Raw genomic sequence first — 57671 nt, forward strand, 5'->3', positions numbered from 1 at the left:
TCGGCGTGGAACCACAGCCGCGCGTGTCCGAGGTGAGCGTCGTCGGAGACGGTCAGTCCGCAGACGTACAGCGTGATCTCCGCGTCGTCGTCGGAGATCTCGACCCGTTCCCCGCACAGCGTGTCTGTCACGGACAGCGTCATTGGGTTGCGGTCGTCACCGAGCGGAGTAAAACTCCCCGGTCGACGGCAGCGTCGTTCCTGACGACGGCAGCGTCGTCTCGGACGACGGCAGCGTCGTCTCGGACGATGACTGCGCCGTCCTCGATGACGGCTACAGCGTCCCTGACGACTACAGCGTCCCTGACGACTACAGCGTCCCTGACGACTACAGCGTCCCTGACGACTACAGCGTCGCCTCCGCGGCCCGGAGCGCGGTCGCGCTGTCCCGGCGCGGGACCGCGACCGCGAGCGTCTCGCCCGCGAGCGCCGTCGCCGTGACCGACACCCCGGCCGCGCGGAGCCGACCCAGGAGGCGTTCCAGTCCCGTCGCCGACACCTCCCCCGTCGCCACCACGACCGCCAGGTCGCCGCCGTCGGCGACGAGTTCGGCGTCGCCGACGGCGAGCAACGGGTCGTCGCCTCCGTCGTTCTCACTGTCGCGGCCTGCCACGAGCGAGAACCCCCGGCGCACCCGCACTCGGGCGTCGTCTCCGTGAGTCGAGCGCGACAGTTCGTCGGCGTACCGCCGGAGGGCAGCCGTCACGGCGTCCGTGTCGGCGTCGTCGCCCAGCGCCGGCGCCAGGTGTGTCGCGGCGGCGGTGTAGTTGACGACTCCGGCCGCGAGCGCGTCCCGGAGGAACGGGCGCTCGTCGACCACGGTCCGTGTGCGTTCGGCGACAGTCACGAGCGTCCGGTACAGTCGACCGAACCTTACTCTGTCGGTCGTCTAGCCGCCGCCGTCCGGCTCGTCTTCGCCCGGCGCCTCTCGCCCCCGCCCGTTCCCGCGGTCTCGGCGGCTCCGAAGCCCTCAAGACTCGTCCGGCCGTGTTCGTCCGTATGAGTCGAGCACTCGTGTTGGTCGCACACGGCTCTCACCTCAACCCCGATTCGAGCACGCCGACGTACGACCACGCGGACACGATCCGGGCGACCGGCGCCTTCGACGAGGTCGCCACGGGATTCTGGAAGGAGGAGCCGAGTCTGCGAGAGGTTCTCCGGACCGTCGAGAGCGACGAGGTGTACGTCGTCCCCCTGTTCGTCTCGGAGGGGTACTTCACCGAGCAGGTGATCCCCCGCGAACTCCGTCTGGACGAGTGGGACGTGGAAGACTGGGACTCCGACGGTATCTCCGCGGACGTGGCGACGTACACGGCCGAGGACACCGGCCAGACGGTCCACTACTGTGGCCCGGTCGGCACCCACCGTAGCATGACGGACGTGATCGTCCGCCGAGCGGAGACGGTGACGGACGACCCGGACGTGGGCGAGGGGTTCGGCCTCGCCGTCGTCGGCCACGGGACGGAGCGCAACGAGAACTCCGCGAAGGCGATCGAGTACCACGCCGACCGCGTCCGGGACACCGGCCGGTTCGACGAGGTGCGTGACCTCTACATGGACGAGGACCCCGAGGTGGACGACGTGACGGAGTTCTTCGAGGTCGAGGACGTCGTCGTCGTCCCCCTGTTCATCGCAGACGGCTACCACACGAAAGAGGACATCCCTGAGGACATGGGGCTGACTGACGACTACCGGACGGGCTACGACGTGCCGACGGAAGTGGACGGCCACCGAATCTGGTACGCGGGCGCCGTCGGGACGGAGCCGTTGCTGGCGGACGCGGCCCTGGAACGCGCGGCCGACGCCGGTGCCGACGTCGGGACGGCCGTCGACGACGTGCGCGAGTCGACACAGATTGCCGGCACGGAGGCGGACGACTGATGGAGGACCGACAGTTCGACGCCCTCCTCGCGGCCGCGAGCGACGCCGGCGTCCCGAGCGGGGAGCCCGGCGTCGCGTTCGACGGCTCCGGCGTCGCGTTCGACGGGCTCCGCGTCGAGCAGACGGACGACGGCTTCCGGTTCGAGACGCCGGAGACGACGGCGACGGGACTGTCTCGCGAGACGCTGCGGGAGCACGCCGCCGACTCCCCGTACGTCCGCAACTGGTTCTTCTGGGAGTGGGTGGTCCAGAGCCACGACAGCCCCCGACGGGCGTTCTGTCGCCGTGCGGAGGGGGCCGCCGTGGACGCCCCGGGCGTCGACGGCGAGGACACTCACACCGTCCCGGAGCGTGACGCCGCGCTACGCGCCGGGATGGTGACGGAGTGGGGGCAGCTCCGGATCGAGGCGCACCTCGCGGACGACGGCACCCGGCGCTACGAGGTGCGACACGTCGACGACGCCGACGCCGACCCGGCGGCGCTGACGGCCCACGACGACCCGTTGGACGCCCGATCGATCGCGGAGCGCGACGAACGGGACCGCTACCGCCCGCTGAAGACCGCACCGACGCTCCGGACGGGGTGGCGGTTCCCGGACCTCGACTGGCAGGGGCTCGCCCGGACCGTCGAGACGTTCTACCCCGCGACGGTGGTGAACTGGTACCGCGAGCAGACCGGCGACCTCGACGTCGACCACTGGCGCGACACCGTCGGCCGCCAGTCCGGAATCTACGGCGTCGTCAAGACCTGGGACCGCGGCGAGGGGTACGACCACGTCAACTGGGTGGCAGAGGCCTGCTGTGACGACTCCCAGTGTGTCAAGCGCCGGGAGTGGCAGTACGACGACGAGACGGACCTGGACGTGGACGGCGGCGACGGCGCGTTCCCGTGTCGAGAGCCGTGTTCGGTCGTCGTCGCGGCCGCCCGGAAGTGGACCCGACTGGAGAGCGAACAGCCACAGACGTACGAGTTCGAGCTGACGCCCAGCGAGAAAGAACAGTTGGAGGCGACGCTCGACGCCGTCGCGGACGGCCGGGTCGACGAGATCCGCGAGGCGGACGTGAAAGACGACGCCAACCGCTACCGCGCCCGGTTCCTCCGCGCGAAGCTGTTCGACGACGACGACAACCTCGCCGGTGTGCCGACGGAAGCCGAGGACTGACCGCCGTCACCCCCTCCCCCGGGGTCGACGACCGACAGGAACATACCGAGCGAGCGCCGGGTGAGAGTCGTGAACGTCCGGGGTCCGATCGTCGACGTGGGTGAGGTGCGAACGGTCGACACACAGTACGGTAGCCGGGAGCTCGCGGAGCTGACGATCAGACCGGACCGCGGCGCGAGCGCGCCCACCGACGTGACGCTGTGGGGGAAGTGGACGGAGACGGCGGAACTCGCGGAGTCGGGGATGGAACTGCTCGTCACCGAGGCGGACACGGACGAGTACCAGGGGGAGACGAACTACACGACGACCGGCGACAGCTACGTCGTTCTCGAGCCGGAGTTCCTCGTCGACGTGACGGACGTGCGGTCGTGGGTGCAGTGTCCCCGAATGTACTACCTCAACAAACTGTCCGGGATCCCGTTGAACTACCCCGTGGTGAAGGGGACGGTCGTCCACGAGGTGTTCGGCGACCTGTTGCGGGGTGTCGACTTCGAGGAGAGCGTCCAGCGACGAGTCGAGGAGGCGGGCCTGGAACTCGGACTCCTGGGGCGCGAACGGTCCGAGGTGGAAGACGAGGTGCGGCGCAACGCGAGTGCGGTCGCGGCGTGGCTCGAACAAGGGGTGTTGACGGACACGGACGAGTGGCGTTCCGAGCAGACGCTCGTCTCGCCGACGTTCGGGATCAAAGGCCGGGCCGACGCCGTCCGCCGGGGGATGCCGGTCGAACTGAAGACGGGCAAGAACACGAACCGCGACCCACGGTTTCAGGACAAGGTACAGGCGGCGTGTTACGCGCTCCTCCTGCGCGAGCGAGGAGTGGAGGCAGACACCGGGACACTGCTGTACACGAAGAACGCGGCGTTGGACGACGACGAGGCGGACGGCGACCTCTCGCCGGCCAAGGAGTTCAGCGTCGGTCGGGGGCTCCTGGAGTTCGTCGTCAGGACCCGCAACGAGATTGCGGCCGCAGAACACGACACGACGGTTCCGACGGGGTACGAGGCGGACGCCGTCTGTGAGTACTGTTTCGAGCAGGACACGTGTATGGTCGTCTCCGGGCGGCTGGACCAGGAGTCGAAGGCCGGCAGCGTCGGCCGACCCGTGCCGCCCGAGGAACGCGACTACTTCGACCGGGTGTACCGCGGGCTGGAGGCGGAACGCGAGTCGATCCACGCGGAGTACCGCCGGCTGTGGGAACAGACGGCCGAAGAACGCGCCGCGAACGACCGTGCGCTGATCGGGTTGGAGCCGGTCGCGCGGCGAGAACTGCCGGGCGGCCGGTGGGAGGTGGCCGCGAGCAAGCCGGCGGAGACGGTGTCGAAGCTACGCGAGGGTGACCTGGCGCTGGCGTCGGACGGCGACCCCGTCGGCGGCGACGCCGAACTGGCGCGGATCGGCCGACTCGGCGGGTCGCTGCCGTCGTGGGCGGACGCGACGCTGCCGGGCGACCGCGAGGCGGTCGTGGTCGACACGGACGAGCCGGTCGCGGTCGCGCGGCTCGACACCTACCCCTCGGAGCTGACGGTGGACCGGCAGCTGACGGCGCTGCACGACGCGATCCTGAAGGGTGACGAGCGCCGGAAGGACGTCCTGTTCGGCCGAGCGGACCCCGAGTTCGCCGACGAGTCGCGGACGTACGTCGACAACAACGCAGCCCAGGACGCCGCGGTGAACCGGGCGGTGAACGCCGACGACTTCGCGTTGGTCCACGGGCCACCGGGAACCGGGAAGACCCACACGGTCGCGCGGACGGTGCGGGCGCTCGTCGCCCGCGGCGACCGAGTGTTGCTGTCGGCGTTCACGAACCGCGCCGTGGACAACGCCTTAGAGGCGCTCCGAGACCAGGGGCTGACGGACGCGACCGACGGGGACAGCTTCGGCGAGGCGGTTGTCCGCGTCGGGACCGAAGAGGGCGTCCGCGGCGACATGCAGTCCGTCCGGCTCCGGACGGAGGGCGACCCCGGCGACCGGGTGCGGGCGGTCGACGACGCCGCGGTCGTCGCCGCCACGACCGCCTCCTGTGGCTCCCGGGTGATGCGCGAGCAGTCGTTCGACGTGGCCTTGGTCGACGAGGCCTCGCAGCTGACGGAGCCGGGGACGCTGGCGGCGATCAACCGCGCCGACCGGTTCGTCCTGGTGGGCGACCACGAGCAGTTGCCGCCGGTCGTTCAGGCGGAGGGTGGTGTCCCGGTGAGCGAGGCGGAGTTGGGCAGCGGCGTCGCGGACGGCGAGGGACCGCGCGACCCCGCCGACCGCCCGCCGCGGGCGGACCTGTCCGTCTCCCTGTTCGAGCGGCTGATCGACCGCTACCCCGAGGCCGGGGTGACGCTGACGAGCCAGTACCGGATGAGCCAACGGATTCAGGCGTTCGCCTCCGCGGAGTTCTACGACGGCGCGCTCCGGCCGGCGACGGGCGAAGTCGCGGCCAAGTCGCTGCGTGACTTGGGCGTCGCGGAGACGGACCTCCCGACGGCGCTGCGGGGTGGCGGCGGCGTGAGCTTCGTCGACCCGGACGGCCGCCACGAGGGGAACACGAACCCCGTCGAGGCCGCGCGGGTGGCGGAGCTCGTGGAGGCGTACGTCGACGCGGGCGTCCCGCGGTCGGAGATCGGGGTGATCGCGCCGTTCCGGGCCCAGGTGGCCGAGATCGCCCGCCGGACGGACGCGACCGTCGACACGGTCGACCGCTTCCAAGGCTCCAGCGAACAGGTGATCCTCGTGTCGTTCGTCGCCGTCGGCGACCTCTCGTCGCCGATCTTCGAGGACTACCGTCGCGTGAACGTCGCGCTGACGCGGGCGGAACGGGCGCTCGTGCTCGTCGGCGACGAGACGGCGCTGCGCTCGGACCCGGTGTACGACCGGATGGTGGACTGGGCGGATCGGTGAGGGAAATCGAGTGAGTTTGCAGAGCCTGGGAACTCGTGCAGTCGATGCAAACCTTCCTACTCTCGGTTACAAATACGAGAGGTTAACAATAAGACTGGCTGTCCCGTACCGAATGAGTGAGTATGACGGTACACGAGCGTGGTACCCGCGGCGAATCGAGTTCGGGCGACGAGTCTGGAGCCGTCTCACGGCGAAGTGTGCTCCAGCAGACGGCGCTTGTGGCGTCCATCGGTGGCGTCGGTGGAATCGGCGTTACCGCGGGGACTGCTGCTGCTGCCTCGAAGTGTGGTAAAGACAACGCAGACGATCCGGGGACGCTTGAGATCGTCTGGAGCAATGAAAACGAGACAGTGGGTCGAGACGGCTGTAGCCGCAGCGCCCTGCGTGGCAAGAAGGTCATCAACGGGCACTCGGTCCAGTACCGGTTCAGTTACCAGCGACCAGACACCGACGAGTGGGAGCACATCTTCATGACCGGCTCCCACTCGGTGTACCAGAGAAGCGGGTACGACTGCAATAGTTGGGAGAGGACCGACGGCGTGATGGGACACAGAGTGACCGTCGACAACATCTACGGTGGGTATCTGAACAACCCGGTCTCCGGAAAGGAGGTGGGAGGAAATCCTCCCGAGGGGAGTGACAGTGGGTTCATCAGCGATGCAGCCGAACAGGTCGCAATGACTGCCATCACCGAAGCTATCGGTGCCATCAGTGCCCCCACCGGTATCGCCGCGGGCATCGCACTGGGACTGTTGGGCGACAGCAATGGCGAGAACGAGACTGACACTGACAGGATCATGTACGACTGGGACTACAGCAATGCGAAGTACTGTGGCTCCCACTTCCTCGAGTTCCGGGTGAAGGACTACAAGAACCCGGCACTGTCGGTGACAGACGAGTCGTGGGGGAGATACCCGACGTACGCCAAGTCAGTGCAAAACATCGACATCGGTGATCCGGTCACGGAGTCTTCCACCTCCAATCTAGTCGACACTGTGTCCACTGGTGACATCATCAAGACATCCCGGGGGGAGAGCGTCCGTGTGACCGGTGCAGAAGAGCAGACTACACAGATGAACGACAAGAAGCGGCGACTGTCGACCGACTCACTCCCCTCCCAGTTCGTCCAGAGCTACGACGGTGACCTCAACTCCACCGAGTTCGTGGCGTTCCCGGCGAGTGTACAGACCCGGTCGATTAGCGGTCGACGCCTGGAGTAACGGTCGACAGTCGAACTCGGCCCACACGAAGTCACAACGGACGATCAATGACAGAGGACACGCTCAAGACGACGAGACGGTCGGCGCTCGCGGCGACCCTCACGGGAGTGAGCGGCTGTATCGGGCTCGGGGGGGGGCAAGACGAAGCGCCGAAGCCACCGGTGCAGCTACTCGGGATCAAACTCGCTAACTGGACCCCGTTCGAGACGACACTCGACGTGGTCCTCCGGCGTGACGGCGAGACAGTCTTCGACGAGGTCGTCGAGTTCACTTCCATCGAAGCCGACGGCTGGGCCAAGAGCGTCGAGCCGACGTGGTCTGTCGCGCCGGCGAGGTACGAACTCCGTCTCTCGGGAGTCGACGGCCAGACACAACGGGCCTCGTTCCCCGGAAACATGGATTCGCCAGATAGGTGTATCTTCCTGGATATCGGCGTCAGGAAGGCTGGGTCCCCGTTCGAGTCGTCTCCGACGGATGTCGACCGGTACTACAAGATCGCCAGCTACCCAACTCGGGTGACAGAGCAGTTCGGGGAGCGCTGTCGGTTCGAGTCGCCGACTGAAAAACAGGAGTAGGCCCCTCTCGTACCGAGAACCTTTCGAGCAGTGCCACCACGGTGGCGCAGACTGGCGGGCTACTCCACGGGAACGAACTGTCGCTCACGACTGTCGAATTCGAGCGTGTCACTTTGACGGCGAAAGCTCAGACACCGGTCTCTCACCCATCGAACGGCGTCGACAGACGTGTTTTGGAACGAAACGCAGGGTGATCCATTGTCGAGGACGACGACACAACACTCCGGTTGGTCCGACTCGGCGACGACGAACACGAACGGCACTTCGCGCTCCGTCACGCCGACGTACTCCGGCACCGGCTCCCGATCTTCAGACAGTAGTTCGGGACTTGCGTCGAGGGCCGCTCGTTCGACGACCACCTCCGTCATCGCCTCCAACTCGAACTGTTCGAACGCTGGCAGGAGGATGGGCGTCGCAGCGAACACCTCGTCGTTTCGCTCGAAGATTTCGGCAACCGGTTCGAGCGGCTCGAGTGGGTCGTGGCGGCGTCGCTCGGCGATGCTCGCCTCACGGAGCACACAGGGGTCGAGCCCGTCGAGTGACGAGACGGGAGCCGTGTCGGAGACCCGTTCGAGAACCGCCGCCTCCGCGTGGAGCTGCTGGACACGAGTGAACAGTCGTGTCCCCACCGGTGTCGCGTCGTAGTACCCGTTCTGTTCCGTCAGGATCCCGACATCCTCGAGTTGGTTCAGCGCGCGATACACGGTGGACTGTGAGCGATCCGACTCGGCCGCGAGTTCGCGCCGATCCGTTGTGCCGTCGACCACGCGCTGCATCAACTCTCTGCGCTGGAGAAGGAGTCGGAGGCGTTCGTCGGGGACCGAACTCTGTGGCACAGAACTGTATTTGTGAGCCAACTACTAATACAGTCTCCTTCAACCCGAATGAATTACTAGAGAGCCGCCACCGTCACACGACACTAACGACTTGTTTCGAGTAAATAGCTACAAGTACATCGAGCCGGTGGTGGAGGGTATGGAGCCGGACCCGAATCGCGTCGAGGCGGAGCGGCGGATCGAACGACGGCTGGACGGCGACGCGGGGGTGGCGGAGGCGGCGGCGGCGCTCGAAACCGTCGCCCACGAGACGCGGTTGAGTCTGCTCGTCCTGTTGGCGGACCGAGGTGCGACGGAGACGGCGACGCTGGCGGACGCCGTCCCCGGCCACTGCAACGACGTGTACTACCACCTCGACACGATGGCCGACGCGGGGCTGGCCGCGCCCGTTCCCGAGGCGTCCCGGAAGACGTACCGTCCGACGGCCACCGGCGAGGCGTTCGCGGAGGACCTGCTCGCGGCGCTGGAACGGTTGTCTGCGGTCGACGACGCGTGAGAGCGGCGGCGGACGCGAGTATCGCCGCCCGTGCCGTCGTCGCCCGTGCCGGCCGAGACTGGTGTCTTATTTGTCCGCCCCCTCGTTGTGCCGGGTATGCAGACACACGTCGTTCCGGTGGGGTTCGACTACGACAGGCTGATCGCGCCGTTGGTGCGCGATCAGTTGACGGTCGACCGGGTGATCCTGCTGGAGGGGGCCGTCGGGAGCGAGGCGAACGTCCAGTACTCTCGGAACCTGACGCGGAAGCTGGAGACGGACTTCCAGAACCTCCTGGGGGCGAAGACGGAACGGGTGACTGTGGCGGACGTGTACGACTACGACACCGCCTTCGAACAGGCGTACGACCTCATCAACGCGGAGCTAGACGCCGACGCGGAGGTGTGGGTGAACGTCTCCGCGATGCCCCGGCCGGTGTCGTTCGCGTTCGCCACCGCCGCTCACTCCATCACGCTGGAGCGGCAGGCGGACCGCGATCGGATCCACACCTACTACACCGCCCCGGAGAAGTACCTGGAGACGGAGCTGGCCGAGGAGCTGCGCGACAGTCGAGACCTGTTGGCGGACGTGCGGGACCGACTCGACGCGGCAGCCGAGGGAGAGCCCGGAGGACCCGAGACGGACGACGACACGGACCGCGACGCGCTCCGAGAACGGGTGGAGACCCACCTCGCGGACGCGACGGAGCTGTTGTCGGAGTTCGACGAGCGCGGAACCACCATCGGCGCGAAGGAGATCGACGGCAGTCACATCGTCGAGCTACCGGTCGCGTCCTTCTCGAACGTGAAACCCTTCGAGGAGGTGATCCTGTTCGAGCTCGGTGAACACGGGGAGTTCGACTCCGTCTCGGAGCTGGCACAGGCGTTGGCCGACGAACTCGGCGAGGAGTACACGGACTCCTTCCGGTCGAAGGTGATCTACAACGTCGACCGGCTCGGCCCCGGCGAGAAGGGGTACATCGAACAGGAGTCACACGGGAAGTCCTACCGGACGCGTCTCTCCCGGATCGGAGAGCTGTGGGTGCGGGCCCACCGCGACAACGGGGAGGAGTGACGGAACGACGCCGTTCCGAAACGCCGAGAGATCTCTCCGGAGAACGGCTCACGACAGTATTGGCGGGGTGACAAGAGTTAACTCGGTACAGATTCACTGTCGATCCGCATGTTCGATACGGAGGATACGTCGGCTCGGCCGGCGGATCGAGTTCTTCGAGGGCACGTTAACTAGCGCCCCCGAGATCGACGACGTACGGATCTTCGACACCACGCTGCGGGACGGCGAGCAGACGCCGGGCACCTCGTTCACCCAGACGGAGAAACGCCAGACAGCGACGGCACTGGCGGAGATGGGTGTGGACGTGATCGAGGCCGGCTTCCCGGCGGTCTCCGACGACGAGTTCGCGGCGGTCGCGGAGATCGCCGAGACGGTCGACACGGAGATCGTCGGGCTGGCGCGTGTGGTCGAGGAGGACGTGACGGCCGCTCTGGAGGCGGGCGTGGACACGGTCCACGTCTTCTGTTCCACGAGCGAAGTACAGTTGGCAGACTCGATGCACGCCAGCCGCGAGGAGGCGATCGAGCGATCGGTGGACGCCGTCCGGCAGGTGCGCGAGGCGGGCGCGGACGTGATGTTCTCGCCGATGGACGCCACTCGGACGGCGGAGTCGTTCCTGATCGACGTGATCGAGGCCGTCGACGCGGTCGGCGTGGACTGGGTGAACGTCCCGGACACCTGTGGGGTGGCGACGCCGCGTCGGTTCGGCCGGCTCGTGGAGACGGTGTGTGACCACACGGACGCACGGGTCGACGTTCACACGCACGACGACTTCGGGATGGCGACGGCGAACGCGCTCGCGGGGTTCGAGGCCGGCGCCGACCAGGCGCAGGTGTCGGTCAACGGAATCGGCGAGCGCGCCGGCAACGCCGCCTTGGAGGAGGTGGTGATGGCCGCCGAGGGCGTGTACGGCGTCGACACCGGGATCGACACGACACGGATCGCGGGGCTGTCGGCCCGGATCGAGCGGGCCAGCGACGTGACCGTCCCGGGCAACAAGCCCGTCGTCGGCGACAACGCCTTCTCACACGAGAGTGGCATCCACGCGGCGGGGGTGATCGAGAACAGCGACACGTTCGAGCCGGGCGTCGTCACGCCGGAGATGGTGGGCGCCGACCGGCAGATCGTCCTCGGGAAACACGCCGGTCGCCACGCCGTCCGGGAGCGACTCCGGGAGGCCGGCTTCGCTCCGACGGACGCCGAGACCGCGACCGTCACCCAGCGCGTGAAGGAACGCGCCGACGAGGGCCGCGTGACGGAGACGGACCTGACGGAGATCGCGGCCGCCGCGGGCGTCGGCCGGGCCGACGGGACGGGAGAGTCCGTCCGGGGTGAGTGAGTCAGGCTCCCCCGAGCCCGACCTCACCGGACAGGGCAGACAGGAGACGGAACACGGCGTAGCTCCCGACGACGGAGACGACCGCCCAGAGAGCGACGCCGCCCGGCGTCTCGACGTTCCGGCCGTAGTTGAACGCCGTCGACGCGACACCGAACAGCAACGCGCCCGCAACGAGTCGAGTGTCTACCACGGTCTCAGTCGCCGTCGGACGAACAAATCTGTTCGGCTGTGGTGGCGGCTCGGCAGAAGGTGACGCACCGCGGGCTCAGCTCCGTCGTCTTCTCGCAGACGGCCGTCCCCCTGGCAGCCGACGGTAGCGATCGCGTCGAACAACGTCGAACAGACCGGCAATCTCTCGGCCCCGGCAGCCTCCTCGGCCTGCCTTTCCTCGTCGACGACCTCCGTCCGTGCGAAGACTGGCTCCCCGTCGTCGAGACGGACGGTCCCGTCTCGAGTTCGTGTCCACGACTGCGACGTCGACTCGAGCACCCCAACGCCACCTCGCCCGAACAGTTCGACGGGACCGTCGCCGTTCGACCCCGTCCCGACTCCACTCGTTGCCGCGAGTCCTGCGGTCGACCCGAGCCCACGCAGGCTCTCCCGTCGGTTCTGTCCCGACACCACCGGGAGGAAGACCCACGAGAGATAGAGCTCGGAGAGACACTATCTCGTGAGCTCTCCACTAGCCGGGTCGTCCTCGTGGAGGGGTGATCGCCTCTGTGAGTATTGTTACCGGCAGAGGAGTTAATAGTCTCCGGGGGGTGTTCTGGAGTACCATGCCACACATCGAGGGCACGTCGGTAGTACCGGCGGATCGAGTTCTTCCGAGAGCCGCCTGACGGCTCAGACGGCTCCAACCCACCGACGGCGGCGTCGAGACTCATCACTACGTCCGCGAACGAGGTGACACGGCGTCCGGCCGTGCGTCTCGCTGCGCCGCACCGTCGCTGTGGACTACAGTCCGTGGCAGACGGCCGGTCTGTTCTGACAGAGACGCGCCCGGCAGAGTGTAGTCCGTCGAGAGCCCGCCCGCAGCAGACCGAACAGTCGGTGGTCCGGTCCGACGGCCGGCTACGCCGAGACAACTTGCGAACGAATCCGACAGTGACACGACACACAACGAGACAGACAGGCGCACAGCGAGCGAGACAGACGAGACGGCGAGGTGACTGGCGGTGACCGACCCAGGCCCCGTCGCGCCGCAGTCTACGGCCGGAGAGAGCCCCGACCACGAACCGGACGCGCCGGCCGAAGACTCGACGGACGCCGGCGCGACCGACGCGGACGCGACGACTCCCGACGCAACGACGACCCACTCGGGCGCAGAGGCGGTCGTGGCGGCACTCGAACGCGCCGGTCTGGACACGTTGTTCGGCGTCCAGGGCGGCGCGATCATGCCCGTGTACGACGCCCTGCACGACGCCGACGCGCGCCACGTCACGATGGCTCACGAGCAGGCGGCGGCCCACGCGGCCGACGCCTACGGTCAGGTGACCGGCGAGCCGGGCGTCTGTCTGGCCACCTCCGGCCCGGGGGCGACGAACCTCGTCACCGGGCTGGCGGACGCCGACATGGACTCCGACCCCGTGCTCGCGCTGACGGGGCAGGTGCCGACGGACCTCGTCGGCCGGGACGCCTTCCAGGAGACGGACACGACGGGCGTCACCACGCCCGTGACGAAGGCGAACTACTTCGCGGGCGACCCGGACACGGTCGGCGAGACGGTCGGCGAGGCGGCCGCGATGGCCGCCGAGGGGCGACAGGGCCCGACGCTCGTCGACCTCCCGAAGGACGTGACCGGCGCAGAGACGGACGCGACCGTCGGCGAGCCGGCGACGCCGTCGACACACGACCCGCCCGAGCGGGCGAGCGACGAACGGGTGGCCGGAGCCGCGGCGGCGTTCGAGCGCGCAGAGCGGCCGTTGATCCTCGCCGGCGGCGGCGTGATCGCGGCCGAGGCGACGGACCAGCTGGCCGAGTTAGCGACGGACCACGGCGTCCCGGTGACGACGACGATGCCCGGAATCGGCGCGTTCCCGGAGGACCACGACCTGTGTCTCTCCTGGGCCGGAATGCACGGCACCGGGTACGCGAACGCCGCCATCAACCACTGTGACCTCCTGGTCGGCGTCGGCACACGGTTCGACGACCGGCTGACCGGCGGGGTCGACACGTTCGCCCCGGACGCGGAGGTGATTCACGTCGACATCGACCCCGCGGAGATCTCGAAGAACGTTCACGCGGACTACCCGCTCGTTGGCGACGCCGGGACGGTGCTGGGGCAGTTGGCTGACGCCGTGGAGCAGTCGCCCGAGACCGCCGCCTGGCGCGAGCAGTGTGCCGACTGGAAGGCGTCGTACCCGATGGACTACGCCGCGCCGCCGGATCGACCGATCAAGCCACAGTTCGTGGTGGAGGTGGCCGACGCCGCGACGCCCGACGACACGATCGTCACGACCGGCGTCGGCCAACACCAGATGTGGGCGGGCCAGTACTGGACGTACACGGAGCCGCGGACGTTCGTCTCCTCACACGGCCTGGGGACGATGGGGTACGGGCTGCCGGCGGCCATCGGCGCGAAGGCCGCCGCCCCGGAGCGCGATGTGGTGTGTTTCGACGGCGACGGCTCGTTCCTGATGACGTGCCAAGAGTTGTCCGTCGCCGTCCGGGAACAGATGGATCTGGTCGTGTTCGTCCTCAACAACGAGGGCGTCGGGATGGTGCGTCAGTGGCAGGACGGCTTCTACGACGGCCGACACGTCGCCTCGGAGTACCCCTGGGTGCCGGACTTCGCCGCGCTGGCGGAGGCGTTCGGCGCGACCGGCGAGCGGGCGACCACCTACGAGGAACTGCCCGAAACCGTCGAGACCGCCCTCGAGACGGACGGTCCCGTCGTGGTCGACGTCCACATCGATCCGGACGAGAACGTGTTCCCGATGGTGCCGAGCGGCGGCGCGAACGACCAGTTCGCCCTGACGGGGGGTCACCTGTGACCACAGACGACGACGGCGACGCCGGCGAGCCGGCGACGCCGCCGGCGGTCGAGGCCGGGTCGCTCCCGACGGAGTCGTTCCGGGCGCGCCCGGAGCCACACGACGGGCTGCCGGCCGACGGGAGCCTCGCCGGGCCGGCGCCGTCGGACCGGGAGTCGCCGGCCGGCGAGCGGACGACCGACGGCGTGCGGCTGGCGGACGCCGCACGAGACGACGACGGCCGACGGCGGCGAGTGCTGTCGGCAGTCGTCGACCACGACCCGGGCGTCCTCTCTGCCGTCTCCGGGCTGTTCTCTCGGCGGATGTTCAACATCGAGAGCCTGACGGTCGGCCCGACGGCCGACGAGGCGTACGCCCGGATGACGATCGTCGTCGACGAGTCCGGCGCGGGCGTGGAACAGGCACGAAAGCAGCTGGCCGGGCTGCCGACCGTCCACCTCGTCCGGGAGTTGGACACGGAGCCGGTCGAGCGCGAGCTCGCGCTCGTCAAGATCGACTGCCCGGACCCGGGCGAGGTGGAGGCCCTGGCCGGGATGCACGACGCCGAGGTGGTCGCGATCGGGCCGGAGGCGGCGACAGTCCAGATCACCGGGACGGAACGCGCCGTCGACGACGCGGTGGCGGCGTTCTCCCGGTTCCGGATCAGGGAGGTGTCCCGCACCGGGACGACCGCGCTGGACCGCACGGCCGACACCGTCTACGACCGAGCGGACCACGGCACCGCGCCGCCGGACTTCGACCCGAGCGCCGGCGAGGAACCTGACGCGACTGACGACGACACACACGACGCATGACAGACGACGCACACACCGACACCGACGAGACAGCGGACACGCACGACACCGACGCGCAGATCTACTACGAGACGGACGCGGACGACCGGCTCCTCCGCGACGAGACGGTCGCGGTGCTGGGGTACGGCAGCCAGGGCCACGCCCACGCCCAGAACCTGGCCGACAGCGGCGTCGACGTGGTGGTCGGGCTCCGAGAGGCGTCCGACTCGCGGCCGGTCGCCCGCGAGGACGGGCTCCGGGTTGCGACGCCCGCGGAAGCCGCGGCGGAGGCGGACCTGGTCTCGATGCTCGTCCCCGACACGGTCCAGCCCGCGGTGTACGAGCAGATCGCGCCGGAGCTGGAGCCGGGCGACACGCTCCAGTTCGCCCACGGGTTCAACGTCCACTACGACCAGATCGAGCCGCCGGCCGAGGTGGACGTGACGATGGTCGCGCCGAAGGGACCGGGCCACATCGTCCGACGGGACTACCGCCGGGGCGAGGGGACACCCGGGCTCCTGGCGGTGTACCGCGACGCCACCGGCGACGCCCACGACCGGGCGCTGGCGTACGCCCAGGCTATCGGCTGCACCAGGGCCGGCGTCGTGGAGACGACGTTCCGCGAGGAGACGGAGACGGACCTGTTCGGCGAGCAGGCGGTGTTGTGTGGCGGGGTGACGGAGCTGATCGAGGCCGGCTTCGAGACGCTGGTCGACGCCGGCTACAGCCCGGAGATGGCGTACTTCGAGTGTCTCAACGAGATGAAGCTGATCGTCGACCTGCTGTACGAGGGCGGGACGACGGAGATGTGGGACTCCGTGTCCGACACCGCGGAGTACGGCGGGCTCACGCGCGGCGAAGACGTGATCGACGACGACGTACGCGAGAACATGGAGACGGTGCTCGAAGAGGTGCAGGACGGCACGTTCGCCCGGGAGTGGATCACGGAAGACCGAGCCGGCCGGCCGGCGTACGGCCAACGGCGTGCCGCGGCCGCCGACCACGAGATCGAACGGGTGGGCGCGGAGCTACGAGAGCTGTTCGCCTGGAGCGACGAGAAGGACGAAGAGACGGCGAAACGAGAGCCGGAGGCCGACGCAGTATGAGCGACGGAACGCTGTACGACAAGGTGTGGGAGCGCCACAAGGTGGAAGAACTGCCGGACGGCCGCGACCAGCTGTTCGTCGGACTCCACCTGATCCACGAGGTGACGAGCCCGCAGGCGTTCGGAATGCTCCGCGAACGTGACCTGGAGGTGGCGTTCCCGGAACGAACCGTGGCGACGACGGACCATGTCGTCCCGACGGTGTCCGACGAGCGCGAGCGACCGCTGGCGGACGACCAGGCGGAGACGATGCTGTCGGAACTGGAACGGAACGTCTCGGAGGCGGGCGTCCGTTTCTTCGGGCTGGGTGACGACCGTCAGGGGATCACCCACGTCGTCGCGCCCGAGCAGGGGCTCACCCGGCCGGGGATGACCGTCGCGTGTGGCGACTCGCACACGTCGACCCACGGCGCGCTCGGCGCCGTCGGCGTCGGGATCGGCACCTCACAGATTCGGGACGTGCTGTCGACCGGCTGTATCGCCGCCGAGAAGAGAGACGTGCGCCGGATCGAGGTGACGGGGTCGCTGGACGGGTGGACGAGCGCGAAGGACCTGATCCTCACGCTGATCCGGCGGCTGGGCGTCGACGGCGGCGTCGGCCACGTGTACGAGTACGGCGGCCCGGCGGTGCGCGCGCTGGACGTGGAGGGTCGACTCGCCCTGTGCAACATGTCAATCGAGGGTGGCGCGCGGGCGGGCTACGTCCAGCCGGACGAGACGACGTACGACTACCTCCGGGGCAAGCCGTTCGCGCCGGAGGGCGAGGCGTTCGCAGCCGCCCGCGAGGAGTGGGACGCAGTCCGGTCGGACGCGGACGCGACGTACGACGACGTGGTGACGGTCGACGCCGACGACCTGGAGCCGGTCGTCACCTGGGGGACGAACCCGGCACAGGCGGTCGGTGTCACCGAGCCGGTGCCGGAGCCGTCGTCGCTCCCCGAGGACGAACGCGAGGCTGCCAGGACGGCACAGGCTCACACCGGCGTGACGCCGGGCGAGCCGGTCGCCGGGACGGCCGTCGACGTGGTGTTCCTGGGCACCTGTACGAACGGTCGCGTGTCGGACTTCCGGCGGGCGGCGGCGGTGTTGGAGGGGCGTGGCCCCGACGAGACGGGCGCCGTCGGCGACGGCGACCCGGTCCACGAGGTCGCCGACGGCGTCCGAGCGGTCGCGGTGCCGGGCTCCGAGACCGTCAGAGAACGGCTGGAGGCCGGCGGCGTCGCGGACACGTTCCGGGCGGCCGGCTTCGACTGGCGCCAGGCCGGCTGTTCGATGTGTCTGGCGATGAACGGGGACGAACTCGTCGGCGACGAGCTGTGTGTGTCGTCGTCGAACCGGAACTACGTCGGCCGGCAGGGGTCGACGGACGCCCGGACGGTGTTGGCGAGCCCGGCGACGGCGACGGCGTCGGCCGTCCGCGGGGTCGTCACGGACCCTCGGGAGGTGACCGAATGAGTCTCCCCGAACGGGGGTCTGCGGTGCGGCGCGTCGCCGGCACGGCCGTCCCGTTGCCCGGCGACGACGTGGACACGGACCAGATCGTCCCCGCGCGGTTCCTCAAGGCCGTCACCTTCGACGAGATGGGGGAGTACGTGTTCTACGACGAGCGGGCGGCCGCGGACGGCGACCACCCGTTCGACGACCCGGCGTACCAGGGTGCCCGGATCCTGGTCGTCGGCGACAACTTCGGCTGTGGCTCCTCGCGGGAGCACGCCCCGCAGGCGTTGCTCCGGTGGGGTGTTCGCGGCATCGTCGGCGTCTCCTTCGCCGAGATCTTCGCCGACAACTGCTCGTCGCTGGGGGTGCCGACCGTTACGACCGACAGAGAGACGGTCGACGACCTCCGGGGGTTCGTGCGGTCGAACCCGGACGCTGGTATCGAGATCGACGTGGTCGACGAACGGGTCGTGTACGACGGTCGGGAAGTTCCGGTCGGGATCGACGACTCCGCGCGCGCCGCGCTCGTCGACGGGCAGTGGGACACCACGACGATGATGCGGGCGAACCTGGACGCGGCCCGGGAGACCGCGGCGGAACTGCCGTACACGGACACGAAGCCGGGAGGGGAGCCGTGACGGACGAGGTGCTCGTGATCGAGGGCGACGGGGTCGGCCGCGAGGTGGTGCCGGCGGCAGTTCGAGTGTTGGAGGCGACGGACGCGCCGTTGTCGTTCGCGTCGGCGCCCGCCGGCGACGCGGTCGCAGAGCGGACGGGCGAGCCGTTGCCGGCGGAGACGTACGACCGTGCGGCCGCCGCCGACGCCGTCCTGTTCGGTGCCGCCGGCGAGACGGCCGCGGACGTGATCTTACCGCTCCGGGAGGCGGTCGGCTCGTTCGCCAACGTCCGGCCCGCCCGCGGGTACCCCGGTGTCGACGCCGTCCGACCGGGGACGGACCTCGTCTTCGTTCGGGAGAACACGGAGGGGGTGTACGCCGGCCACGAGGCGGAGGTCGCCGACGGCGTGGCGACGACCACCCGGGTCGTCACCCGGGAGGCCTCCCGGCGAATCGCCGAGTTCGGCTTCGAGTACGCCGCCGACCGCGGGCTGTCGGTGACGGTCGCGCACAAGACGAACGTGATGCGGGCGACGGACGGACTGTTCCTGGAGACGGTCGAGACCGTCGCCGAGGAACGCGGCGCAGACTACGAGGCGGCGCTGATGGACGCACTGGCGACGGAGCTCGTGACGGATCCGACGGCCCACGAGGTGATCCTCACGCCGAACCTCGCGGGCGACGTGTTGTCGGACCTGGCGGCCGGCCTGGTCGGCGGACTCGGACTGTTGCCCAGCGCGAACGTCGGCCGCGACGGCGGGCTGTTCGAGCCGGTCCACGGCACCGCGCCGGACATCGCGGGCGAGGGCGTCGCCAACCCGACCGCGACGCTGCTGTCCGCGGCGCTCCTGTTGGAGCACCTGGGTCACGACGACGCCGCGACGGCGGTCGAGGAGGCGACGGAGACGACGCTGGCCGAGGGGCCACACACCCCGGACCTGGGCGGCGACGCGACGACCGAGGCCGTGACGGAGGCGGTCGTCGACAGGCTGGGGAGGGAGGCGACGACTGTCCACGAGCAGTGAACACAGATGCAGATACAACACACACGATGAGCAGTCAGCGATCCGACGACACGGACGGACGGACGGACAGAGACGCGAAAGACCCGGAGCTGCCGAGCGCGGCGGTGACGGAGGGGGCGGATCGCGCACCACACCGCGCGATGTTCCGGGCGATGGGGTACGACGACCGGGACCTGTCGGCCCCGATGGTGGGGATCGCCAACCCCGCCGCGGAGATCACGCCGTGTAACGTCCACTTAGACGACGTGGCGGCCGCGGCCCACGACGGCGTCGCCGACGCCGGGGGGATGCCAGTGGAGTTCGGCACGATCACTATCAGCGACGCCATCTCGATGGGGACGGAGGGGATGAAGGCCTCGCTGATCTCCCGCGAGGTGATCGCCGACTCCGTCGAACTCGTCGCGTTCGGGGAGTCGTTGGACGCGCTCGTGACGGTCGCGGGCTGTGACAAGAACCTGCCGGGGATGATGATGGCGGCGATCCGGACGGACCTGCCGACGGTGTTCTGCTACGGCGGGACGATCCTCCCCGGGGAGTTCCAGGGCGAACAGGTGACGATCCAGGACGTGTTCGAAGGGGTCGGCGCCCACGCGGAGGGTGACCTCTCTCGAGCGGAGTTGGAGGAACTGGAGCACGCCGCCTGCCCTGGGGAGGGGTCGTGTGCGGGCATGTACACTGCGAACACGATGGCGACGCTGTCGGAGGGGCTCGGGCTCGCGCCGCTGGGGTCCGCGACCGCGCCGGCGCCGACGGAAGAACGCCAGCGTGTCGCCGAGCGGGCCGGCGAGACGGCCCTGGACGCCGTCGCCGACCGGCGGCGCCCTTCGGAGATCCTCACCCGGGAGTCGTTCGAGAACGCGGTGGCGCTCCAGGTGGCCGTCGGCGGGTCGACGAACGCCGTGCTCCACCTGCTCGCGCTGGCGGCGGAGGCGGGGATCGACCTGGAGATCGGGGAGTTCGACGAGATCTCTCGTCGGACGCCCCACGTCGCCAACCTCCGGCCGGGCGGGACGTACGTCATGGCGGATCTCCACCGACAGGGCGGCGTGCCGGTCGTGATCCGGCGGCTGTTGGACGCGGGGCTGCTCCACGGTGACGCCGCGACCGTCACCGGACGGACGATCCGGGAGGAGATCGAGCACCTAGATCTCCCCGCAGACGACGAGGTGGACCCGGAGGTCGTGCGACCGGTGTCGAACCCGATCCACGAACAGGGTGCGATCGTCGTCTTAGAGGGGAACCTCGCGCCCGACGGCGCGGTGCTGAAGGTGACCGGCGACGACGTGGTCGAACACGAAGGGCCAGCCCGGGTGTTCGAAGACGAGGAGACGGCGATGGCGTGGGTGCAGGACGGCAACCTCCAGTCGGGGGACACGCTCGTCATCCGCAACGAGGGCCCGCGCGGCGGCCCGGGGATGCGGGAGATGTTGGGCGTCACCGCTGCGGTCGTCGGCCAGGGCCACGAGGACGACGTGGCGTTGCTGACGGACGGCCGTTTCTCCGGGGCGACCCGTGGGCCGATGGTGGGTCACGTCGCGCCGGAGGCGGCTGCGGGCGGTCCGATCGCCGCGCTGGAGGACGGCGACACCGTCCGCGTGGACGTGTCCGACCGGACGCTCGCGGTAGACGTGAGCGACGCGGAGATCCAGCGACGACTCGACGAGCGCGAGCCGCCAGCGCCCGCCTACGAGTCGGGCGTGCTGGCGAAGTACGGTCGGACGTTCGGGTCGGCCGCCGACGGCGCGCCGACGAACCCAGCGGCACGCCGAGAGTGAGTCGAGCTACGGATCGAACCGCGCCAACAACTGGGCCGTCGTCGCAACGACCGCGAACTCGCCGTCGAGGTGGGCGAGTGCGGTCCGGTGGACTTCGCCCGCCGGAATCGTCTCGCCGTCGAGTTCGCGGTCGTGGGTGGCGCTCGCGTCACGCGCCAGGAACACCTCGTAACCGCGATTCTCGGCGGCCCGGGTCGTCGTCGACACGCAGTGGTCCGTGGTGAGCCCGGCGACGACCACCCGTCCGACGCCGAACTGGTCGAGCCACCCCGCCAGCCCGGTGCCGAGGAACGCGCCGTTGACCCGTTTCGTGAACGTCGCCTCCGGCCCGTCGGCCGTCGGCGAGGGGCCGAGCCCGTCGAGGAACGCGAACCCCGGCTCGCCCCGAGACAGCGGGGAGTCGGGCTCCGTCGAGTCGTGTCGGACGTGTGCGACCGGCCAGCCGGCCGCGCGCCAGGCGTCCAGCAGTTCCCGGGCGTTCACCTCGGCGTCGGGATTGGTCCGCTCGCCCCAGCGGTCGTCGTGGAAGCCGCGCTGGAGGTCGACGAGGAGCAACGCCGGTGGACTCACGACGAGCCTCCGCCGGCGACGGGGTCGACCGCGGGCGACACCTTCGGGTGGTCACGGGTCACGTGGATGGGACACTCGTCGGGCGACTGCTCGGGGTTCGACTCCAGCATGTACTGTAGCCACTCGCGGTCACCCTCGGTCCCCCAGTCGCCGAGGTCGGCGTGGGGACAGACGCCGTCGTAGTCGACGAGTCGGTCCTGGATCGTGTCGCGGGCGCGCTCGCCGGCCTCCGTGTCGGCGGTCACGCCCATCGTCTCGAACAGGGCACGGGGCTGGAACGTGATCTCCAGCCCGACCGGGCAGTACCGGCTCATCCGGTCGTCGTAGAAGGGTGCCCGACAGGTGGGGAAGATCGGTTCGTCGTCGAAACAGAACTCCCAGTAGGGGTCGTCGGGGTCCGTCGGAATCTCCTCCGGCCACGGCTCGGGGTCGTGGACGTGGAGGAACTGGAGGACGTGCCACAGCCGTTCGTGGTACGCCGCCTCCGACAGCGACTCCTCGGGCGGCCGGAAGAACGTCACCAGCGACGCGCGCTGGCTGTGGTCGTCCCACACCCGGAGGTACTCCCGGAGCGTGTCGCGCAGCCCCAACAACGCGTCGGGGTCGGTCGTCGACGGGACGACTGTGTACAACGGGTCGCCGGCGGCGACGGACTCCGCGCCGAAGAAACACGGGAACGGCTCGCCGTCCCGCTCGCCCGTGAGTCCCTCGTAGAAGCTCTCCCAGTGATCCCGCGCCCAGTCGGGGTAGTCGCCGGACTCGACGCGCTCGCGGAACGTCGTCTGGTCGACGAGCGCCTGGACTCCGGGCTCGTTCATACCGTCCGTTCGGCCCGGAGCGACTTCGGGGTGTCGTCTCCGCGCGGCACGAACGCGAGGTGTCGTCTCCAGACGGACCGACGGAACGACGCCGCGACCGTCGTCACGGCGACAACACGCTCGTCCCGCCGTCCGTGGCCGACAGCCACTCGGCCCGCGAGATGGAGTACTGAACCTCGTCGTGGACGGTGCCGTCGTCGTACGCGGTGACGTTGCGCTCGACGCCGTCGCGGCGGCCGCCGAGCCGGTCGACGTACTTCTCGATGGCCCGCCCCGACTGCTCGTTGCGGGGCTCGTGGCTCACCCGGACGACCCCCAGGTCGAGGCGGTCGAAGGCGAGCTCTACGAGCGCGGTCGCCCGCTCGCCGGAGTAGCCCCGCCCCCAGAACGGCTCGCGGAGCCAGACGCCGAGGTAGCCCGCACGGCGGTCCCAGTCGACGTCGAGCCCGCCGAAGCCGACGATCTCGCCGGGGTCGCCGCCCAGCTCTCCTTCGCGGAGCCGGATCACGTACGCCGCGGTCTCGCCGTCGGCCCACCCCGCCCGACCGCGTTCGAGGAACGACTCCGAGGTCCTCGGGGCGTCGTGTGGCGACCACGGCAGCCACCGGGTGAGCCGCTCCATCCCGTCGCCGGAACAGATCTCGTACACCCGGGTCGCGTCGACGTACGCCGGCGTCCGTGGCTCCAACAGCAGTCGTTCCGTCCGGATGCGCTCGGGGAACAGCTCCGACTCCGCCGCTGGCGTCGACTGCGCCGGTGTCTCCGCCGCCGGCGCCGACTCCGTTCCCGCCGACTCCGCCGCCGGCGCCGACTCCGTTCCCGCCGACCCCGCCGACGGCGTCTCACTCATCCGTCGTCGCCTCGGGCGTCACCTCTGCCGGCGGGACGCCTTCGAGTGCCGGCTCGTCGAGCTCGTCGACGAACGTCGCCGGCGGCTCGTCGACGGTCGCTTCGTACTCCTCGCGGGAGACGCTGAAGCTGACGGTGTCGTGTGGCTCGCCGCCGACGGCCACCTCGTTGCGGAAGCGACCCTCGCGGCGACCACCCATGCTCTCGACGTACTTCTCGATGGCCCGGACGGACTGCTCGTTGTCCGGCAGCACGTCGACGGAGACGATCTCCAAGTCGAGCCGTTCGAACGCGAGCGCCGCCAGCGCCCGGGCGCGCTCGCCGGAGTAGCCCCGGCCCCAGAACGGCTTCCGGAGCCAGACGCCCAGCGTCCCGCGCCGACGGTCCCAGTCGGGGCCGAGGGCGGCGTTGCCGGCCAACAGCCCGGCGTAGGGCTCGCCCTCGCGCGGGATCACGACGTAGCCCGCCCACTCGTGGTCGTCCCACTTCTCCGTGAAGTCTGCCAGCACGTCTGCGCTCTCCTTCGGGTGGTCGTGGGGCTCCCAGGAGAGGAACTCCGTCTCTCGGTCGATCGTCGTCGTCTGTCCCGCGCCGGCGGCCGCGTAGAACTGCCTGGCCCCGAGCGCGCGGTCCATCCGTTCGAGCCGGAGTCGGTCCGTCTCGATCAGTTCGGGGAACATTCGTCTGGGGTGTCGTGTCGGGGGTCAAAAATCCTCGCCGGGGTGTGTGAGTGGTTTCCAGTGTCGCCGCAACACCCGAAGAGACAAGTGTCTCTCCGGACGCGACCCGAGACGATGGACGAGAGCGGTCGCGCGACAACGACGAGCAGACGACGGATCCTGGCCGGCGTGCTCGCCGTCACCGCCGGCTGTGGCGGGACGCCCTCGGAGTCGACACCGGAGCCGCTGCCGTACCGACACCTGGAGTCCGAGCCGTTGTACGTCGGCGAGACGGTCGAGGCGGCGTTCCCGGACGGGGTCGGCTTCGTCTCGGAGCCGACGGCGGCGACGCTGGCGGTGTTGGGACGGGAGACGGCGGTCGACGGCGGCCGCGTCGGCGAGTGGCTGACCGCCGGCGTCGCGGTCGCCGTCGCCGGACGCCCGGCCAGGCCGACGCTGTGGCGGCTCCTCACCTCGGGTGGTGTCGACGAGTCGTTCACCGTCAGCTTCGACCCGGACGGTGGGTCGGAGTCGTACCTCGTCGCCGCCGTCGACCCGGTCGACGACCGACGGCTCGTCCCGATCTTCGCCGACAGCGAGTTCCAGCGACCCGTCACGTACGCGGTCGACGACGTGCTTCGCGGGGTGGTCGAGGGGTAGACGCGGGGTGGACGGCCGGGCAGTCGACGGACGCCGGTGACCGCCCGCCCCCGCCTGGCGACCCCACACCGCAACCCTGATTCGCGCGGCTCCGCTACGGAGTGGTACTCAGATGGCGACCTACCACATCGAGACGTACGGCTGCACCTCCAACCAGGGGGAGAGCCGCCGAATCGAGCGGTCGCTCCGCGACGGGGGCCACCGCCCGGTCGACGGGCCAGAGGAGGCGGACGTGGCGATCCTGAACACCTGTACGGTCGTCGAGAAGACGGAGCGGAACATGCTCCGGCGGGCCGAGGAGCTGGACGACACCGCGGCGGACCTGATCGTGACGGGCTGTATGGCGCTCGCCCAGGGCGACGAGTTCGAGTCGGCCGACGTGGACGCCCAGGTGCTCCACTGGGACGACGTGCCGACGGCCGTCCGCAACGGTGAGTGTCCGACGACGACCGGCGGGACGGAGCCGATCCTCGACGGCGAGGTCGGGATCCTCCCCATCGCGCGGGGCTGTATGTCGAACTGTTCGTACTGTATCACGAAGTTCGCCACCGGCCGGATCGACTCCCCCCCGGTCGCGGACAACGTCGAGAAGGCACGGGCGCTGATCCACGCCGGCGCCTCGGAGGTCCGCGTCACCGGTCAGGACACTGGCGTGTACGGCTGGGACGAGGGGGAACGGAAGCTGCCGGAACTGCTCGACCGGATCTGCGACGTCGACGGTCAGTTCCGGGTGCGTGTCGGGATGGCGAACCCCGGCGGCGTCCACGGCATCCGCGAGGAACTGGCGGACGTGTTCGCTCGTAACGAGGAGCTGTACAACTTCATCCACCTCCCGGTCCAGTCCGGATCGAACGACGTGTTGGAGGAGATGCGCCGTCAGCACCGCGTCGAGAAGTTCCTGGAGATCGTCGAGACGTTCGACGACCGGCTGGACCACTGGACGCTGTCGACGGACTTCGTCGTCGGGTTCCCGACGGAGACGGACCACGACCACGAGCAGTCGATGGCGTTGCTGCGCGAGGTCCGTCCGGAGAAGGTGAACGTCACGCGGTTCTCGAAGCGCCCGGGCACGGACGCCGCCGAGATGAAGGGGCTCGGTGGGACGATCAAGAAGGAACGCTCGAAGGAGATGAGCGCCGAAAAGCGGGAGATCGTCGAGGCCGCCCACGAGGCGATGGTGGGCGAGCGCTTCGACGTGTTGGCCGTCGAAGACGGCACCGCCGACTCGATCAAGTGCCGCGACCCGGCCTACCGCCAGGTGATCGTCCAGAACGCGAGCGACCACGGGGTCGAGCTCGGCGACTTCCTGGAAGTCGAGATCACCGGCCAGAACACGATGTACGCCTTCGGCGAACCGGTGTGACCGGCGGTTGCGGCCGCCGCTCTACTCCGAGGCTCTGATCTGCTTCACGTCCTCCACGGTCGGTGCGTTCGTCACGACGACCGTGTCACCGTCGCGTGTCACCACGAAGGCGTCGGCGAACGGACCGTCCGGGATCACGTACGTGTCGTTCCCGACTGATCGGGCGCCCTGTCGTTCCAGCCCCTCGCGGTAGGCGGCGGCGAACTCGCGGGCGTCGGCGGTCGTGTCCCACCGGAGCCGCCAGACGTAGCCGTCGCGGTCGCTGTCGGTGTAGGCGACGAGCGTGTCGCCAGCCCAGCCCGTGGACGCCTCGACGGCGTACGTCTGTGGGGCGTACGGGCCGTCACGCTGGGTGAAGTTCTCGAAGCTGACGTAGCCGGTGTTCAACAGCGTCGCGTACACGCCGAGTTCGCCGAGCGTACGATTGTCGGCGCCGGGGAGTGGCCACCACTCTTCGCCCGATCGGTCGGCCTCTCGCACTCGGACGGCCGTCTCCGTTGGGTACGTCTCGGGGTGGGTCGTCTGTTCGGTCGTCGTCGGCGGGTCGTCGTAGGCGGCGTTCACGGCCTCCCAGCCGCCACGCTCGTAGAGCTCGTGGACGAAGTCCGTGCCCTCGGCGTACGGCTGATAGAAGATCGGGAGCAGCCTCCGCTCGTAGTCGATCTCGTTGTCGTCGTCGGTGTCGGTGTCGACGCCGTCGCCACCGCCGTCGTCTGGCACCGGGAGACAGGACCACTCCGTGTCACACCGCTCGGCGTACAGCCGCTCGACGTAGCGGGCGTCACCCTCCCTGAGTCCACGCAGCGCGTAGTTCCGGTCGAACCCCTCGGTAACCGTCCGCTCGAAGTGTCGGGCCTGGAGCGCGTGGACGAGTTCGTGCGCGAGCGTCCGTGTGTTCACCGTCGGGTTCTCGGTGTCGCTCACGAGGACGATCTCGTCCGCCCGAGAGTCGTAGAAGCCCAGGAGCGAACTGCCGGAGAGTTCGCGGTACGCCTCCGCGTACGACGTGTTCTCTCCGACGGCGAACAACGCCTCGTACTGCTGTCGTTCGACACGCTCGCCGCGCGGGGGCAGCGAGCGGTCGGGTGCGCCCCCGCGGAAGTTCTCTCGCGAGACCACGCGGATGTCGACGGACCCCGTGAACTCCAGCCCGCGAATCAGTTCGACACGGGCCATCGTCCGGTCCAGAACGTCTTCGAGCTCTCTGTCCGTGAGGCCGTCACTCGGCGTGATGTCCAACTCGGCGGTGGCTTCGACGTGGTCTTCGACGCCTAGCTCGTCGTCGACGGTCATCCGCGAGACCGCCGCGTCCGACTCCCCAGAGTCTGTGGCGGCCGCCGCCGTCACCTCCGGGCCGTCGCCGGGGCTGCCACCCCCGCCACAGCCAGCCAACACCAGACACAGACAGACGACTACCGCCGTGATCGGGCGTTTCACAGCCAATTGACTACGCCGCCAAAAGTTAAAAAGTACTCATACTGACACGACGAGATCACGCCGCGTCGTCGCTCCGTGGGGTCCGAACCTCGTCGAGCGCGGCGACGGTCGGCGCGTTCGTCACCACCACGGTGTCGCCCTCGCGTGTCACCCGGAACGCGTCGGCGAAGCCGCCGCTGGGAATCACGTACGTGTCGTCGCCGACGGATCCGGCGCCCTGTCGTTCCAGTCCCTCGCGGTATGCGGCGGCGAACGCCCGGGCGTCGGCGGTCGTGTCCCACCGGAGCTTCCAGACGTAGGCGGCGCGGTCCCCGTCGGCGTACGCGACGAGCCGGTCGCCGGCCCAGCCCGTGGACGCCTCGGCAGCGTACGTCCGACTGGAGTAGGGGCCGTCGGCCTCGTAGTAGCGCTCCCGTGGGACGGCACCGGCACCCCACAGCGCCGTGAACGCGCCGAGTTCACCCAGCGTCCGGCTCTCCACCCGTTCCCACGCCGGACCGGAGCGATCGGTCACAGTCACCGCGACCGGTCGTTCGTCGGGGTAGGCCTCGGGGTGGATCGTCTGTTCCGTCGAGACCGGCGGGTCGCCGTAGGCGGCGTTCACGGCGTCCCAGCCGCCGCGCTCGTGGAGTGCGTGGACGAAGCCGGCGCCGTCGGCGTACGGCTGGTAGACGACCGCGAACAGCCCGCGGTCGTAGTCGACGCCGTCGCCACCGTCGCCGTCGTCCGTCGGCGTCGGGAGACAGGACCACTCCGTGTCACACCGCTCGGCGTACAACGTGTCGACGTAGCGCGCGTCACCCTCCACGAGACCGGTGTAGGCGGTCCTGGCGTCGTGGCCGTCCGGGCGGCGGCCGCCGAAGTGTTGATTCTGGAGCGCGTGGACGAGTTCGTGTGCGAGCGTCCGGGTGTCGATCCGGGGGCGCGAGCCGCCGACGACGACGATCTCGTTGCTGGCGGCGTCGTAGTACCCCGCGACGGCGCTGCCGTACAGCTCGTCGTAGGCGGCGCCGACGGACTCGGCTTCGCCCAGCAGGAACGTGGCCTCGAACTGTTGTTCGCGGAGGCGTCTGGTCTGTGGCGCCACCGTGGCGCCGAAGGCGGCCTCCTCGCGGTACTCCGCCCGGGAGAGCACTCGGAGCCCGACGGGCTGGGTGAACTCCAAGCCGCGGATCAGTTCCACCCGGGCCATCGTTCGGTCCAAGACGAGCCCGAGTTCGTCTCTGGTGAGCCCGTCGGAAGCCGTCACGTTCAACCGGGCGTCGGCGGCGACGCCGTCCTCGACGCCGAGCCGCTCCGGCGCGTCGGTGCCGACGAGGGGACTCGACGACGGGGTCCGTGGCGGGGCGGCGGCACCGCCACAGCCGGCGAGAACCAGACACAGACAGACGAGCACCGCGGGGAGGGCCCGTGACACAGTCTCTCGTGGCTGTCCCGTGAACAAAAGCGTGTCCACCGCGGCCACGGGCGTCGGTGGAACCGCCAGAGGTGACCGGGACCGGCAACAGGAACTGAAAGCAGTAGGAACACTTACACCCGGGAGTCACGAAGTAACGAGCATGGTTCCCGTACCACTACAGGCGGGCTTCAGCCTGGCGCTAGTCGGACTGTTGTTCCTCCTGCTGGCGGTCGTCACCGTCTGGCAGTCCGTGGTCATCGTCGACGCCTACGAGAAGAAGGCGAAGACGGTGTTCGGGCAGTTCGACACGCTGCTGGACCCCGGGATCAACTTCGTGGAGCCGTTCGTCTCCAACACCCACGCGTTCGACATGCGGACGCAGACTCTGGACGTGCCGCGTCAGGAGGCGATCACCCGGGACAACTCCCCGGTGACCGCCGACGCCGTCGTCTACATCAAGGTGATGGACGCCAAGAAGGCGTTCCTGGAGGTTGAAGACTACAAGACGGCCGTCTCGAACCTGGCCCAGACCACACTGCGTGCCGTGCTGGGTGACATGGACTTAGACGACACGCTGAACAAGCGCCAAGAGATCAACGCTCGCATCCGCAAGGAGCTCGACGAGCCGACCGACGAGTGGGGTATCCGAGTGGAGTCCGTCGAGGTGCGGGAGGTCAACCCCTCGAAGGACGTCCAACAGGCGATGGAGCAACAGACCTCCGCCGAGCGGAAGCGGCGGGCCATGATCCTGGAGGCGCAGGGTGAGCGCCGCTCCGCCATCGAGGAGGCGGAAGGGGAGAAGGAGTCGAACATCATCCGCGCCCAGGGTGAAAAGCAGAGCCAGATCCTGGAGGCACAGGGTGACGCAATCTCCACCGTGCTGCGCGCGAAGTCCGCCCAGTCGATGGGCGAGCGTGCGATCATCGAGAGAGGGATGGAGACGCTGGAGTCCATCGGCGAAGGGGAGTCGACGACGTTCGTGCTCCCGCAGGAGCTCACCTCGTTGGTCGGTCGCTACGGCAAGACGCTCACCGGCTCCGACGTCCAGGAGTCCGAGGGGCTCGACTCGCTCGACTTCGGCGACGAGACTCGCGAGATGCTCGGGCTAGACGACATCGACGAGATGATCGGACAGCTCGACGAGATCGAGGGGATGGAAGGGATGAGCGACGACGTCGAGAACGGCGAGGACTCGATCGCCGACATGGACGAGGTCGTCGGCGACGGCGAAGACCAGATCGAGTCCACAGAAGACGTCACGGGCGGCGACGGCACGGTCGACCAACCGGACGAGCCGCTCAGTGAGGAGCTCGAGACGGAAGTGGAGTAACGCCTCGGCTCGACTACTGCTTCGGGACGGGGGGAGGCGGTCGAACGTGCTCCCCACGCGGTCTCTCGGGTTCTCGGAAGCAGTCGGACCGACGACCCGAACACTTTTTTACACAGGCTCCGTAACGAGTCTCGTGAGCCGAGAGGTAGACGACGAGAAGCGCGACACTCTCCGGCGGTTCGCCGCCCTCGGAGCGGCGACCCCGTTGGTGTCGGCGGAGGCGACCGCCGAGAGCGACGACGGCGACGACCGCTCGGCCGTGCGGGACGCGATCCGGGGGTACCTCTCGCGGACTCCCGGCGCACACTTCTCGAAGCTGCGCGACGATCTACGGCTGGGGACGGGGGAGACCCAACACCACCTCCGCACCCTGGAGTCGGAGGGGGCTGTCGTCTCCACCCGCGACGGCGACTACCGTAGATTCTACCCCGCCGGGCAGTTCTCCGCGTTCGAACAGACGGCACTGGGCTACCTCCGCCGCGAGACCGCACGCGGAGTCGTCGTAACCCTGTTGCGGGAGCCGGACGCCTCCGGTGCGGACGTGGCCCGGGCGCTGGACGTCTCCCGACCGACCGTCTCGAACTACGTCGGCGAACTGGAGTCGGCCGGGCTGTTGGACCGGTCGGACGGCTACGCCGTGGTGCGCCCGGAGACGATCATCACGCTGCTCGTCCGGTACGCGGACTCCTTCGGCCCGGACGCGGCGGCGTTCGCCGACGACGCTGCCGCCGACCTCGTCTCGTACGACGGCTGATCGCCGTCCTCGTCTCGTGCGACGGCTGATCGCCGTCCTCGTCTCGTACGACGGCTGATCGCCGTCCTCGTCTCGTGCGACGGCTGATCGCCGTCCTCGTCTCGTGCGACGGCTGATCGCCGACCTCGTCTCGTACGACGGCTGATCGCCGTCCTCGTCTCGTGCGACGGCTGATCGCCGACCTCGTCTCGTACGACGACGCCGCCGTTCGGGTGAAGCGCCGACCACAACCGTCAACAGCCACGACACCGGAGCCACCCCCGTGACAGTCGTCGCCGTCGACGACACCGACTCCCGGACGGAGGGGATGTGTACGACGTACCTCGCGGCGCGGCTCGCCGAGCGACTGCCGACGGAGCGCCGGCTCCTCGTCCGGCTGTCGCCCGCGGTCGCCCACAAGACCCGCGGCAACGCCGCCGTCGCAGTCCACACGACGGCCGCCCCCGACCGGGCCCGCGAGGCGGCCGTCGACCTCGTTTCGTCGTACGCCGTCGGCGACGCGAGTACGGGCGTCGTCGTCGCTCCAGGCTCGCCGGACGCGGTGGCGCCGGCGGTCGCGTCGTTCGCAGAGACGGCGGTTCGCCGGCCGGTTGACCCCTCCCGGGCGTTGTCGCTGCTGTCGGAGACGGGGTACGACGCCGTCGGCTGGGGTGACGGGCGGCGAGTGGTGGACGACGACCCTGGCGGGGACGAACTCGTCGGTCGCGGGCGGGTCGGGGCGCTGGCGGCCGTCGGCGCCTGGCGGGCCTCGTCCGAGTGGACGTACGAGCGGATCGACTACCGGAAGTTCGAGCGCTGCGGGACACCCCGCGAGGTCGACGCGCGGAGCGTGTTCGCTGCCGCGGCCGACGGCTACCCGGCGGCGTGGGACACGGTCGACCGAGTCGCCGGCGAGGCAGTGTGCGTGCCGAACGCGCCGGGACCGATTCTCTACGGGATTCGTGGTGACGATCCGGACGCGGTCGCGGCGGTCGCCGACGGCGTCGAGGCGGAGCCAGTGGAGCGCTCCGCCGTGTTCGTCACGAACCAGGGGACGGACGCGCACTTGCAGCCCGGAGAGATCGGTGGCCTCCGACAGGACCGAGCGTACCGGGTCGACGGGACGGTGACCGAGTCGCCGACGACACGGGCCGGCGGGCACGTCTTCTTCGAACTCGGCGACGACGGCGGTGACGGAGACAACGGCAGCGACGGCGACGACTGCGACGACGCTGGCGACGACCCCGAGACGGTCGACTGCGTGGCGTTCGAACCCACCGGGCGGTTCCGCGACCGGGTGCGAGCGCTCCGGGTCGGCGACGATGTCACCGTCTGCGGGGAGTACGACGACGGGACGGTGAAGCTGGAGAAGTTCGCCGTCCGGGCGCTCTCCCGGACGGAGCGGGTCGTACCGGAGTGTCCCGAGTGCGGTCGGTCGATGGAGTCGGCCGGCCGCGACCAGGGCTACCGGTGTCGGGACTGCCGGACGACGGCGCCGGGGAAGGCGACCGTCACGGTGGAGCGAGAGCTGGAGTCGGGCTGGTACGAGGTCCCGCCGTCCGCGCGCCGGCACGTCGCCCGGCCGCTCGTCCGCGGCGGGTTCGACGCCCCGACACACCCGGAGTGGTAGCTACTGCTCGTCGCCCTCGGGCCGCTCGACGCTCGGCTCGGCGCCGGGTCGTTCCTCGACGATCTCGATCTCGACGGTCTCCCGGGAGAGGCCGACGCGGGCGAACTGTGTGCGGACGTGGTCTTCGGCCGCGGTCAGGGCGGCCTCGCGGGTCTCGAACCCGCGGGGCATCGGCGACTCGAAGGCGACGCGGATCGTCTCGCCGTCCAACTCCAGCTCCGAACCCCCGCTGTCCACCTGGTAGAAGGCGTCACACACCCAGACGTACGGAGCGTCCTCGTCGGGCGCGCCCTTGAACGAGGGGGCCTCCTCGCCGCGTTCGTACACCGTCCCCGTGAGAGCCGTCCCGCCGGCCCGCCCCCGAACGAGTAACATAGCCGACGTAGGTGGCCCGGGTATTTAAACGGCGTCGGCTCACTCCCCGCGGAGGTCGAGTCTGGAACAGCCCCACCCCCACGCCGCCGCGGCGACCACCTCGGCGTAGAAGACGACGAAGAAGCCGACGCCGACCGACACGAGACTGACGCCGGCGGCGACGCCGACGGCGAGCGCGGTCAGTCCGGTCGCCCAGCCGACGAAGTACCGGGCGTCCGTCGCGGCCTCGCGGACGAGTCGGCCGGAGACGGCCGGGCGGAGCCGGCGGTGTCGGCCGACGGCCGTCAGTGCGGCCGGCAGGGGGTAACAGAACACGGCCGCGGAGACGAACGCGGCGGTGCCACCGACGAGCAACACGCCCGCCTCGCCGGCCGTCGGGGCACCCCCGGTCGCGGCACCGAGCCCGGAGACGCCCCGTAGCGTCACGGCGACGACGGCCGCGGGGACGGCGAGGTAGCCGGCCGCGACGACCGTGCCACGGAGGCCGTCGGCGAGCAGTCGGCGGAGTTGGCCGACGGTCGGCGGGAGGGTGACCACCGCCGGGGCACCGTGGTCGCCGGCGCGGGCGTCGCCGGCGACGTGGACGAGCACCGCGAGGAGGTAGCCGACGACCGGGAGCAGGGGAGCGAAGGGGAGATACACCGCCAAGAGGTGGAGGCCGCCGCCGACGAGCAGCGTCTCGGCCCCGGCGGGGCCTCGGAACGGGTACGCCAGCAGTCCGTCCTGCATCGCCCCGGGCTACCGGTGGTCCGGGTTTCAGGGTGTCGTTCCGTCTCTCGCTCGCTGTGTCGCTCCGTCGCTCCGGAGTGAACAGGGCTTTGTCGCCGGCGGGCGAGTCGCCGGACGTGAAGACGAACGTCCACAGCGACTGGGAGGACTGGCTCCCGACGGCGGTCGCGTCGGCCGACCCGGACGGGCTGGCGCTCTGGTACCTGGGGTGCAACGGGTTCGCGGTCACGACCGGGGAGACGACCGTCTGGATCGACCCGTACCTCGGGACGGGCGACCCGCCGCGGACGGTCCGGATGGTGCCGGTGCCGTTCGACCCGGCGGACGTGACCGCCGCCGACGCGGTGTTGACGACCCACGAACACACGGACCACGTCCACGGGCCGTCACAGGCGCCGATCCTGGCCGAGACCGGTGCGGACCTGTACGCCCCGGACGACTCACTCGCGGTCGCCCGCGAGACGGAGGCCTGGACGGAGACGTGGGACGTGAGCGAGTCGCAGTTCACCGAGGTGACCGAGGGGGACAGCTTCGAGGTCGGCGACCTGACCGTGGACGTGGTCGAGGTGAACGATCCGGACGCGACACACCCGGTCGGCTACGTCCTCCAGTACGACGGGCGGACGGTGTTCCACGGCGGCGACACGAAGCCACACGACGGGTTCACCGCGGTCGGCGAGCGGTACGACGTGGACTTGGCGGTCGTCGCGTTCGGCTCCGTCGGGACGATTCCGGACGAGGAGACGGGCGACCCGGTCGAGACGAAGTGGTACTGTGACGAGAACGAGGCGGTCGCGGTCGCGCGGGCGCTGGACGCCGACCGACTCCTGCCGACCCACTGGGACATGTGGAAGGGGCTGACGGCGGAGCCGACGGCGCTACACGACCACGTCCGGAGCTTCGACGCGCCACGAGACCTGACGGTAGTAGAGATCGGCGACCGCGTCGACCTCTGAGACCGGCGTCGCCCCGTGTCGGGCGTCGTGCAGCCCGAGAGGTTTTTGTGCCGGGTGTTGAACGGACGGACATGAGCCAGGGGTCCGACAGCGACGAATCAGTCGAGGTGGAAGGCGACGGGCTCGTCGTCGACAAGCGGTTCGACGCCGAGGAGTTTCCCGTGCCCGCCATCGCGTTCCGTATCAGCTCCGAGCGAGCGGAGTCCGTGGAGTTCCTGCTCGTCGACCAGATCCCGGAGTCGTTCCCGATGGACCGTGTCGGCTTCCACCCGGACTACGAGGCGGAGCACTGGACCGCCTACCAGGACCACCGTGTGGAGTTCCGCCGGCGGATCGACCCCGGCGAGACGGTGGAGACGGTGTACGGCATCCGGACGGAGGATCTCGACGGCGTCGACGACTTCCTCGTCCCTCCGGCGGTGACGGAGGCCACCGAGGAGAGCGACCCCGCCGGCGACGTGACGGACGTGATCGGCGACGACTCCTCACAGATCGTTCGGGACGTGTTGTCCGGCGACCGCGACGCGGTGCCGGGGACCGACGCCGGCGCGGACGAGTCCGTCCTCGGCGGCGACGACCCGCTGGGGGGCGACGACGGCGGGTTCCTCGGCGGCGGGACGGAGGCCACGGACGACCCAATCGCCGAGGCGAGCGACGGCGACGATCCGTTGGCGGAGTCCAGCGACGACGACGGTCCGTTGGCGGATCCCGGTGACGACGGTCCGTTGGCGGATCCCGGTGACGACGATCCGTTGGCGGATCCCGGTGACGACGATCCGTTGGCGGATCCCGGTGACGACGATCCGTTGGCGGAGTCCAGCGACGACGACGATCCGTTGGCAGACCCCGGTGACGACGATCCGCTGGCGGAGCCTGACCCCGCAGACGACTCGTTCGTCGACTCCGGCGAGGACCCGCTCGCCGACCCCGAGCCCGCGGACGACCCACTCGCAGAACAGGAGTCGCCGGCCCCAGTCGAGACGGACACCGAGCCGACAGCAGAGGAGTCGCCGGCCGAGGAGACGGCGACCGACGAGGGACCGGAGCCGGCGACGGTCGATCCGGACGCGACGGACGCGGTCGGCACGGCAGACGAGACGATCGAGTCACCGGCCGTCGACGAGGGACCGGAGCCGGCGACGGTCGACCCGGACGCGACGGACGTGGTCGGCACGGCAGACGAGACGATCGAGTCGCCGGCCGTGACCGACGACGAGCCAGCGACGGCGGACGCAGAGCCGGCGGCAGCGGACGCGGAGCCGGCGGCAGACGAGCCCGTCGTGCCCGACGAGACGGCGGCGGACCCGGAGCCTGGCGACGCCGCCGACGCAGCCGGAGACGAGCCGGGGCTCGGGACGGTCGAGGCCGCCGACGCGGCGGCGTCAGAGACCGACCACGAGCCGGGCGACGTGGCCGTCGAGGTCGGCGGGACGGACGGCTACGAGGGCGACCGTGGCACGGAGGCGTCGACGGACGACGAGGCGTCCGTCGCGGAGACGCTGGCGACGGAGCTCCGGCGCGGCGAGGTGTCGGCAGAGGCGAAGGCGACCCTGGCACGGGAGTTGGAACTGGACCACTCGACGAGCGTCGACACCCGGATCACCAGACTCCAGTCGCAGGTGGCGGATCTGGAGGCGTACAGCGACGCGCTCGCGGCGTTCATCGACGAGAACGGCACCGGCGACGAGCTGATCCAGGAGTTCGAGGCGGAGACGGCCGAGCTCCGGGAGTCGGTCGAGGAGATGCGCGAGACGGTCGCGGCGGCCGAGCAGGCCCGCGAACGGCTCCGCGAGACGGTCGAGAGCGTCGAGACGGAGGTCGGCGACGTGACCGCGGAGGTGACGGAGTTGAGCCGCGACCTCGGCGTCGCGACCGAGCGGCTGGACGACGTGACGGACGACGTAGCGTCGTTGGACGACCGGGTGGCGGGCGTCGAGACGGACGCGGTCGAGGCGGCGGAGACGGCCGGCGAGGCGGCCGCGACGGCAGACGACGCGCTCGACCGGGCCGCGGGCGCCGAGGAGACGGCCGCGACGGCCCGCGACCGACTGGACGAGGTCGACGAAGACGTGGACGCGGTCGCGGGCGACGTAGAGAGCGTCGCCGACGACGTGCGCGAGGTCGCGGCCGACACGGACGAGCTGTTCGAGGCCGTCGCGGACGTCGACGAGGCGGTCGAGCGGGTGGACGACCGGGTGGACGAGACGGACGACCGGGTGGACGCGGTCGCGAGCGACGTGTCGGCGCTGCGCGAGGAGGTGTCGGAGCTCACCGACACCGTAGACACGACCCGGTCGGAGATGACGGACCGCCACGAGGAGCTGACGACGACGACCGAGGAGTTGGAGGCGTCACTCGCGGAGGTCAGAACGGAGCTGTCGAGTCTGGACGAACGGACGGTCGGGACGGAGGAGCTGTCCGGCGTGCGCGACTCCGTCCGGCAGTTGGAGGGTGAACTGGACACCGTCGAGAGTCTCGTCGACGACCGGGTCGCGGAGGTGCAGTCGTCCGTCCGGGACGTGGAGTCGGACGTGACGGAGCTCCAGGAGTTCCGCGACCAGCTGTCGTCGGCGTTCGGCCCCGGCGGCGACGGGACGGAGTGACGGAAACGAGTCGTTTTTCCCCGACGGCGCGAACCGAACGACGATGACAGCGCCAGTCGCCGTCGCAGTGCCGCGCAAAGGTCGCCCGCTGGAGGCAGCACTCGAACGACTCGCGGGGGTCGGCGGGTCGTCGGCGACGGCGCTGGCCGACGACGTGTCCACGACGCTCCGCTACGAGAAGGCGGTGACCAAAGGGGCGGAGACGGCCGACGCGGACGTGTACGACCGGCTGGCGTCGTACAGCGACACGGACGGCGGACCGGAGTACACGCTCGTGCGGGACGAGCGTGCCGGCCACCCGCGGCGTGTCGTGTTCGACAGCGCCACGATCCGAGCGGACGGCACCCCCGTTCGGCTCGTCGGCCGGGAGGAGCCGTTCCGCGCGCTCCGTACCCACGAGTTCGCGCTGGGGTTCGACTCCGCCGATCTGGTGTTGGAGGAGGTGGTGGCACTGGCGCCGGAGGGGGTCGACTCCATCGCAGACGTGAACGAACGGATCGACCCGCGTGACACGGACGTACGGATCGCAACCGGGCTCGGGGACACCGTCTACCACACGCTGATGGCGACGCCGGAGACGATACCCGCGGGCGAGAGCCTAGACCGGTCGTTCGTCGCCGACTACGAGGGGCCGCTGTGTATCTCGCCGCGCTACGAACGGCTCGTGGAGGCGGTGCTCGGGACGGACGCGCTGTCGGGCGTCGAGTTCAGCTACCCGGAGACGGGGCGTGAGGAGGAGGCGGCCGTCGCCGACACCGGAGTCGGCGTGTACCTCACCGTCACCGGGAGCACGGCCCGCGACCACGGGCTCGTCGTCGGCGAACACCTGTTCCCCAGCGAGACGGTGTTGTTGGAGAACGAGGTGGAGACGACGGACGCCAGCGACCGGCTCCGACGCCGGATCGCGGCGGACGTGGAGACGGCCATCGAGGCGGCCTGACGGCCGCGACGCCGGGAGCGACGCGGCCGACGGTCGTCGGTGTGGTTCGCGTCCCGGCAGTTGTCGGTGGGGAGGTTCGTTCTCCGGCGGTTGTCGGTGAAGGGTTCGTGCTCCGACAGCCTCCGAGCGGTTCGCACGGGCGGGAACTCCACCGGCGACCGCCGGTGCCGGGAGCGTGTCGTCACCGGAGACGTCTCCCGTGACGCAACCGTTTCGCAAGCTACACGACCGCGGCGCCCGAACTCGCCGGCGATGTCGACGCGTCGACGCGCCGCCGTGGCTGCTGCGGTCGGACTCGCCGGGTTGACCGGACGTGGGCTGGCACACAGCGGCGGGCTCCGCGGGACGGCCCCGGAGTCGTTGGCCGTGCCGACGTGGCTGTTCCTGGCGACCGGCGGCGGCGTCGTCGGCGCCTCCTTCCTGCTGGCGTCGTTCGTCACCGACCGGGCGTTCTTGACGCGGATCGACGGCTGGCGCGGGCCGACGGTCCGGGTCGGCCGGGTCGGGGGCGTCGCCGGCCGACTGCTGGGACTCGTGGGGCTGGCGCTCGTACTGATCACCGGGCTGTCTGCGGGGTCGGTCACGCCGACGGAGCCGGCCCGCAACGCCGCGACACTGATCGTCTGGGTCGGGTGGTGGGGGGCGTTCGTCGCCTCCACGTACCTCGTCGGCGACACCTGGCCGACGGTCGACCCGTTCCGGACGGTGGCCGAACTGCTGCCGACGCTGGACCGGGCGTACCCGGACCGCCTGGGAGCGTGGCCGGCGACGGCGGGTGTGCTCGGGCTCGTGTTCCTGGAGGTGGTGACGCCGATGGCGGACGACCCGCGGCTGCTCGCGGTCGTGGTCGCGGGCTACGGGGTCGTGACAGTCGCGGGCGCGGTCGTGTTCGGGTCGGCGACCTGGTTCGGGACGGCCGACCCGTTGTCGCGGCTGGCGGCCGTCTACGGCCGGGTGGCGCCGGTTGCCCGGACCGGAGACGGCTGGACCGTCCGGCTGCCCGGCACCGGCGCGACGGAGACGGACTGGGTGACGGGTCGCGACGAGGTGGCGTTGGTCGTCGCCGTCGTGTACGCGACGACGTACGACGGCTTCGTCGGCACCGGGCTGTGGCAGACGGTCGCGGAGACGGTCGTCGGCGCCGGCCTCCCGCCGTTGGTCGCCTACGTCGGACTCCTGCTCGTCGGGTTCGCCGCCTTCCTCGGTGGACTGTGGGCCGCCGGGCGACTCGCCCGCCGGACGGCGGCGACGTTCCTGACGCCCGCGGCGCTCGTCCGACGGGTGACGCCGTCGCTCTTGGCGATCGCCGCCGGCTACCACCTCGCACACACGCTCGGGACGACGCTGGCGCTGACGCCGGCAACACTGACCGTGCTGGCGGCGCCGGTGTCGCCGCCGGCGACGGTGCCGACACTCGTCGTGCCCGCCTGGTTCGGTGCCGTCGGGATCGCGACCGTCCTGGCCGGTCACCTCCTGGCCGTCTGGGTGGCACACACGGTGTCGTACGACCTGTTCCCGGACAGACTCCAGGCCGTCCGGAGCCAGTACGGGATCACGGTCGTGATGGTGGCGTACACGATGATCGCCCTGTGGATCGTGACGACCCCAGGAGGGGCCCCGCCGTACGTATGACCGACGAACCAGACGACACGGAGCTGTCCGTGCCGGCAGACGCGGAACGGTTCGACTGCCCTCACTGTGACCGAGTGTTCGCGCGCGAACGACACCTGAACCTCCACCGCGGCCAGGCTCACCCGGGCGTCGTGACGGACGCGGAGGCGGCGGCGTACCGCTCGGCCGCCGAGGCGGAGTGGACGGCGCTCAGACGCTACCGCTACGTCGCCTTGGGTGTGCTCGTGTTGCTGTACTTCGGCTTTCTCGTCGCCTTCGCCGTGGTCGGAACGTGACCCACAGACGAGATTCTCGTAAATTGCCGACGGCCCCAAACAATAGGTGGGTGTAGTCCCTGCCGTACGACACATGCCGCAATGTAGAAACTGTGGTTCGTTCGTCACGGAGCGGTACGTCCGAGTGTTCGCGCCACCGGGAATGGACGACGTTCGGGTCTGCCCCTCCTGTGAGGACATGGTCCGCGAGGGGGCCAGTGTCCGCGAGGCCCGATCCAAGCGCGTCTGACACGACTCGCGAGGCGTCTCGACTCTGCAACGGCCGACGACTGTGACGCACGCCGGACGGCCGGGGACCGTCCGGGGTGACGGCGGCTCTCACACCCCCACCGCGTTCTCCAGTGGCCTGAAGTCACCCCGGCCCCTGGTGTGGCTGTGTCCGACACCGACGTTCTCTGGCTGCGACGCGACCTCCGACTCCACGACAGCCCCGCGCTCGCGGCCGCCGCGGCCGCAGACGAACTGCTCGCGGTGTACTGCTTCGACCCCCGGGAGTACGGCGACCGCCCGTTCGGCGGCCGCGACTCCTTCCGCTACCGGAAGACCGGCGCCCACCGGGTCCGGTTCCGGCGGGAGGCGGTCGCCGACCTCCGGGAGCGACTCCGCGAACGGGGCGGCGAACTGCTGGTCCGCCACGAGCGCCCGGAACGGGCGCTGCGGACGGTCGCCGACGCCGTCGACGCCGACACCGTCCACTACCACACCCGGCCGTCGCCCGAGGAGATGGGCGTCGAGGAGGCCGTCCGCGAGCAGTTCCGCAACCGTCCGACGGCGACGGAACGCCACTGGGGGCACACGCTGTACCACGTCGACGACCTCCCGGTCCGGTACACGGAGATTCAGGACACGTACACTCCGTTCCGGAACACGGTGGAGGCGGGCGCCGAGGTGCGCGAGCCGTTGGAGACGCCCGAACTCCCGCCGACGCCGGCGACGGAGCCGTCACCCGGTGAGATCCCGACTCCGGAGACGCTCGGCGTGGAGCCGGCGACACCGGACGACCGGGGTGTCCACCCGTTCCCCGGCGGGGAGTCGGCGGCGCTGGACCGACTGGAGTCGTGGATGTGGGACGGGGACAACCTCCGGTCGTACCGCGACACCCGCAACGGGATGGTCGGTCCGGACTACTCCTCGAAGTTCTCACCGTACCTCAACGAGGGCTGTCTGTCGCCGCGGTACGTGAAACGGGAGGTAGACCGGTACGAGGCGGAACGAGTGTCGAACGACGACACCTACTGGCTCGTGTTCGAACTGCTGTGGCGCGACTTCTTCCAGTTCCAGGTCGCCAAACACGGCGCGACGTTCTTCGAACGGCCGGGGATCAGAGACCGCGAGATCGACTGGGCCGACCCGGAGACGGACCCGAAGGCGGCGAGTCAGTTCCGCCGGTGGTGTGAGGGCGCAACCGGGATCCCGTTCGTGGACGCGAACATGGTCGAGCTGAACCAGACGGGTTACGTGAGCAACCGGGGCCGCCAGATCGCGGCGAGCTTCCTCGCCAACAACCTCCGGATCGACTGGCGTCGGGGGGCGGCGTACTTCGAACGGCGGCTCGTCGACTACGACCCGGCCTCGAACTACGGCAACTGGGCGTACATCGCCGGCGTCGGCAACGACTCGCGCAACCGCCACTTCGACGTGTCCTCACAGGCGGAGAAGTACGACCCCGACGGGACGTTCGTCCGGCGGTGGCTGCCGGCGCTGTCGGACGTCCCGGCCGACGCCGTCCACGAGCCGTGGACGCTGACGCCCGCCCAGCAGCGTCGCCACGGGGTCGAACTGGGTATCGACTACCCGGAGCCCGTCGTCGACTTAGAGGCGAGCTACGAGAAGCTGCCGTAGCTACAGCAACGCGTCGATGTCTTCTTCCTGAGTGACGTCGACACCGTCGTCGGTGACGACCGCGAGGTTGATTCCGTTGCCGGAGGCGGTGTCGCGTTCCATCGCCGACTGGACTGCGCTGACCGCGACCGTCTCGGCGTCGTCGACGGAGATGCCCTCCTCGTACTGCTGTTCCAACACACCGAGGGCGTACTGGGAGCCGGAGCCGGTCACGGTGTAGTTCTCGTACGTCGTGCCGCCAGCGGCGTCGATGGAGAAGACGTGGCTGCCTTCGCTGTCGACGCCGCCCAGGATCGGCTGGACGATGAAGAAGCCGCCGGAGCGCAGCAGGTTCGCCGTCAGCGTCGACAGCGCCTCCATGCTCATGTCCTCGCCGCGGCGGGCCTCGTACAGCCGGACCTCGGCCTTCAGCGTCTCGATGAGGTTCTGTGCGGCGGAGACGGAGCCGGCGATGGTGAGCGCGGCCGTCGGGTGGATCTCCTCCACCTTCTGGACGTTCTTCGAGGAGACCATCGGGCCCAGGGAGGCACGCATGTCCGTCGCCATCACGACGCCGTCGTCGGCCTTCAGGCCGACCGTGGTGGTGCCGGTCTTCATCTCGCCGGCGTCGTCGGCCGCGGCGCGCCGCTCCGTGTCTTCGAACTCACCGATCTCCGGGCCGAACACCGTCTGGTCGTCGACGCCCGAGATCAGATCGTCGGAATCGCTAGTCGGTCGCATTGACGCAGAGTAAGTGGGCGCGGCAGATAAAAGCGTCCTTCCCGTGGTGACGCCGTCGCCGTGATCGGAGGGCCTCACTCCGTCGCCGACTCCGGGTCGGCGTCCGTGCCGTTCCAGTGGCCGACTGCGAATCCGAACACGCCGAGTCCGAGGCCGAGCGCGACGGCGGCGGGGTAGCCGGGAGGCGCGAGCGCGGCCGCGAGCGTCGTCCCGCCGAACGTCAGCCCGCCGCCGAACACCCCCGCGGCGAGGCTCGACCCGTTCCGTCGGCCCCAGACGAGCTCCGGGTGACGGGTCACGAGCAGTCCCGTGGCCGCGTACAGACACCCGACGGCGGCGAGGGTGACGGGGCCAGTGCCGCCGAACACCGGATCACTCTGTCTGGCGAGCCCGGCGACGGCCGTGGCGGCGCCGCCGACCAGCAGTGCCACTCCGTACTGTCGCGTCGAGGTCACGGTCGTGACTGACCGACGCCGTCCGCTTGAGAATTACTCCGTGTCTCCGTCCGTGTGACTGTCGTACGTCTCGTTGGCCCACTCGACGAGCCGGCCGACCGGGAGGACGACCCCGGCCCGGCGGGCCAACAGGGCAAGGGGGAGGGTGACGATCCCGAGCAGGACCGTCACCTGGTGGAGTGTGAACGCCGTCGCGCGTCGAACCGTGCTGGTCGCGTTCGTCATCTGCCGTAGCCGTCACGGGGGTACGCCCAGGTATAAGCCCGTCGCCGGCCCAGCCCGAGGCGTCCCGTCGCCGTCCCGCGATTCCGTCGACCTGGCGGCCGGGCGACACGTTCCCGACCGGTCGACGGTCCGAGTCGGATACTCCCGCTACGTCGGGTGCGGCCAGTGTGTAAGTTACGAGAATAACGGGCGGCGCGTACGCCCGTGTGACGGGCGAGACCGAACCTGTCAGCCGAGCGCACCGAACCGCAAGAGTCGAAAGCCCCACGCTCGAACCGGTGGGTATGAGCAACTACCTCGTCGCGCTGGAGGCTGCGTGGTTGGTGCGAGACGTGGAGGAGGTCGACGACGCTATCGGAGTCGCAGTCAGCGAGGCCGGTCGCCGTCTCAACGAGGCGGACAAGGAGTACGTCGAGGTGAACGTCGGGGCGACCCCGTGTCCCGCCTGTGGCGAGCAGTTCGACTCCGCGTTCATCGCCGCCGAGACGGCGCTCGTCGGACTGTTCCTGGAGATCGAGATCTACAACGCCGACAGCGAGGAACACGCCGCTCGGATCGCCAAGAGCGAGGTCGGCGGCGCACTCCGAGATATCCCCTTGGAGGTGATCGAGGTGGTGGAAGACCCCGATCCGGAGCAGGTCCCCGCAGACGAGGCCGCCTGACCCCCGTCGAGGCGAACAATTTATAAATTACCGGGAGTTATCACACTGTCGTGAATCTGCCGACACCGGGCGACCTCCTGGAGCGCCGGGAGGAGTTGGAGCTGACACAGAGCGAACTCGCCGAGCGCGCCGGGGTGTCACAGCCGTTGATCGCGCGGATCGAGGGCGACGACGTCGACCCCCGGCTGTCGACACTCCGCGGCATCGTCGAGGCGTTGGAGGAGGCCGAAGGCGGGGTCGTCCGCGCCGCGGACGTGATGCACGAGGGGATCGTCAGCGTGTCGCCCGACGACGCCGTCTCCGACGCAGTCACGACGATGGACTCGGAGGCGTACTCCCAGCTCCCGGTGTTGGACAACGGCGTCCCCGTCGGGTCGATCTCCTACACGGACGTGAGCCAGGCCGGCGGGGAGACGGACGACGTCGGGTCGTTCCCCGTCAGCGCCGTCATGAGCGAGTCGTTCCCCAGTGTCGCCCCCGACGCTACGGTCGAGCGCATCCAGAACCTCCTCGACTACTACAAAGCTGTCGTCGTCACGGACGGCGGCACCGCCGTCGGGATCGTCACGGAGGCGGACCTGGCGACGGCCGTCTCCTGACACCCGGAACTACGTCCCACTCCGGCGACGAGTAACCTCTCGAGTGACCTGTCCGACGACGGCGAGAGACAGTTCCCCGGGAGTTACTGTCGGACAAGGTGCGGCGAGGAGAGACACACGACGGACGTGTCGGCGACACTGAGTTCACAGAGCCGACGCAGTTCGACCCGGCTTCTGTGCCGGTCGGGTTCGACGACGCCAGACCGGTCACTCCTCTGTGATCGCGGCGTGTGCGAAGTCGGCGGCGACCGCGACGGTCGACGGCGACCGGGGTCGCCGGCTCGGGGCCCCCTTCGGTGCTCGTAGCGCTCGCGACACTCGCCGTCCACCGCCGCCGACCGACGAATAGTTTTACTTTTGTAGAGTTAAAGAAGAAGTGGTAAACGGTCGGACAGGAGCAGGACGGAATCGGGTTCGGTCCGTCTCTGTCTGGTGATTAGTCACTCCGTCGACAGTCCATCCGTCTCGACAAGAATTTAGTTACTCTAGTTCTTGTTGGAGACGTACGCAGTGCTCGACATGGGGCTGGCGAACGGCGGGGCAGCGTTCCTCTCGGCGGCGGTGACGGCGGCGGCAGTGTGGCTGGCCGTCTCTCGGGGTCGTGGGACAGCCAGCCGGTTGTTCGCCGCGACCGGGGGAGTGATCGTCGTCTGGTCGTTCGCGCTGGCGGTCGTGAGTCGCTCCGTTCGCCCGTACGCGACGCCCGCGTTTCTGCTGGCGTGGGTGTTGCAGTGGGGGTCGCTGATCGGCTGGTTCGTCTTCCTCTCGGAGTACGCCGGCGAGAGCCGGTGGCGGCGGCGTCCGGTCGCGGCGACGCTCGCGGGCGTGTTCTGTCTGGCGGCGACGGCCATCCTCACCACACCGGCCACCCAGCTCGTGTTCGCCGACCTCCAGGTGTCGTCTTCCGGGGGGGTGACGTACGCTCGCGGCCCGGCGTACCCCGTCACCTGGACCGTCGCGTCCGTCCTGCTCGCGGCCGTGATCCTCCTGTTGGCGCGACTGGCGCTGCGCTCCCGGCGGGAGAGCCGCCGGCAGTCGTTGGTGCTCGCCGCGGCCGTCGTCGCTCCGGTCGGGCTGGCGCTCCTGCGGGTCGTGAACGTGTTCGGCCCGGGGTGGCTCACCTACCTCGCGGTCGCCAACGCCGTCCAGATGGGGCTCGTCGCCGTCGGACTGTACGGCGGCGGGCTGTTGCGGCTGTCGCCCGTCACCCGGGCGTCGATCATCACCTCGTTGTCCGACCCGATCCTCGTCGTCTCGGACGACACCGTCGTCGACTACAACGAGGCCGCCGCCCGGGTGTTCCCGGACGTGGAGTCCGGAGCGTCGCTGTCGGCCGCCGCCCCGGCGCTGCTGACGGCCGACGACGGCCCGCTCGCCGAACGGCTCGCAGACCGGATCGAGCCGGTCGTCGACGGGGAAGAACGGTCGATGGTCGTCTCCCAGTCGGCCGTCGACGACACCACGACGGTCGTCAGCCTCCGCGACGTGACGGCCGCGGAGTCGTACGCGGCAGACCTGGAACGCCAGACGGAACAGCTCGACCGGTTCGCCTCCGTCGTCAGCCACGACCTCCGGAACCCGTTGGCGGTGATCCGGGGCAACCTGGAGGTGGCTCGCCGGGGGACGGACGACGAGGAACTGAACGAGCGGATCGCGGCCGCAGAACGCGCCACCGACCGGATGACACAGATCGTCGAAGACGCCCTCACGCTCGCCCGCGAGGGTGAGGTGGTAGAAGAGACGCAGCCGGTGTCCGTCTCGAACGTCGCTCGCGACGCCTGGCGAACGGTCGACACCGGGGCGGCGACGCTGGCGACGCCGACGGACCGAGTCGTCGCGGCCGACGCCGGCCGACTCCGTTCGGCGTTCGAGAACCTGTTCCGCAACGCCGTCGAACACGCCGCCGAAGGCGGCGACGGGGCGGAGCTGACCGTCACCGTGGACTCGACACCCGCCGGGTTCGCCGTCGCGGACGACGGCACCGGCGTCGATCAGGGCGACCGCGACACGGTGTTCGAGGAGGGGTACACGACCGGCGAGAACGGCACCGGGCTCGGACTCTCGATCGTCCGGTCGGTCGCCCGGGCTCACGGGGCCGAGGTTCGGCTCGTCGAGAGCGACGACGGCGGAGCACGCTTCGAGTTCACCGGATTCCGTGTCGTGGAAGATCGGTCGTCAGCCGGTGTCGCCGCGGAGTGACCGGCGCGTTACTCCCCGCCGTCACCCGTCAGGATCTCTACGTCCGTCGCCGGCTCCGACTCGAACACGGAGTCGGTCGCTCGCTCTGCCAACGGTCGGTCGTCGGCTTCGCCGTCGTCTCGACGTGTGGTCCCGTCGTCGGCTTCGCCGTCGTCCCGCCGCGTGGTGTGTTCTCCTTCGGTCGCGGCGTCGTCCCGCCGGGCCCGGGCCCGGGCACGCTCGTCGTGCGGGCGGTCGGCGTCGTCTGTGTCGAGGGCCGAGTCCTCGCTCTCGCCGAACAGTTCGCGTGCGATCTCTTCGCGGAGGCGGTGTGACGCGGTCGGGCCGATGTGCATACGAGCGACACGCGCTTGAGCCTCCTGAATCTGTCCCCGGTTGGCCGGAGCCGACAGCCCCTTTCGGCGCCGGTGCCTGGCAGACGACAGTGAGGAGACTCGCGCGGCTCGCGGCGACGGTGGCCGGACTGCTGTCGGCGGCGAACGTGATCGGTGAGCGGCGGCTCCGGGAGACGGTGGACCTCTCGTGGCCGCGGATCGTCACCGGGTTCGCCATCATGTCGAAACGGACGGTGGATCTGGCCATCGTCGGGATCGCGGTCGGAGCGGAGGCGGTCGCGGGGCTGTCCGTCGCGGCCGCCTTCTGGCAGGTTGGGAAGTTCGCCCTGATCGGGCTGGCCGGCGGGACGATCTCGCTCGTCTCACAGAACGTCGGGGGCGACGACGAGGGGCGTGCCCGAGAGGCCGTCGCCGCCAGTCTGCTGGCCGCGACGGCACTCTCGGTCCCGGTCGCGGTCGTCTACGCCGTCGCCGCCGGCCCGCTCGTCGGGCTCGTCGGCGGGGGCGCCGACGCCACCCGCCTGGGAGCGACGTACCTCGCCGTCGTCGCCCCCGGGCTCGTGTTCGAGGGGATCAACCTCGTCGCCTCCCGGACGTACGCCGGCGTCGGCGACACGGTGACACCGATGGGGGTGCGCGCGGCCGGCGCGGCGCTGAACGTCCTCGTCAGCGTCGTGCTCGTGTTCGGCGCCGGACTGGGCGTCCTCGGCGCCGCCGTCGGTACGACCGCCGCCACGGGCGTCGTCACGCTCGTGTTCGCCTGGGGGCTGTCCGGTCGCTCGTACTTCGGCCGCGGGGCCAGTCCCCTCCCGGTCGGCCTCCGGACCCGGCCGTCCGTCCCCCTCCTGCGTCAACTCGGCCGGGTGGCGGCGCCGTTGGTCGCCCGCCGGATCGCACAGGGGGTCGTCGTGTTCCCCCTGCTCGCGGTGGCGGCGACGTTCGGCGAGATCGTGCTCGCGGCGATCGGCGTCGCCAGACAGGTCCGGCAGCTGCTCAACAGCTTCACCTGGGGCTTCTCCGTCGCGGCGTCGACGCTCGTCGGCCAGGCGCTGGGCGCCGCCGAGGAGACGAGCGCGGTCGCGTACGGCCGCGAGATCGTCAACCTCTCTGCGGTGGTGTACGTGCTCGCGGCGGCCGTCGTCGCCGTCGCCGCCCGCCCGGTCGCGGCCGTGTTCGTCGACGCCGGCGCCGTCGACACGACCGCCGTCTTCGTCGCCGTCGCGGCGGTGTCGGCGGTGCCGCTCGGCGTCGACGGCTCCGTCACCGGGACGCTCCGGGGGGCCGGCGACACCCGTGTGCCGTTCGTCGCCGCGCTGGCCGGGCTGTACCTCGTCGCGCTGCCGTTGGCGTACCTGGGCACCGTGACGACGCTGGGCGCCGTCGGACTGCTCGCGGCGCTGGTGGCCGAGACACTCGTGCCGATGGTCGTCAACCTCCTGCGATTCCGCCGGCGGACCTGGCTGTCCGTCAGCCGGTCGCTCCGGCCGGACGCCGCCGACTGAGCCGCGTCACTCCCCGGTCGTCCGAGGGGTCCCCGAGAGAATCCCGTGGAGCCCGGTCAGTGGCTCGCCCAGCGTTACGCCGTCCGCGCCGATCTCGAACCGGCGGAGCGCCCGCTCGAAGTCGCCGGTGCGTTTCTTCAACACGCCGGCGGCCCGTCGGATCTCCCCGTCTAGCTCCAGGTACCGGACGAACAGGATCGTGTCCGCGAGGTAGCTCACGTCCTCGCCCGTGCCGGTGAACTCGCCGACGACGCCGTGAGTCTCGTCCGTGAGGAACGTCGTCACGTCGGCGCCGTTGAGGTAGCGACACAGCGCGTGGAGCCGGCTGCCGAGCTGTTCTTCCCGGCCCTGGAGCGTGACACGGTAGCCGGAGACCCCGTCGATCCCGACGAACTCGGCTCCGCGGTCCTCCACCGCCGTCCGCACCCGAGTGGCGAACTCCTGAGGGGGGTACGCCAACGGCTCCAGCTCGTGGACCTCCAGCCGTCCGGCCGCCTCCATCTCCGCCACCGGAATGCCGACCGCCTCCGACCGCTGCCGGAACGACTCGGCGCGTTCCTCGAACAGGTACAGGACGGCGTGTTCACCCCGCTCGGCGGCCGCGGCCGCGAACTGCGTCGCCAGCGTGGTCTTGCCGGCGCCGGTCGGGCCCGAGAGGATCGTAACGGTGCCACGCTCCACGCCGCCGCCGAGCAGGCCGTCCAACTCCGGCACGCCGCTGGAGACGGTCTCTAACCCCGCCGACCGGTCCGGCGCCTCCTGGGGAGAGAGCGCCGGGTAGACGGCGACACCGTCCGTGTCGATCCGGTAGGCGTGTTCCCCGTCGGCCGTGCCGGAGCCCCGGAACTTCGGCACCGAGACGGTGTCGACCGGGCCGGTCGGGTCCAGCGCGATCAGCCCGTCCGTCACGAACTGGAGGTCGTCGATGGGGGCCGACTCCGTGTTCTGAGCGGTGAACACGGCCGTCGCCCCGCGGTCCGTGAGGTAGCGTGCCAGCCCGAGCGTCTGTTGTCGGAACTGGTAGACGTCCGGCGTGAGGTACTGCAGTTGGGTGATCGGGTCCACGACCACCCGGTCGGGATCCGTCTCCTCGACGGCCTCCCGGACGGTGTCCCGGAACGTCTCGCTCTCCACCTCGTCTGGCTCGAACACGTCGTAGGTGCCGTCCTGGCTGAACACCGCCGCCGTCGGCGAGATGTCACAGATCTCGAACGACTCGGCGGCGATACCGACCGCCTGGGCGTTGGCGACCATGTCCGCAGGGTCCTCCTCCAGGTTGACAAGCAACGTCGTCTCGTCGTCGTCGGCGCCGTCGAGGAACGACAGCGCCAACAGCGTCTTGCCGGAGCCCGCCGGCCCGCCGACGACGTAGCTGCGTTCTGCGATCAGCCCGCCACGAGTCACGCGGTCGAGTCCGTCGATCCCGGTCGACACGCGGTCGAGCCCCCGTTCCGTGTCCGCCTCCGTCTGGGTCACGGTTCTACCACGACGCCGTGGGCGTTAACATTTCCCCCGTGTCGCCGCTCTGGAGGATCGGTAGGTTTCTTGCCCGTAGCCCCGTAGGCTCGTAGAGATGACAGTCTCGGTCGACGACCTCCTCGTGGTCGCGGCGCCGGGGCGCGACCGGCGCCTCCTCGCAGACTGGCTCGCCGGCACCGGGAGCTACGGCGTGACGGTGTTGGACCCGACAGACTGTGAGGACGACCTCCCGGAGTACGATGTCGCGGTGCTCGACGAGACGGCGCTGGAACGGTGTGGCGGGCGGCTGTTGGCCCGGCGACGGGCCGCCGACCCGGTGTACCTCCCGCACCTCCTGGTCGGCGCCACGGAGCTGCCGGACGACGACGCCGGCCGCGAGCTCGTCGACGACGTGGTGGCGCTGCCGGTGCGCCAGGGTGAGCTAGAGCGTCGTCTGGAGAACCTCCTCCGGGCCAGACGGACGGCGCTGCGGCTGTCGAACGTGCGCGACCAGTACGAACGGCTGGTCGAACTGACGCCGGAGACGATCCTCCTCGTCCGCGACGGGGAGATCGTCTACGCCAACGAGACCGGGGCGGAGCTGTTGGGGTTCGACGACGGCGACACGCTGCGGGGTGAACGAGTCACGGAGTTCGTCGTCCCCGACGACCGGCCGGCGTTGGAGACGGCGTTGGAGACGGTCGACCGCGACGGCCGGCTGTCGGAGTACCTGGAGGTGACGCTGTCGACGGCGACCGGGCGAGAGCTCCCGGCCGAGGTGGCCGGCGTCACCGTCACCTACGAGGGGGTTCCGACGGCCCAGTTCCTCGTCCGGGACCTCTCCGAGCAGCGTCGCCGGCGGCAGCGACTCACGCTGATGAGTCGCGCGGTGGAGGCGGCCGCCCAGGGGATCACCGTCGCGGACGCCCGACGCCCGGACGAGCCGCTCGTGTACGCCAACGAGGCGTTCGAGCGACTGACCGGCTACGACAGACAGGGGGTGTTGGGACGCAACTGTCGGTTCCTCCAGGGCGAGGGGACGGACCCCGAGACGGTCGCCCGGCTCCGACAGGCCATCGACGACGAACGCCCCGTGTCGGTCGAACTGCTCAACTACCGGAAGGACGGGACCCCGTTCTGGAACCGGCTGGACGTCGTCCCGATCCGCAACGACGGCGGCGAGGTGACACACTACCTCGGGCTCCAACAGGACGTGACGGAGCGGCGCACCCGAGAGGAACGACTGGCCGTCTTAGACCGTGTGCTCCGGCACAACATCCGCAACCGCACGAACGTGATCGGCGGCACGGCACGACTGTTGCTGGAGGCGGAACGCGACGGCGACGACGCGAGCGTCGACCAGGCGGCGTCGCTGGAACGGATCGTCGACGCTTCGGAGGAACTCCAGGCGATCAGCGAACAGGCCCGGGAGTTCCAGACGATCGTCGGCGACGAGGAGAACGAGCGCCAGCGCGTCGAGCTCACGGACGTACTCGAACGGATCACCGCGGAGGCAACGGGCGTGTTCGAGCTCCACCTCCCCGACGAGCCGGTCGTCGTCTCCGCGCACCCGAAGCTGCCGGCGGCGTTGTCGGCCGGGCTGTCGCTCCCGAGCGCGACGACGGAGTCCGGGACGGACCTGCGCGTCGACCTCTCTCGGGAAGACGACATGGTCACCCTGTCGGTGACGGACCGTGGCGGGACGATTCCGCAGTCGGACCTGGAGGCGGTCGCGGCCGAACGCGAGACGGCCATCGAGCACTCGCGGGGCATGGAGCTGTGGGTGGTCCGGTGGACGGTCCTGGCGTCCGACGGGGAGATGACCGTCAGCTTCGACGACGACGACCCGACGGTCCACGTCACGCTCCACGCGGCCGAGTAGGCCGCCGGCAGTCGTACACGGCCGACTACGCCGCCGGTAGCCGGACGGAGACGGCGGTGCCGCCGCCGTTCGGACGGGTGACCCGGAGCTCACCGCCCAGTCGCCCGGCCAGCCAGCGGAGCGTCCACAGGCCGACACCGGAGGTGTGCTCGACGGGCGTCTCTCGATCCGAGCGGAGCGCCCGGAGCTCACCCTCCGGGATTCCGACCCCGTCGTCGGTGACGCTGATCTCGACGGTGTCGCCGTCGCGGCGACAGCCGACGACGACGGTTGGCCGCGGCCCGGCGTGTTCGACCGCGTTCTCCACCGGGACCTCGACGAGCAACCGCACCGCCTGCGGCGACGCCGAGACGCTGGCGTCCGTACAGTCGAGCCGGAACGTCGCGTCGCCGTCGTCGTAGCGGTCGACCACCTCCCGGACGGCCGGCGCGAGCTGCGTCGGCGCCGGGTCGTCGGCAGACGCGACCGCCTCTTGGAACGCTCTGATCCCGTCTGCGACGGAGACGAGGTCCGCCGCGGCCCGTTCGATCGTCTCCGCACGGCTCTGGACCGTCGTCTCGTCACTGTCGTCGTCGCGGAGGAGTTCGGCGACGCCGTGGACGACGTTGAGCTTGTTGCGGACGTTGTGCCGGAGGACGCGGTTGACGACCGACAGCCGTTGTTCCCGACGCTTCACTCCGGTCACGTCGCGGGCGACGCCGGCCACGACCGGGTGATCCAGCCCGCCGTCCGCCAACGGGTCGCTCCTGTCGGCGGCGACGCGCTGACCGCGGACCTGGACCCAGGCTTCCCCCTCGGGTGGGCCGACGCGGCGTAGCTCCAGTTCGAACGGCTCCCCGTCTACCAGACACTCCGACATCGCCCGGCGGAGCCGGCGCCCGCTGTCGTCGTCGTACTCGTCACAGACCGCGTCGAGCGACACCGTGTCCGGCTGTCGGGCCAGCTGTGTGCCGGCGGTCTGTTCGACCGTGTCCGCGGCCGGGTCGTAGCGCCAGCCGCCGGTGTCGGCGACCTCTTCGGTGGCGACGAGCCGGCGGATCCGTTCGGTCCGACGCTTGAGGTCCGTCGTGTCCTCGATCCCGACGACCACCTTCACCACCTCGCCGTCGTCGTCCGTGATCGGCGCGGAGTTGCTCGACAGCCACCGCCGGTCGCCGTCCGGCCGGACCAGCCAGTGTTCGAAGCCGTAGACGGGCTCGCCGGTCTCGAACACGCGCGTCACCGGGTGTTCGTCGTTCGCGACCGGGCTGCCGTCGTCGTGTGTGATCTCCCACTCCGGGTCGGTGTACGTCCGGGCCGTGATCTCCTCGCGGCGGAGCCCGAGCAGTTCCTGGGCTCGTTCGTTCGCGGTCTCGATCTCACCGTCGGCGCCGACTACGACGACGCCGACGGGGCTCGTCGCCAGGATCCGTTCGAGCAGGCCGTCCGACTCCCGCCGGACGCGTCTGGTGTTCCAGACGACACCGTCCCCGTCTGCCGCGGGCGAGAGCCGGCTCTCGAAGCGCCCGTGGCCGTCGACGCCGTCGTGACGGAACGTCTCCGCCGACTCGTCCAGCGTCGCCAGCGCCGACGCGAACTGGTCCGACGCCGTCGCCGCCACCACCTCGCAGACGTCCGTGCCCATCGGTTCGGGTTCGTGTGGCGCCGCGTCCTCGTCGACTGTCGTCAGCACTCGCTCGACCTGCCCGTCGACGTCGAGCAGGAGCACAGCCCCGTCCGTGGGCGTCGTCACTGTCCTCGAAACGGGGTCGATGGTCGCCCGCGACGCCACGACGACCCCGCAGTCGTCGACGTCCCCCAGTCTGTCCGTCCCATTCCGTGTCCCTGATTCACACGGGTGGGCTTGAATCCTCCGGCTACCCGAGTGACCTCGGCCAAGAGCGAGAGCAGGTCGGCCGGGCCGGCCGTGCCGGCAACACGCCCAGGGCCGCCGACGGGGGCGTCGATCCACCTCCGGGCTGGCTCGCCTCCGCGCTCGCCGTCCGGGTCCGCGTCGACTGTCGTCGGTGGCCTCGACTGTCGTCGGCGCCGTCGACTGTGCGTGCGGGCGGAGCCGGCGGAACAGAACGAATAAACGCCCGGCGAGCCTCGTGACCGATCTGATGGAGCGTCGCACGAGATCCTACCTCGCCGGGCGGTTCGGCGACTACTACCGGGGGCGGACGGTGACGCCGCCGCCGGACGCAGACCACCGCGAGTGGGGTCACATCCCGTTCACCGGCGGCGAGGGGACGACGATGGTCCGCCACCAGTCGTTGTTGGACGTGGCCGGCGGTCCGGCGGAGCTGGGGTCGTTCCTCGCGCGGGAGACACCCAGACACGTCTACTTCTCGGCGGCGCGGTACGACGACCCCAGCAACCGGACGATGGCGGACAAAGGGTGGCAGGGGGCGGATCTCGTGTTCGACTTGGACGCCGACCACCTCCCGGGCGTCGATCCGGAGACGACGAGCTACCCGGCGATGCTCCACGCCTGCAAGGAGGCCCTCCAGGACCTGTTGGACGTGCTCGTCCGGGACTTCGGCTTCCGCGACGACCAACTGCAGGTCGTGTTCTCCGGCGGCCGCGGCTACCACGTCCACGTCCGGGACGACAGCGTCGCCGGTCTGGACTCCGAGGCCCGCCGGGAGATCGTCGACTACGTTCGCGGGCTGGGACTCGACGAGGACGGGCTGATCGAGAAACGACCCAACGAGCGTGGCACCCTCCAGAAGACGCTGCGGGCAGAGGGCGGCTGGGGGCGACGGGTCCACGACCGGCTCCTGTCGTACACCGAGCGGCTGCGGGAACTACCGGAGGAGGCGGCGTTGGCGGAGCTCCAAGAGCTGGACGGTGTCGGCGAGAAGACGGCCCGGACGATCTACGGCGTGCTCCAGAACAACCCGGAGGGGGTCCGAGCGGGCAACGTGGAACTCGGCCCCGGCGCGGGGACGCTGGTCCGGGCGCTGGCGGATCGCGTGGTAGACGAGGAGACGGCACCGATCGACGAGCCGGTGACGACGGACGTGCGGCGGCTGATCCGGCTGCCCGGCAGCCTCCACGGCGGCACGGGGTTCGTCGTCCGGCGGCTGGACCGCGACGCGGTGGCCGACTTCGAGCCGACACGAGACGCCGTCGCCGACCGCTTTCGGGGCCAACGGATCATGATCGACGTGACCGATCCCGGTCCGGTTCCGGTGGGTGCGGACGCCGACGACAGCTTTACAATCGCCGAGGGGACACGTTCAGTCCGCGAGTTCGTCGGCGTGTTCCTGCTGGCGCGGGGCCGCGCCGAGAAGACGGCGGAGTGACCCGAGCGACACGACAGAGACGACAGCGACACCACAGACGACACGACACCGACGATGGATCTCGAGGAGCTACGGAGTGTTCGAGAACAGGAGCGGCGGACGGACAGCCTCCAGCACCTCCGTGACTCCTTCTACGACGACGCCGTCGACTACGTTCGGGACCTGAAACGCGAGCGGAGCCGCCGGGCCGAGGCCGCCGGCGACCCGTACACCGACGAGGCGATGCGGCTGACCGACGAGATCGACACCGCAGAGGAGGTGATCGAGTCGCTGTACGAGCGCCGCCGCGGGAAGGTGGTGAAGCTCGCCTCCTTCGCCGCCGCCGGGATGCCCGCCGAGGAGGACGGGATGACGGACCAGGAACGCGAGATGTTCGCGGACGTGGTCGAACGGATCGAGGCGAACGAGGCGTCCGTCCTCGGGCGCCTGGAGACGGAGTCTGCAGACGCCGCCCTGTCGGAGGCGACGGCCGGCGCCGCCGAGTCGACGGGCCCGGAAGCGACTGGGCCCGCCGACCCGGCAGAGAGGGACGAATCGACGGTGATCGGCGAGCCGACTGGGGCAGACGATCCGACTACGCCCGGCGAGTCGGCCGGGGCAGACGATCCGACTACGCCCGGCGAGTCGGCCGGGGCAGACGATCCGACTGCGCCAGAGTCGACAGCCTCCGAGACGGCGTCAGACCCCGCCGCGACCCAGACGGCCACGGGGGGGACGGAGCCGGCCGACGACGGCAGCGTGTTGGCGGACGCGATGGGCGGGCCGACGGAGTCGTCCGTGGACGGCCCGACGGCCGCCGACGACGCGTCTGCGACGGAGCCGTCCGCGGACAGTGCGCCTGCGACGGAGTCGTCTGCAGACGGCCCGACGACGACAGAGACTGACCGGCCTGCCGCCGAGGCTGCGGCCGCTGCCGGGTCGCCGGAGGCTGCTCACGGCGACGACACGTCGGTGACGAGCTCCGACGCCTCCGTGGCACCGGGGACCGACTCCGGCGCCACCCCGACGGGTGACCCGTCGCCTGCGTCCGATCCGGAGCCGCAGACACCCTCGGCGGACGACCCGGTGCCGCAGACACCCTCGGCGGACGACCCAGGGGAAGCGACCGACGAGGCGGCCGGCGACGAGACGGCGGTCGTCGCAGACGACGACCGCGAGACCGTCCGGGTGACGAGCGACGTGGGCGAGGTGTTCGGAGTGGACGACCGCGCGTACGACCTCCGGGCGTCGGACGTGGTGCGGCTCCCGCGGGCGGTCGCAGAGCCGTTGGTCGACCGTGGCGCCGCGGAGCCGCTGTGAGCCGGCGGGCGAAGCGTCGGCCATAAGTAGGCCGGTACAGTTGTTGCGGGTATGACGGACCAGAGCGGACGCAGGAAGCGCAAGCGAACGGGTGGGCGACGCGTGCCCTCCAGCGACAAACAGGCGAACCAGCGCGGCCGCGAGCCCGCCGAGACGACCGTCGACGAGGAACGGATCCAGACTGTCGACACTCGCGGCAACGGCCAGAAGGTGCGGGCGCTGTCGACCGACACCGCCCAGGTGGCCGTCGACGGCGACACGGAGACCGCCGAGATCGAGAACGTCGTCGAGAACCCGGCGAACGTCAACTACGTCCGCCGGAACATCGTCACGAAAGGCGCCGTGATCGAGACCAGCGCGGGGCGCGCCCGCGTCACCTCCCGACCGGGCCAGAGCGGCCAAGTCAACGCCGTCCTGACCGAGGAGTAACGTCGCCGTCTTCTCGCGGGTCGTCTCGTCGGTGGTGGTGGGCGTCGGAGACGCCGGTCTCGCTCGGGACGCGAACGATATCTCCCGAGAGTGTCGTGACAGTACACTGCAGGAGTGTACGTAGCCACGCGCGTATCTCTATCGAGCGTGAGCGAAACCAACGGTACGGAGCCGGGACCGACGACCAGACGGAGTGTACTATCGGTTCTCGCGTCAGCGTCTGCGCTGTCGGCGGTTCCAAGCACAGTCGGCGCGACAGAACGAACGAAGCGCGTCCCGAAGTACCTGAGCGGCGGTGAGGTCGTCGAGTGGATGGAGGCCCTTCGCCGCTGGGACCGCCAGTACGACCGCGCGAGCAGACTGCTCCGCCAGTTCGACAGAGAACACTTCGGGAACCGTCCCGAGATCTTCACGACCGGGCTCGTCCGGAGCGACAGGAGTACGGGGAGCCGAACGGCTTCGAGATTGAGGTGACGTACGACGCTGGGGCCGGTCGACCGAACGTCCCGACGGAGGTCTCGGGTCTCCCAGTCCGCCAGGAGCCACAGGAGGCGGCACCTGTCCAGCAGGCCTGCAACAGCGGGGACTTCGACAGGTACGGTGGGGGAATCAACGTGCTCGACTATCTTGAGGCTGACCTGAA

Annotated in this window: 54 protein-coding genes (2 of these 54 running past the window's edge); 36 read left to right on the forward strand and 18 right to left on the reverse strand. The window is 70.1% G+C overall.

Features of this window, described 5'->3' with window-relative positions:
* Both cysS and RYH79_RS05315 read right to left on the reverse strand, forming a co-directional pair.
* Positions 1 to 143: the start of a cysteine--tRNA ligase gene (gene cysS / locus RYH79_RS05310; protein WP_370896952.1), read on the reverse strand. 1345 nt of this gene lie to the left of the window's left edge; 143 of the gene's 1488 nt are visible here — the first part of the coding sequence; its start codon is at positions 141 to 143; its stop codon lies beyond the left edge, outside the window.
* 202 nt (positions 144 to 345) lie between these two features.
* Positions 346 to 846 carry a DUF7523 family protein gene (locus tag RYH79_RS05315; RefSeq protein WP_489753348.1) on the reverse strand — a complete coding sequence of 167 codons (501 nt, stop codon included), beginning with the start codon at positions 844 to 846 and terminating at the stop codon, positions 346 to 348.
* Between the two features lie 152 nt (positions 847 to 998).
* On the opposite strand from RYH79_RS05315, the gene RYH79_RS05320 reads away from it, so the two are divergent.
* From RYH79_RS05320 to RYH79_RS05340, 5 genes are all read left to right on the forward strand, one after another.
* Positions 999 to 1880, forward strand: coding sequence for a CbiX/SirB N-terminal domain-containing protein (locus RYH79_RS05320; protein ID WP_370896955.1), 882 nt, complete (start codon positions 999 to 1001; stop codon positions 1878 to 1880).
* Positions 1880 to 3043 carry a DR2241 family protein gene (locus tag RYH79_RS05325; RefSeq protein WP_370896957.1) on the forward strand — a complete coding sequence of 388 codons (1164 nt, stop codon included), beginning with the start codon at positions 1880 to 1882 and terminating at the stop codon, positions 3041 to 3043. Before RYH79_RS05320 ends, RYH79_RS05325 begins: the two co-directional genes overlap by 1 nt.
* A gap of 69 nt (positions 3044 to 3112) precedes the next feature.
* Complete coding sequence (locus tag RYH79_RS05330) at positions 3113 to 5929, forward strand: AAA domain-containing protein (RefSeq protein ID WP_370896959.1); 2817 nt, start codon at positions 3113 to 3115, stop codon at positions 5927 to 5929.
* A 122-nt stretch (positions 5930 to 6051) separates the two neighbouring features.
* Complete coding sequence (locus RYH79_RS05335; RefSeq protein WP_370896961.1) at positions 6052 to 7149, forward strand: hypothetical protein; 1098 nt, start codon at positions 6052 to 6054, stop codon at positions 7147 to 7149.
* Between the two features lie 47 nt (positions 7150 to 7196).
* Complete coding sequence (locus RYH79_RS05340; protein WP_370896963.1) at positions 7197 to 7724, forward strand: hypothetical protein; 528 nt, start codon at positions 7197 to 7199, stop codon at positions 7722 to 7724.
* Between the two features lie 59 nt (positions 7725 to 7783).
* On the opposite strand, the gene RYH79_RS05345 is transcribed toward RYH79_RS05340, so the two are convergent.
* Complete coding sequence (locus RYH79_RS05345) at positions 7784 to 8560, reverse strand: hypothetical protein (RefSeq protein ID WP_370896965.1); 777 nt, start codon at positions 8558 to 8560, stop codon at positions 7784 to 7786.
* Positions 8561 to 8699: 139 nt separating this feature from the next.
* On the opposite strand from RYH79_RS05345, the gene RYH79_RS05350 reads away from it, so the two are divergent.
* The 3 genes from RYH79_RS05350 to RYH79_RS05360 all read left to right on the forward strand — a co-directional run bounded on the left by RYH79_RS05350 (position 8700) and on the right by RYH79_RS05360 (position 11448).
* Positions 8700 to 9056, forward strand: a complete 357-nt coding sequence (locus RYH79_RS05350; RefSeq protein ID WP_370896967.1) for a helix-turn-helix domain-containing protein — start codon at positions 8700 to 8702, stop codon at positions 9054 to 9056.
* Between the two features lie 96 nt (positions 9057 to 9152).
* A complete protein-coding gene (locus RYH79_RS05355; RefSeq protein ID WP_370896969.1) occupies positions 9153 to 10109 on the forward strand; it encodes an HFX_2341 family transcriptional regulator in 957 nt (318 codons plus the stop codon).
* Between the two features lie 67 nt (positions 10110 to 10176).
* The gene (locus RYH79_RS05360; RefSeq protein WP_370896971.1) at positions 10177 to 11448 is read left to right on the forward strand and encodes a LeuA family protein; all 1272 of its coding nucleotides are present in this window, start codon (positions 10177 to 10179) and stop codon (positions 11446 to 11448) included.
* A 1-nt stretch (position 11449) separates the two neighbouring features.
* On the opposite strand, the gene RYH79_RS05365 is transcribed toward RYH79_RS05360, so the two are convergent.
* On the reverse strand, positions 11450 to 11638 hold the full coding sequence (locus RYH79_RS05365) for a hypothetical protein (RefSeq protein WP_370896973.1): 189 nt from the start codon (positions 11636 to 11638) through the stop codon (positions 11450 to 11452).
* A 985-nt stretch (positions 11639 to 12623) separates the two neighbouring features.
* On the opposite strand from RYH79_RS05365, the gene ilvB reads away from it, so the two are divergent.
* The 7 genes from ilvB to ilvD are packed head-to-tail and all read left to right on the forward strand — an operon-like array spanning position 12624 to position 21173.
* Positions 12624 to 14441, forward strand: a complete 1818-nt coding sequence (gene ilvB / locus RYH79_RS05370; RefSeq protein ID WP_370896975.1) for a biosynthetic-type acetolactate synthase large subunit — start codon at positions 12624 to 12626, stop codon at positions 14439 to 14441.
* Positions 14438 to 15235: an acetolactate synthase small subunit gene (gene ilvN / locus RYH79_RS05375; protein ID WP_370896977.1), complete on the forward strand. Its 798-nt coding sequence runs from the start codon at positions 14438 to 14440 to the stop codon at positions 15233 to 15235. Before ilvB ends, ilvN begins: the two co-directional genes overlap by 4 nt.
* Complete coding sequence (gene ilvC, locus RYH79_RS05380; RefSeq protein ID WP_370896979.1) at positions 15232 to 16320, forward strand: ketol-acid reductoisomerase; 1089 nt, start codon at positions 15232 to 15234, stop codon at positions 16318 to 16320. Before ilvN ends, ilvC begins: the two co-directional genes overlap by 4 nt.
* Positions 16317 to 17774, forward strand: a complete 1458-nt coding sequence (locus tag RYH79_RS05385) for a 3-isopropylmalate dehydratase large subunit (RefSeq protein ID WP_370896981.1) — start codon at positions 16317 to 16319, stop codon at positions 17772 to 17774. Before ilvC ends, RYH79_RS05385 begins: the two co-directional genes overlap by 4 nt.
* A complete protein-coding gene (locus RYH79_RS05390; RefSeq protein ID WP_370896983.1) occupies positions 17771 to 18394 on the forward strand; it encodes a 3-isopropylmalate dehydratase small subunit in 624 nt (207 codons plus the stop codon). Before RYH79_RS05385 ends, RYH79_RS05390 begins: the two co-directional genes overlap by 4 nt.
* Entirely contained in the window at positions 18391 to 19398 is a 1008-nt protein-coding gene (locus tag RYH79_RS05395; protein WP_370896985.1) for an isocitrate/isopropylmalate family dehydrogenase, read from the forward strand. The genes RYH79_RS05390 and RYH79_RS05395 overlap by 4 nt, the downstream gene beginning before the upstream one ends.
* A gap of 26 nt (positions 19399 to 19424) precedes the next feature.
* Positions 19425 to 21173: a dihydroxy-acid dehydratase gene (gene ilvD / locus RYH79_RS05400; RefSeq protein WP_370896987.1), complete on the forward strand. Its 1749-nt coding sequence runs from the start codon at positions 19425 to 19427 to the stop codon at positions 21171 to 21173.
* A 6-nt stretch (positions 21174 to 21179) separates the two neighbouring features.
* Here ilvD and RYH79_RS05405 read toward each other — a convergent pair whose 3' ends face one another.
* From RYH79_RS05405 to RYH79_RS05420, 4 genes are all read right to left on the reverse strand, one after another.
* Positions 21180 to 21743, reverse strand: a complete 564-nt coding sequence (locus RYH79_RS05405) for a cysteine hydrolase family protein (RefSeq protein WP_370896989.1) — start codon at positions 21741 to 21743, stop codon at positions 21180 to 21182.
* Entirely contained in the window at positions 21740 to 22561 is an 822-nt protein-coding gene (locus tag RYH79_RS05410) for a YqcI/YcgG family protein (RefSeq protein ID WP_370896991.1), read from the reverse strand. The genes RYH79_RS05405 and RYH79_RS05410 overlap by 4 nt, the downstream gene beginning before the upstream one ends.
* Before the next feature lie 103 nt (positions 22562 to 22664).
* Positions 22665 to 23285 (reverse strand): GNAT family N-acetyltransferase, encoded by a 621-nt coding sequence (locus RYH79_RS05415; protein WP_370900781.1) that lies wholly within the window; start codon positions 23283 to 23285, stop codon positions 22665 to 22667.
* Between the two features lie 118 nt (positions 23286 to 23403).
* Positions 23404 to 24090, reverse strand: coding sequence for a GNAT family N-acetyltransferase (locus tag RYH79_RS05420; protein WP_370896993.1), 687 nt, complete (start codon positions 24088 to 24090; stop codon positions 23404 to 23406).
* A 114-nt stretch (positions 24091 to 24204) separates the two neighbouring features.
* On the opposite strand from RYH79_RS05420, the gene RYH79_RS05425 reads away from it, so the two are divergent.
* Positions 24205 to 24729 (forward strand): hypothetical protein, encoded by a 525-nt coding sequence (locus RYH79_RS05425; protein ID WP_370896995.1) that lies wholly within the window; start codon positions 24205 to 24207, stop codon positions 24727 to 24729.
* 112 nt (positions 24730 to 24841) lie between these two features.
* Positions 24842 to 26092, forward strand: coding sequence for a tRNA (N(6)-L-threonylcarbamoyladenosine(37)-C(2))-methylthiotransferase (locus RYH79_RS05430; protein ID WP_370896997.1), 1251 nt, complete (start codon positions 24842 to 24844; stop codon positions 26090 to 26092).
* A 21-nt stretch (positions 26093 to 26113) separates the two neighbouring features.
* Here the strand turns inward: RYH79_RS05430 and RYH79_RS05435 are convergent, their stop codons facing one another.
* Positions 26114 to 27529, reverse strand: coding sequence for an Hvo_1808 family surface protein (locus RYH79_RS05435; protein WP_370896998.1), 1416 nt, complete (start codon positions 27527 to 27529; stop codon positions 26114 to 26116).
* Between the two features lie 55 nt (positions 27530 to 27584).
* Positions 27585 to 28946 carry an Hvo_1808 family surface protein gene (locus RYH79_RS05440; RefSeq protein ID WP_370897000.1) on the reverse strand — a complete coding sequence of 454 codons (1362 nt, stop codon included), beginning with the start codon at positions 28944 to 28946 and terminating at the stop codon, positions 27585 to 27587.
* 142 nt (positions 28947 to 29088) lie between these two features.
* Here RYH79_RS05440 and RYH79_RS05445 point away from each other — a divergent pair, with 142 nt between their 5' ends.
* The 3 genes from RYH79_RS05445 (at position 29089) to RYH79_RS05455 (ending at position 32621) form a co-directional block, all read left to right on the forward strand.
* On the forward strand, positions 29089 to 30258 hold the full coding sequence (locus RYH79_RS05445) for an SPFH domain-containing protein (protein ID WP_370897002.1): 1170 nt from the start codon (positions 29089 to 29091) through the stop codon (positions 30256 to 30258).
* Positions 30259 to 30391: 133 nt separating this feature from the next.
* A complete protein-coding gene (locus tag RYH79_RS05450) occupies positions 30392 to 31012 on the forward strand; it encodes a winged helix-turn-helix transcriptional regulator (RefSeq protein WP_370897004.1) in 621 nt (206 codons plus the stop codon).
* A 262-nt stretch (positions 31013 to 31274) separates the two neighbouring features.
* Positions 31275 to 32621, forward strand: a complete 1347-nt coding sequence (locus tag RYH79_RS05455) for a TiaS agmantine-binding domain-containing protein (protein WP_370897006.1) — start codon at positions 31275 to 31277, stop codon at positions 32619 to 32621.
* On the opposite strand, the gene RYH79_RS05460 is transcribed toward RYH79_RS05455, so the two are convergent.
* A complete protein-coding gene (locus tag RYH79_RS05460; RefSeq protein ID WP_370897008.1) occupies positions 32622 to 32996 on the reverse strand; it encodes a DUF7113 family protein in 375 nt (124 codons plus the stop codon). It lies immediately after the preceding gene.
* 39 nt (positions 32997 to 33035) lie between these two features.
* Entirely contained in the window at positions 33036 to 33725 is a 690-nt protein-coding gene (locus tag RYH79_RS05465) for a DUF4013 domain-containing protein (RefSeq protein ID WP_370897010.1), read from the reverse strand.
* A gap of 116 nt (positions 33726 to 33841) precedes the next feature.
* On the opposite strand from RYH79_RS05465, the gene RYH79_RS05470 reads away from it, so the two are divergent.
* From RYH79_RS05470 to RYH79_RS05500, 7 genes are all read left to right on the forward strand, one after another.
* On the forward strand, positions 33842 to 34681 hold the full coding sequence (locus RYH79_RS05470) for an MBL fold metallo-hydrolase (RefSeq protein WP_370897012.1): 840 nt from the start codon (positions 33842 to 33844) through the stop codon (positions 34679 to 34681).
* Between the two features lie 71 nt (positions 34682 to 34752).
* Positions 34753 to 37284: a hypothetical protein gene (locus tag RYH79_RS05475; protein WP_370897014.1), complete on the forward strand. Its 2532-nt coding sequence runs from the start codon at positions 34753 to 34755 to the stop codon at positions 37282 to 37284.
* Between the two features lie 43 nt (positions 37285 to 37327).
* Positions 37328 to 38224, forward strand: coding sequence for a phosphoribosyltransferase HisG-related protein (locus tag RYH79_RS05480; RefSeq protein ID WP_370897016.1), 897 nt, complete (start codon positions 37328 to 37330; stop codon positions 38222 to 38224).
* Positions 38225 to 38476: 252 nt separating this feature from the next.
* Complete coding sequence (locus tag RYH79_RS05485; protein ID WP_370897018.1) at positions 38477 to 39856, forward strand: hypothetical protein; 1380 nt, start codon at positions 38477 to 38479, stop codon at positions 39854 to 39856.
* Positions 39853 to 40131: a C2H2-type zinc finger protein gene (locus tag RYH79_RS05490; RefSeq protein ID WP_370897020.1), complete on the forward strand. Its 279-nt coding sequence runs from the start codon at positions 39853 to 39855 to the stop codon at positions 40129 to 40131. Before RYH79_RS05485 ends, RYH79_RS05490 begins: the two co-directional genes overlap by 4 nt.
* 73 nt (positions 40132 to 40204) lie before the next feature.
* Positions 40205 to 40360 (forward strand): DUF7563 family protein, encoded by a 156-nt coding sequence (locus RYH79_RS05495; protein ID WP_021045078.1) that lies wholly within the window; start codon positions 40205 to 40207, stop codon positions 40358 to 40360.
* A gap of 146 nt (positions 40361 to 40506) precedes the next feature.
* The gene (locus RYH79_RS05500) at positions 40507 to 41973 is read left to right on the forward strand and encodes a DASH family cryptochrome (protein WP_370897022.1); all 1467 of its coding nucleotides are present in this window, start codon (positions 40507 to 40509) and stop codon (positions 41971 to 41973) included.
* On the opposite strand, the gene psmB is transcribed toward RYH79_RS05500, so the two are convergent.
* The 3 genes from psmB to RYH79_RS05515 all read right to left on the reverse strand — a co-directional run bounded on the left by psmB (position 41974) and on the right by RYH79_RS05515 (position 43373).
* Positions 41974 to 42693, reverse strand: coding sequence for an archaeal proteasome endopeptidase complex subunit beta (gene psmB / locus RYH79_RS05505; RefSeq protein WP_370897024.1), 720 nt, complete (start codon positions 42691 to 42693; stop codon positions 41974 to 41976).
* A gap of 74 nt (positions 42694 to 42767) precedes the next feature.
* Positions 42768 to 43148, reverse strand: a complete 381-nt coding sequence (locus RYH79_RS05510; protein ID WP_370897026.1) for a hypothetical protein — start codon at positions 43146 to 43148, stop codon at positions 42768 to 42770.
* Between the two features lie 33 nt (positions 43149 to 43181).
* Positions 43182 to 43373, reverse strand: a complete 192-nt coding sequence (locus RYH79_RS05515) for a hypothetical protein (RefSeq protein WP_370897028.1) — start codon at positions 43371 to 43373, stop codon at positions 43182 to 43184.
* A gap of 284 nt (positions 43374 to 43657) precedes the next feature.
* On the opposite strand from RYH79_RS05515, the gene RYH79_RS05520 reads away from it, so the two are divergent.
* The 3 genes from RYH79_RS05520 (at position 43658) to RYH79_RS05530 (ending at position 46833) form a co-directional block, all read left to right on the forward strand.
* A complete protein-coding gene (locus RYH79_RS05520; RefSeq protein ID WP_370897030.1) occupies positions 43658 to 44035 on the forward strand; it encodes a DUF555 domain-containing protein in 378 nt (125 codons plus the stop codon).
* A 50-nt stretch (positions 44036 to 44085) separates the two neighbouring features.
* Positions 44086 to 44634, forward strand: coding sequence for a CBS domain-containing protein (locus tag RYH79_RS05525; protein WP_370897032.1), 549 nt, complete (start codon positions 44086 to 44088; stop codon positions 44632 to 44634).
* A gap of 495 nt (positions 44635 to 45129) precedes the next feature.
* Entirely contained in the window at positions 45130 to 46833 is a 1704-nt protein-coding gene (locus tag RYH79_RS05530; RefSeq protein WP_370897034.1) for a sensor histidine kinase, read from the forward strand.
* An 8-nt stretch (positions 46834 to 46841) separates the two neighbouring features.
* Here RYH79_RS05530 and RYH79_RS05535 read toward each other — a convergent pair whose 3' ends face one another.
* A complete protein-coding gene (locus RYH79_RS05535; RefSeq protein ID WP_370897036.1) occupies positions 46842 to 47168 on the reverse strand; it encodes a hypothetical protein in 327 nt (108 codons plus the stop codon).
* Between the two features lie 89 nt (positions 47169 to 47257).
* Between RYH79_RS05535 and RYH79_RS05540 the strand changes: the two genes are divergently transcribed.
* Positions 47258 to 48670 (forward strand): MATE family efflux transporter, encoded by a 1413-nt coding sequence (locus tag RYH79_RS05540; RefSeq protein WP_370897038.1) that lies wholly within the window; start codon positions 47258 to 47260, stop codon positions 48668 to 48670.
* A 6-nt stretch (positions 48671 to 48676) separates the two neighbouring features.
* Here the strand turns inward: RYH79_RS05540 and RYH79_RS05545 are convergent, their stop codons facing one another.
* Positions 48677 to 50146 (reverse strand): ATPase domain-containing protein, encoded by a 1470-nt coding sequence (locus RYH79_RS05545; RefSeq protein WP_370897040.1) that lies wholly within the window; start codon positions 50144 to 50146, stop codon positions 48677 to 48679.
* A gap of 97 nt (positions 50147 to 50243) precedes the next feature.
* Here RYH79_RS05545 and RYH79_RS05550 point away from each other — a divergent pair, with 97 nt between their 5' ends.
* A complete protein-coding gene (locus RYH79_RS05550; RefSeq protein WP_370897042.1) occupies positions 50244 to 52010 on the forward strand; it encodes a PAS domain-containing protein in 1767 nt (588 codons plus the stop codon).
* Between the two features lie 25 nt (positions 52011 to 52035).
* On the opposite strand, the gene RYH79_RS05555 is transcribed toward RYH79_RS05550, so the two are convergent.
* Positions 52036 to 53718 (reverse strand): PAS domain-containing sensor histidine kinase, encoded by a 1683-nt coding sequence (locus RYH79_RS05555; protein WP_370897044.1) that lies wholly within the window; start codon positions 53716 to 53718, stop codon positions 52036 to 52038.
* Between the two features lie 394 nt (positions 53719 to 54112).
* Here RYH79_RS05555 and priS point away from each other — a divergent pair, with 394 nt between their 5' ends.
* The 4 genes from priS to RYH79_RS05575 all read left to right on the forward strand — a co-directional run.
* The gene (gene priS / locus RYH79_RS05560; protein ID WP_370897046.1) at positions 54113 to 55300 is read left to right on the forward strand and encodes a DNA primase catalytic subunit PriS; all 1188 of its coding nucleotides are present in this window, start codon (positions 54113 to 54115) and stop codon (positions 55298 to 55300) included.
* Positions 55301 to 55354: 54 nt separating this feature from the next.
* Positions 55355 to 56599: a hypothetical protein gene (locus tag RYH79_RS05565; protein ID WP_370897048.1), complete on the forward strand. Its 1245-nt coding sequence runs from the start codon at positions 55355 to 55357 to the stop codon at positions 56597 to 56599.
* A 51-nt stretch (positions 56600 to 56650) separates the two neighbouring features.
* Positions 56651 to 57028 carry a 30S ribosomal protein S8e gene (locus RYH79_RS05570; RefSeq protein WP_370897050.1) on the forward strand — a complete coding sequence of 126 codons (378 nt, stop codon included), beginning with the start codon at positions 56651 to 56653 and terminating at the stop codon, positions 57026 to 57028.
* Positions 57029 to 57498: 470 nt separating this feature from the next.
* A protein-coding gene (locus RYH79_RS05575; RefSeq protein ID WP_370897052.1) for a hypothetical protein crosses the window boundary here: on the forward strand, positions 57499 to 57671 show its 5' portion. Its footprint extends 316 nt past the window's final position; the window shows 173 of its 489 coding nt (coding positions 1-173); the start codon lies at positions 57499 to 57501; its stop codon lies off the right edge, out of view.

Origin of the sequence: Halobaculum sp. MBLA0143 (assembly GCF_041361465.1) — an archaeon.
GTDB lineage: Archaea > Halobacteriota > Halobacteria > Halobacteriales > Haloferacaceae > JAHENP01.

What these genes read in the sequence shown, in the direction of transcription:
- RYH79_RS05320 (WP_370896955.1), top strand. Translation starts at nt 999, where the DNA reads ATGAGTCGAGCACTCGTGTTGGTCGCACACGGCTCTCACCTCAACCCC.
- RYH79_RS05325 (WP_370896957.1), top strand. Translation starts at nt 1,880, where the DNA reads ATGGAGGACCGACAGTTCGACGCCCTCCTCGCGGCCGCGAGCGACGCC.
- RYH79_RS05335 (WP_370896961.1), top strand. Translation starts at nt 6,052, where the DNA reads ATGACGGTACACGAGCGTGGTACCCGCGGCGAATCGAGTTCGGGCGAC.
- RYH79_RS05340 (WP_370896963.1), top strand. Translation starts at nt 7,197, where the DNA reads ATGACAGAGGACACGCTCAAGACGACGAGACGGTCGGCGCTCGCGGCG.
- RYH79_RS05350 (WP_370896967.1), top strand. Translation starts at nt 8,700, where the DNA reads ATGGAGCCGGACCCGAATCGCGTCGAGGCGGAGCGGCGGATCGAACGA.
- RYH79_RS05355 (WP_370896969.1), top strand. Translation starts at nt 9,153, where the DNA reads ATGCAGACACACGTCGTTCCGGTGGGGTTCGACTACGACAGGCTGATC.
- ilvC (WP_370896979.1), top strand. Translation starts at nt 15,232, where the DNA reads ATGACAGACGACGCACACACCGACACCGACGAGACAGCGGACACGCAC.
- RYH79_RS05385 (WP_370896981.1), top strand. Translation starts at nt 16,317, where the DNA reads ATGAGCGACGGAACGCTGTACGACAAGGTGTGGGAGCGCCACAAGGTG.
- RYH79_RS05390 (WP_370896983.1), top strand. Translation starts at nt 17,771, where the DNA reads ATGAGTCTCCCCGAACGGGGGTCTGCGGTGCGGCGCGTCGCCGGCACG.
- ilvD (WP_370896987.1), top strand. Translation starts at nt 19,425, where the DNA reads ATGAGCAGTCAGCGATCCGACGACACGGACGGACGGACGGACAGAGAC.
- RYH79_RS05410 (WP_370896991.1), bottom strand. Translation starts at nt 22,561, where the DNA reads ATGAACGAGCCCGGAGTCCAGGCGCTCGTCGACCAGACGACGTTCCGC.
- RYH79_RS05420 (WP_370896993.1), bottom strand. Translation starts at nt 24,090, where the DNA reads ATGTTCCCCGAACTGATCGAGACGGACCGACTCCGGCTCGAACGGATG.
- RYH79_RS05425 (WP_370896995.1), top strand. Translation starts at nt 24,205, where the DNA reads ATGGACGAGAGCGGTCGCGCGACAACGACGAGCAGACGACGGATCCTG.
- RYH79_RS05430 (WP_370896997.1), top strand. Translation starts at nt 24,842, where the DNA reads ATGGCGACCTACCACATCGAGACGTACGGCTGCACCTCCAACCAGGGG.
- RYH79_RS05445 (WP_370897002.1), top strand. Translation starts at nt 29,089, where the DNA reads ATGGTTCCCGTACCACTACAGGCGGGCTTCAGCCTGGCGCTAGTCGGA.
- RYH79_RS05460 (WP_370897008.1), bottom strand. Translation starts at nt 32,996, where the DNA reads ATGTTACTCGTTCGGGGGCGGGCCGGCGGGACGGCTCTCACGGGGACG.
- RYH79_RS05465 (WP_370897010.1), bottom strand. Translation starts at nt 33,725, where the DNA reads ATGCAGGACGGACTGCTGGCGTACCCGTTCCGAGGCCCCGCCGGGGCC.
- RYH79_RS05475 (WP_370897014.1), top strand. Translation starts at nt 34,753, where the DNA reads ATGAGCCAGGGGTCCGACAGCGACGAATCAGTCGAGGTGGAAGGCGAC.
- RYH79_RS05480 (WP_370897016.1), top strand. Translation starts at nt 37,328, where the DNA reads ATGACAGCGCCAGTCGCCGTCGCAGTGCCGCGCAAAGGTCGCCCGCTG.
- RYH79_RS05485 (WP_370897018.1), top strand. Translation starts at nt 38,477, where the DNA reads ATGTCGACGCGTCGACGCGCCGCCGTGGCTGCTGCGGTCGGACTCGCC.
- RYH79_RS05490 (WP_370897020.1), top strand. Translation starts at nt 39,853, where the DNA reads ATGACCGACGAACCAGACGACACGGAGCTGTCCGTGCCGGCAGACGCG.
- RYH79_RS05495 (WP_021045078.1), top strand. Translation starts at nt 40,205, where the DNA reads ATGCCGCAATGTAGAAACTGTGGTTCGTTCGTCACGGAGCGGTACGTC.
- psmB (WP_370897024.1), bottom strand. Translation starts at nt 42,693, where the DNA reads ATGCGACCGACTAGCGATTCCGACGATCTGATCTCGGGCGTCGACGAC.
- RYH79_RS05515 (WP_370897028.1), bottom strand. Translation starts at nt 43,373, where the DNA reads ATGACGAACGCGACCAGCACGGTTCGACGCGCGACGGCGTTCACACTC.
- RYH79_RS05520 (WP_370897030.1), top strand. Translation starts at nt 43,658, where the DNA reads ATGAGCAACTACCTCGTCGCGCTGGAGGCTGCGTGGTTGGTGCGAGAC.
- RYH79_RS05535 (WP_370897036.1), bottom strand. Translation starts at nt 47,168, where the DNA reads ATGCACATCGGCCCGACCGCGTCACACCGCCTCCGCGAAGAGATCGCA.
- RYH79_RS05550 (WP_370897042.1), top strand. Translation starts at nt 50,244, where the DNA reads ATGACAGTCTCGGTCGACGACCTCCTCGTGGTCGCGGCGCCGGGGCGC.
- priS (WP_370897046.1), top strand. Translation starts at nt 54,113, where the DNA reads ATGGAGCGTCGCACGAGATCCTACCTCGCCGGGCGGTTCGGCGACTAC.
- RYH79_RS05565 (WP_370897048.1), top strand. Translation starts at nt 55,355, where the DNA reads ATGGATCTCGAGGAGCTACGGAGTGTTCGAGAACAGGAGCGGCGGACG.
- RYH79_RS05570 (WP_370897050.1), top strand. Translation starts at nt 56,651, where the DNA reads ATGACGGACCAGAGCGGACGCAGGAAGCGCAAGCGAACGGGTGGGCGA.